The 56065-nt window shown below is 66.8% G+C and carries 52 protein-coding genes and 5 tRNA genes (1 of these 57 only partly in view); 22 read left to right on the top strand and 35 right to left on the bottom strand.

What is annotated here, in order from left to right:
* From rpoB to IMX13_RS09380, 14 genes are all read right to left on the bottom strand, one after another.
* Positions 1-3370, bottom strand: partial view of a DNA-directed RNA polymerase subunit beta gene (gene rpoB / locus IMX13_RS09445; protein WP_053519955.1) — the 5' portion only. Its footprint begins 785 nt before the window's first position; only the first 3370 of its 4155 coding nucleotides appear in the window; the start codon lies at positions 3368-3370; its stop codon lies beyond the left edge, outside the window.
* A gap of 321 nt (positions 3371-3691) precedes the next feature.
* Positions 3692-4060 (bottom strand): 50S ribosomal protein L7/L12, encoded by a 369-nt coding sequence (rplL, locus tag IMX13_RS09440; protein WP_053519954.1) that lies wholly within the window; start codon positions 4058-4060, stop codon positions 3692-3694.
* Positions 4061-4123: 63 nt separating this feature from the next.
* Positions 4124-4654 carry a 50S ribosomal protein L10 gene (rplJ, locus tag IMX13_RS09435; protein ID WP_053519953.1) on the bottom strand — a complete coding sequence of 177 codons (531 nt, stop codon included), beginning with the start codon at positions 4652-4654 and terminating at the stop codon, positions 4124-4126.
* Between the two features lie 388 nt (positions 4655-5042).
* On the bottom strand, positions 5043-5741 hold the full coding sequence (rplA, locus tag IMX13_RS09430) for a 50S ribosomal protein L1 (RefSeq protein WP_004154350.1): 699 nt from the start codon (positions 5739-5741) through the stop codon (positions 5043-5045).
* 4 nt (positions 5742-5745) lie between these two features.
* On the bottom strand, positions 5746-6174 hold the full coding sequence (gene rplK / locus IMX13_RS09425; RefSeq protein ID WP_004145248.1) for a 50S ribosomal protein L11: 429 nt from the start codon (positions 6172-6174) through the stop codon (positions 5746-5748).
* A 231-nt stretch (positions 6175-6405) separates the two neighbouring features.
* Entirely contained in the window at positions 6406-6969 is a 564-nt protein-coding gene (gene nusG, locus IMX13_RS09420) for a transcription termination/antitermination protein NusG (RefSeq protein WP_053519952.1), read from the bottom strand.
* Positions 6970-6979: 10 nt separating this feature from the next.
* Positions 6980-7393, bottom strand: coding sequence for a preprotein translocase subunit SecE (gene secE, locus IMX13_RS09415; protein ID WP_053519951.1), 414 nt, complete (start codon positions 7391-7393; stop codon positions 6980-6982).
* A 48-nt stretch (positions 7394-7441) separates the two neighbouring features.
* Positions 7442-7517 (bottom strand) — tRNA-Trp (locus IMX13_RS09410).
* Positions 7518-7620: 103 nt separating this feature from the next.
* A complete protein-coding gene (gene tuf / locus IMX13_RS09405; protein WP_065176003.1) occupies positions 7621-8811 on the bottom strand; it encodes an elongation factor Tu in 1191 nt (396 codons plus the stop codon).
* Between the two features lie 39 nt (positions 8812-8850).
* Positions 8851-8926 (bottom strand) — tRNA-Thr (locus IMX13_RS09400).
* Positions 8927-8974: 48 nt separating this feature from the next.
* Positions 8975-9048: transfer RNA gene (locus IMX13_RS09395), tRNA-Gly, on the bottom strand.
* Between the two features lie 25 nt (positions 9049-9073).
* A tRNA-Tyr gene (locus tag IMX13_RS09390) sits at positions 9074-9159 on the bottom strand.
* A gap of 137 nt (positions 9160-9296) precedes the next feature.
* Positions 9297-10313 carry an isoaspartyl peptidase/L-asparaginase gene (locus tag IMX13_RS09385; RefSeq protein ID WP_193396243.1) on the bottom strand — a complete coding sequence of 339 codons (1017 nt, stop codon included), beginning with the start codon at positions 10311-10313 and terminating at the stop codon, positions 9297-9299.
* A gap of 88 nt (positions 10314-10401) precedes the next feature.
* Positions 10402-11424: a cyanophycinase gene (locus IMX13_RS09380; RefSeq protein ID WP_128989641.1), complete on the bottom strand. Its 1023-nt coding sequence runs from the start codon at positions 11422-11424 to the stop codon at positions 10402-10404.
* 169 nt (positions 11425-11593) lie between these two features.
* On the opposite strand from IMX13_RS09380, the gene IMX13_RS09375 reads away from it, so the two are divergent.
* Positions 11594-14332 (top strand): TonB-dependent receptor, encoded by a 2739-nt coding sequence (locus tag IMX13_RS09375; protein ID WP_193396242.1) that lies wholly within the window; start codon positions 11594-11596, stop codon positions 14330-14332.
* Between the two features lie 74 nt (positions 14333-14406).
* Here IMX13_RS09375 and IMX13_RS09370 read toward each other — a convergent pair whose 3' ends face one another.
* From IMX13_RS09370 to IMX13_RS09330, 9 genes are all read right to left on the bottom strand, one after another.
* Complete coding sequence (locus IMX13_RS09370; protein WP_193396241.1) at positions 14407-15102, bottom strand: hypothetical protein; 696 nt, start codon at positions 15100-15102, stop codon at positions 14407-14409.
* A gap of 611 nt (positions 15103-15713) precedes the next feature.
* A complete protein-coding gene (ychF, locus tag IMX13_RS09365) occupies positions 15714-16805 on the bottom strand; it encodes a redox-regulated ATPase YchF (RefSeq protein WP_053520317.1) in 1092 nt (363 codons plus the stop codon).
* 102 nt (positions 16806-16907) lie between these two features.
* Positions 16908-17486 (bottom strand): aminoacyl-tRNA hydrolase, encoded by a 579-nt coding sequence (pth, locus tag IMX13_RS09360; RefSeq protein ID WP_053520316.1) that lies wholly within the window; start codon positions 17484-17486, stop codon positions 16908-16910.
* 56 nt (positions 17487-17542) lie between these two features.
* On the bottom strand, positions 17543-18163 hold the full coding sequence (locus tag IMX13_RS09355) for a 50S ribosomal protein L25/general stress protein Ctc (RefSeq protein ID WP_053520288.1): 621 nt from the start codon (positions 18161-18163) through the stop codon (positions 17543-17545).
* Positions 18164-18272: 109 nt separating this feature from the next.
* The gene (locus tag IMX13_RS09350) at positions 18273-19232 is read right to left on the bottom strand and encodes a ribose-phosphate diphosphokinase (protein ID WP_053520289.1); all 960 of its coding nucleotides are present in this window, start codon (positions 19230-19232) and stop codon (positions 18273-18275) included.
* A gap of 138 nt (positions 19233-19370) precedes the next feature.
* Positions 19371-19447, bottom strand: a tRNA-Gln gene (locus IMX13_RS09345).
* Between the two features lie 10 nt (positions 19448-19457).
* Positions 19458-20327 (bottom strand): 4-(cytidine 5'-diphospho)-2-C-methyl-D-erythritol kinase, encoded by an 870-nt coding sequence (ispE, locus tag IMX13_RS09340; protein WP_053520287.1) that lies wholly within the window; start codon positions 20325-20327, stop codon positions 19458-19460.
* On the bottom strand, positions 20324-20983 hold the full coding sequence (gene lolB, locus IMX13_RS09335; RefSeq protein WP_065182863.1) for a lipoprotein insertase outer membrane protein LolB: 660 nt from the start codon (positions 20981-20983) through the stop codon (positions 20324-20326). Before lolB ends, ispE begins: the two co-directional genes overlap by 4 nt.
* On the bottom strand, positions 20980-22665 hold the full coding sequence (locus IMX13_RS09330) for a tetratricopeptide repeat protein (protein WP_180875739.1): 1686 nt from the start codon (positions 22663-22665) through the stop codon (positions 20980-20982). The genes lolB and IMX13_RS09330 overlap by 4 nt, the downstream gene beginning before the upstream one ends.
* A gap of 63 nt (positions 22666-22728) precedes the next feature.
* On the opposite strand from IMX13_RS09330, the gene hemA reads away from it, so the two are divergent.
* Genes hemA through ppk2 form a run of 4 tightly spaced genes read left to right on the top strand, consistent with a single transcriptional unit; the run spans position 22729 to position 27613 of the window.
* Positions 22729-24012, top strand: a complete 1284-nt coding sequence (gene hemA, locus IMX13_RS09325; protein ID WP_128990687.1) for a glutamyl-tRNA reductase — start codon at positions 22729-22731, stop codon at positions 24010-24012.
* Positions 23990-25072, top strand: a complete 1083-nt coding sequence (prfA, locus tag IMX13_RS09320; RefSeq protein WP_053520283.1) for a peptide chain release factor 1 — start codon at positions 23990-23992, stop codon at positions 25070-25072. The genes hemA and prfA overlap by 23 nt, the downstream gene beginning before the upstream one ends.
* Before the next feature lie 5 nt (positions 25073-25077).
* Entirely contained in the window at positions 25078-26784 is a 1707-nt protein-coding gene (locus IMX13_RS09315) for a tetratricopeptide repeat protein (protein WP_193396240.1), read from the top strand.
* A gap of 46 nt (positions 26785-26830) precedes the next feature.
* Positions 26831-27613, top strand: a complete 783-nt coding sequence (gene ppk2 / locus IMX13_RS09310; RefSeq protein ID WP_053520281.1) for a polyphosphate kinase 2 — start codon at positions 26831-26833, stop codon at positions 27611-27613.
* A gap of 547 nt (positions 27614-28160) precedes the next feature.
* Here ppk2 and IMX13_RS09305 read toward each other — a convergent pair.
* Together IMX13_RS09305 and IMX13_RS09300 are read right to left on the bottom strand one after the other, a co-directional pair.
* Positions 28161-28736, bottom strand: a complete 576-nt coding sequence (locus IMX13_RS09305; RefSeq protein ID WP_065182859.1) for a TlpA disulfide reductase family protein — start codon at positions 28734-28736, stop codon at positions 28161-28163.
* Entirely contained in the window at positions 28733-30007 is a 1275-nt protein-coding gene (locus tag IMX13_RS09300) for a YihY family inner membrane protein (protein ID WP_053519156.1), read from the bottom strand. Before IMX13_RS09300 ends, IMX13_RS09305 begins: the two co-directional genes overlap by 4 nt.
* Positions 30008-30084: 77 nt before the next feature.
* Between IMX13_RS09300 and wrbA the strand changes: the two genes are divergently transcribed.
* The 3 genes from wrbA (at position 30085) to IMX13_RS09285 (ending at position 31575) form a co-directional block, all read left to right on the top strand.
* On the top strand, positions 30085-30678 hold the full coding sequence (wrbA, locus tag IMX13_RS09295; RefSeq protein WP_053519154.1) for an NAD(P)H:quinone oxidoreductase: 594 nt from the start codon (positions 30085-30087) through the stop codon (positions 30676-30678).
* Positions 30675-31010, top strand: a complete 336-nt coding sequence (locus tag IMX13_RS09290) for a DUF2069 domain-containing protein (RefSeq protein WP_065175995.1) — start codon at positions 30675-30677, stop codon at positions 31008-31010. The genes wrbA and IMX13_RS09290 overlap by 4 nt, the downstream gene beginning before the upstream one ends.
* A gap of 79 nt (positions 31011-31089) precedes the next feature.
* Positions 31090-31575, top strand: a complete 486-nt coding sequence (locus IMX13_RS09285; RefSeq protein WP_053519164.1) for an asparaginase domain-containing protein — start codon at positions 31090-31092, stop codon at positions 31573-31575.
* 120 nt (positions 31576-31695) lie between these two features.
* Here the strand turns inward: IMX13_RS09285 and IMX13_RS09280 are convergent, their stop codons facing one another.
* The 3 genes from IMX13_RS09280 to sufT form a co-directional block, all read right to left on the bottom strand.
* Positions 31696-33438: a S8 family peptidase gene (locus IMX13_RS09280; RefSeq protein WP_193396239.1), complete on the bottom strand. Its 1743-nt coding sequence runs from the start codon at positions 33436-33438 to the stop codon at positions 31696-31698.
* 410 nt (positions 33439-33848) lie between these two features.
* Positions 33849-34943 carry a branched-chain amino acid aminotransferase gene (locus tag IMX13_RS09275; RefSeq protein ID WP_053519148.1) on the bottom strand — a complete coding sequence of 365 codons (1095 nt, stop codon included), beginning with the start codon at positions 34941-34943 and terminating at the stop codon, positions 33849-33851.
* A 59-nt stretch (positions 34944-35002) separates the two neighbouring features.
* The gene (gene sufT, locus IMX13_RS09270) at positions 35003-35554 is read right to left on the bottom strand and encodes a putative Fe-S cluster assembly protein SufT (RefSeq protein ID WP_004144911.1); all 552 of its coding nucleotides are present in this window, start codon (positions 35552-35554) and stop codon (positions 35003-35005) included.
* A 122-nt stretch (positions 35555-35676) separates the two neighbouring features.
* Here sufT and IMX13_RS09265 point away from each other — a divergent pair, with 122 nt between their 5' ends.
* Positions 35677-36096, top strand: a complete 420-nt coding sequence (locus IMX13_RS09265) for a hypothetical protein (protein ID WP_053519146.1) — start codon at positions 35677-35679, stop codon at positions 36094-36096.
* 93 nt (positions 36097-36189) lie between these two features.
* On the opposite strand, the gene IMX13_RS09260 is transcribed toward IMX13_RS09265, so the two are convergent.
* Together IMX13_RS09260 and IMX13_RS09255 are read right to left on the bottom strand one after the other, a co-directional pair.
* A complete protein-coding gene (locus IMX13_RS09260) occupies positions 36190-37650 on the bottom strand; it encodes an NAD(P)(+) transhydrogenase (Re/Si-specific) subunit beta (RefSeq protein ID WP_193396238.1) in 1461 nt (486 codons plus the stop codon).
* Positions 37647-37967 carry an NAD(P) transhydrogenase subunit alpha gene (locus tag IMX13_RS09255; protein WP_053519142.1) on the bottom strand — a complete coding sequence of 107 codons (321 nt, stop codon included), beginning with the start codon at positions 37965-37967 and terminating at the stop codon, positions 37647-37649. Before IMX13_RS09255 ends, IMX13_RS09260 begins: the two co-directional genes overlap by 4 nt.
* Positions 37968-38064: 97 nt before the next feature.
* Between IMX13_RS09255 and IMX13_RS09250 the strand changes: the two genes are divergently transcribed.
* The 3 genes from IMX13_RS09250 to IMX13_RS09240 are packed head-to-tail and all read left to right on the top strand — an operon-like array spanning position 38065 to position 39428.
* Entirely contained in the window at positions 38065-38649 is a 585-nt protein-coding gene (locus IMX13_RS09250) for an RNA polymerase sigma factor (RefSeq protein ID WP_081284450.1), read from the top strand.
* Complete coding sequence (locus IMX13_RS09245) at positions 38646-38972, top strand: hypothetical protein (RefSeq protein ID WP_193396237.1); 327 nt, start codon at positions 38646-38648, stop codon at positions 38970-38972. The genes IMX13_RS09250 and IMX13_RS09245 overlap by 4 nt, the downstream gene beginning before the upstream one ends.
* Before the next feature lie 3 nt (positions 38973-38975).
* Entirely contained in the window at positions 38976-39428 is a 453-nt protein-coding gene (locus tag IMX13_RS09240) for a DUF3106 domain-containing protein (protein WP_053519136.1), read from the top strand.
* Positions 39429-39489: 61 nt separating this feature from the next.
* On the opposite strand, the gene IMX13_RS09235 is transcribed toward IMX13_RS09240, so the two are convergent.
* Both IMX13_RS09235 and IMX13_RS09230 read right to left on the bottom strand, forming a co-directional pair.
* Positions 39490-40569 (bottom strand): NAD(P) transhydrogenase subunit alpha, encoded by a 1080-nt coding sequence (locus IMX13_RS09235; RefSeq protein WP_111186078.1) that lies wholly within the window; start codon positions 40567-40569, stop codon positions 39490-39492.
* A 52-nt stretch (positions 40570-40621) separates the two neighbouring features.
* Positions 40622-42940, bottom strand: coding sequence for a DUF1631 domain-containing protein (locus tag IMX13_RS09230; RefSeq protein ID WP_053519132.1), 2319 nt, complete (start codon positions 42938-42940; stop codon positions 40622-40624).
* 331 nt (positions 42941-43271) lie between these two features.
* On the opposite strand from IMX13_RS09230, the gene IMX13_RS09225 reads away from it, so the two are divergent.
* From IMX13_RS09225 to IMX13_RS09210, 4 genes are read left to right on the top strand one after another with little or no spacing between them, the layout of a single operon-like run.
* Positions 43272-43853, top strand: a complete 582-nt coding sequence (locus tag IMX13_RS09225; protein WP_065176012.1) for a nitroreductase — start codon at positions 43272-43274, stop codon at positions 43851-43853.
* Complete coding sequence (locus IMX13_RS09220) at positions 43850-44800, top strand: 5'-3' exonuclease H3TH domain-containing protein (RefSeq protein WP_065175990.1); 951 nt, start codon at positions 43850-43852, stop codon at positions 44798-44800. The genes IMX13_RS09225 and IMX13_RS09220 overlap by 4 nt, the downstream gene beginning before the upstream one ends.
* Positions 44797-45351 carry an NUDIX hydrolase gene (locus IMX13_RS09215; RefSeq protein WP_053519128.1) on the top strand — a complete coding sequence of 185 codons (555 nt, stop codon included), beginning with the start codon at positions 44797-44799 and terminating at the stop codon, positions 45349-45351. The genes IMX13_RS09220 and IMX13_RS09215 overlap by 4 nt, the downstream gene beginning before the upstream one ends.
* On the top strand, positions 45344-46141 hold the full coding sequence (locus IMX13_RS09210) for an N-formylglutamate amidohydrolase (protein WP_065182853.1): 798 nt from the start codon (positions 45344-45346) through the stop codon (positions 46139-46141). The genes IMX13_RS09215 and IMX13_RS09210 overlap by 8 nt, the downstream gene beginning before the upstream one ends.
* Positions 46142-46253: 112 nt before the next feature.
* Here IMX13_RS09210 and IMX13_RS09205 read toward each other — a convergent pair whose 3' ends face one another.
* Positions 46254-47666, bottom strand: a complete 1413-nt coding sequence (locus IMX13_RS09205; RefSeq protein WP_193396236.1) for an MFS transporter — start codon at positions 47664-47666, stop codon at positions 46254-46256.
* A gap of 105 nt (positions 47667-47771) precedes the next feature.
* Between IMX13_RS09205 and IMX13_RS09200 the strand changes: the two genes are divergently transcribed.
* Entirely contained in the window at positions 47772-48656 is an 885-nt protein-coding gene (locus tag IMX13_RS09200; RefSeq protein WP_065182851.1) for a LysR family transcriptional regulator, read from the top strand.
* Between the two features lie 78 nt (positions 48657-48734).
* Here IMX13_RS09200 and pip read toward each other — a convergent pair whose 3' ends face one another.
* On the bottom strand, positions 48735-49676 hold the full coding sequence (pip, locus tag IMX13_RS09195; protein WP_065175985.1) for a prolyl aminopeptidase: 942 nt from the start codon (positions 49674-49676) through the stop codon (positions 48735-48737).
* Between the two features lie 48 nt (positions 49677-49724).
* The gene (prmC, locus tag IMX13_RS09190) at positions 49725-50582 is read right to left on the bottom strand and encodes a peptide chain release factor N(5)-glutamine methyltransferase (protein ID WP_193396235.1); all 858 of its coding nucleotides are present in this window, start codon (positions 50580-50582) and stop codon (positions 49725-49727) included.
* Positions 50583-50936: 354 nt separating this feature from the next.
* On the opposite strand from prmC, the gene ahpC reads away from it, so the two are divergent.
* The 5 genes from ahpC to IMX13_RS09165 all read left to right on the top strand — a co-directional run bounded on the left by ahpC (position 50937) and on the right by IMX13_RS09165 (position 55898).
* Positions 50937-51500, top strand: a complete 564-nt coding sequence (gene ahpC, locus IMX13_RS09185) for an alkyl hydroperoxide reductase subunit C (RefSeq protein ID WP_005408159.1) — start codon at positions 50937-50939, stop codon at positions 51498-51500.
* Positions 51501-51722: 222 nt separating this feature from the next.
* The gene (gene ahpF, locus IMX13_RS09180) at positions 51723-53315 is read left to right on the top strand and encodes an alkyl hydroperoxide reductase subunit F (RefSeq protein WP_193396234.1); all 1593 of its coding nucleotides are present in this window, start codon (positions 51723-51725) and stop codon (positions 53313-53315) included.
* 84 nt (positions 53316-53399) lie between these two features.
* Complete coding sequence (locus IMX13_RS09175) at positions 53400-54365, top strand: LysR substrate-binding domain-containing protein (RefSeq protein WP_065175982.1); 966 nt, start codon at positions 53400-53402, stop codon at positions 54363-54365.
* Positions 54366-54487: 122 nt separating this feature from the next.
* The gene (gene rnk / locus IMX13_RS09170) at positions 54488-54892 is read left to right on the top strand and encodes a nucleoside diphosphate kinase regulator (protein WP_053519113.1); all 405 of its coding nucleotides are present in this window, start codon (positions 54488-54490) and stop codon (positions 54890-54892) included.
* A 49-nt stretch (positions 54893-54941) separates the two neighbouring features.
* The gene (locus IMX13_RS09165; protein WP_065182848.1) at positions 54942-55898 is read left to right on the top strand and encodes a transaldolase; all 957 of its coding nucleotides are present in this window, start codon (positions 54942-54944) and stop codon (positions 55896-55898) included.
* Positions 55899-56065: the final 167 nt, after the last annotated feature.

Raw genomic sequence — 56065 nt, 5'->3', positions numbered from 1 at the left:
CGACCGGCACCACGTTGGACACCACACCCTTGTTGCCGTGGCGACCCGCCATCTTGTCGCCCGGCTGGATGCGGCGCTTCACGGCCAGGAACACCTTGACCATCTTCAGCACGCCCGGAGCCAGGTCGTCGCCTGCGGTGATCTTGCCGCGCTTGTCGGCGAAGCGACGCTCGAATTCCTTCTCGTGCGCCTGGATCTGCTTCTGGGCGCGCTCGATGGCTTCCGAAGCGTCCTCGTCCTTCATGCGCAGCACGAACCAGTCAGCCTTCTTCAGGCCGTCCAGGTACGCGTCGGTGATGACGTCACCCTTCTTCAGGCCGGCACCGCCGTTGACCACCTTGCCGACGATCTGCGAACGCAGACGCATGTAGATGGCGGCTTCCAGGATGCGGAACTGGTCGTCGAAGTCCTTCTTGACGCGCTTGATCTCCGACTCTTCGATCTGGCGCGCACGCTTGTCCTTCTCGATGCCGTCGCGGGTGAAGACCTGCACGTCGATGACGGTGCCGTCCATGCCCGGCGGAACGCGCAGCGAGCTGTCCTTAACGTCCGAAGCCTTCTCGCCGAAGATCGCGCGCAGCAGCTTCTCTTCCGGGGTCAGCTGGCTCTCGCCCTTCGGCGTGACCTTGCCGACCAGGATGTCGCCGGCGCGGACTTCCGCACCGATGTACACCACGCCGCTCTCGTCCAGGCGGTTCAGCGCCTGCTCGGAAACGTTCGGGATGTCGGCGGAGATTTCCTCCGGCCCCAGCTTGGTGTCGCGCGCGACGCAGGTCAGCTCTTCGATGTGGATCGTGGTGTAGCGATCCTCTTCCACCACGCGCTCGGAGAGCAGGATGGAGTCTTCGAAGTTGTAGCCGTTCCACGGCATGAACGCGATCAGCATGTTCTGGCCCAGGGCCAGTTCGCCGATGTCGGTGGACGGACCGTCGGCCAGCACGTCGCCGCGGGCGATGACGTCACCCACCTGGACCAGCGGACGCTGGTTGATGCAGGTGTTCTGGTTGGAACGGGTGTACTTGACCAGGTTGTAGATGTCGACGCCGGCGTCGGTGGCACCGACGATCTCTTCCTCGACCACCTTGACCACGATGCGGGCGGCGTCGATCTGCACGATCTCACCGCCACGACGGGCGTTCACGGTCACACCGGAGTCACGCGCCACGGCACGCTCGATGCCGGTGCCGACCAGCGGCTTCTGCGAACGCAGGGTCGGCACGGCCTGACGCTGCATGTTCGCGCCCATCAGTGCGCGGTTGGCGTCATCGTGCTCCAGGAACGGCACCAGCGCGGCCGCGATCGACACGGTCTGCATCGGCGAGACGTCCATGAAGTGGACCTCCGCCGGCGGCTTCAGCAGCGACTCGCCCTGGTAGCGGCACGGCACGAACTGCTCGGTCAGCATGCTCTTGGCATCGGTCAGGGCGTTGGCCTGGGCGATGACGTACTCGTTTTCCTCGATCGCCGACAGGAACTCGATCTCGTCGGAGACCTTGCCGTCCACGACCTTGCGGTACGGGGTCTCGAGGAAACCGTACTGGTTGGTGCGGGCGTACACGGCCAGCGAGTTGATCAGGCCGATGTTCGGGCCTTCCGGCGTTTCGATGGTGCAGACGCGGCCGTAGTGGGTCGGGTGCACGTCGCGCACTTCGAAGCCGGCGCGCTCACGGGTCAGGCCGCCCGGGCCCAGGGCCGAGACGCGACGCTTGTGGGTCACTTCCGACAGCGGGTTGTTCTGATCCATGAACTGCGACAGCTGCGAGGAGCCGAAGAACTCCTTGATGGCGGCAGCGACCGGCTTGGCGTTGATCAGTTCCTGCGGCGTCAGGCCTTCGGACTCGGCCATCGACAGGCGTTCCTTGACCGCGCGCTCGACGCGGACCAGGCCGACGCGGAACACGTTCTCGGCCATTTCACCGACCGAACGCACGCGACGGTTGCCCAGGTGATCGATGTCGTCGACCACGCCGCGACCATTGCGGATCTCGGTCAGGACCTTGATCACGTCCAGGATGTCGGAGCTGTCGCCATGGGCAGCGACCAGGCGCTTGGACTCTTCGTCGTTGCGCTCACCGAAGTACTTGCTGTCGTACAGCACGGCTTCGCCGGTGGTTTCCTTGCGGCCCACGCGACGGTTGAACTTCATGCGGCCGACCGCGGACAGGTCGTAGCGCTCGAAGGTGAAGAACAGGTTGTGGAACAGGTTCTGCGCGGCGTCCTTGGTCGGCGGCTCGCCCGGACGCATCATGCGGTAGATCTCGACCAGTGCTTCCAGCTGGGTCTTGGTCGGATCGATGCGCAGGGTGTTGGACAGGTACGGACCACGATCCAGGTCGTTCACCCACAGGGTACCGACCGCATCGACGCCTGCCTTGCGGAAGTTCTGCAGCTGCTCTTCGCTGATCTCGTCATTGGCCTGGGCCAGCAGTTCGCCGGTCGAGGCATCAACCACGTCGTGCGACAGGATGCGGCCGACCAGGTAGTCGTCCGGCACGGCCAGGGCCGCAATGCCCGAGGCTTCCAGCTGCTTGATGTGGCGCGCGGTGATGCGCTTGCCGGCTTCCACGATGACCTTGTCGCCGTCGGCGAGGTCGAAGCCCAGGGTTTCGCCACGCAGGCGCTCCGGCACCAGCTCCAGCTGGACGCCTTCATCCGGGTTGATGTGGAAGGTGTTGATCTCGAAGAACTCGGCCAGCATCTCTTCGTTGCTGTAGCCAAGCGCGCGCAGCAGGATCGACACCGGCAGCTTGCGGCGGCGGTCGATACGGGTGAACAGCGCGTCCTTCGGGTCGAACTCGAAGTCCAGCCAGGAGCCGCGGTAGGGAATGATGCGGGCGCTGTACAACAGCTTGCCCGAGCTGTGGGTCTTGCCGCGGTCGTGGTCGAAGAACACGCCCGGCGAGCGGTGCAGCTGCGAGACGATGACGCGCTCGGTGCCGTTGACGATGAAGGTGCCGTTCTCGGTCATCAGCGGGATTTCGCCCAGATAGACCTCCTGCTCCTTCACGTACTTGATGGCCTTGGTCGACGACTCGCGGTCGTAGATCACCAGGCGCACGGTCACGCGCAGCGGAGCGCCGTAGCTCATGCCGCGCTGGCGGCATTCACGTTCGTCGAAGACCGGCTCGCCCAGCTTGTAGCCGACGTACTCCAGGGCGGCATTGCCGCTGTAGCTGGCGATCGGGAAGACCGACTTCAGCGCGGCGTGCAGGCCATGATCGGCACGCTTGGCCGGATCGATGTTCTCCTGCAGGAAATCACGGTAGGAATCCACCTGGATCGCGAGCAGGAACGGCACTTCGAGAATCGAGCGCTGCTTGCCGAAATCCTTGCGGATACGCTTCTTTTCGGTGAACGAATAGGACGTCATGAGGTCTTCCACCTTGTTGTGCGGGCCGTGCGTCCACGACCCTGAAGGGAACTTTGAAATTGTCAGTTGGAAGTCGCTGGTATTGCCGGCACCAGCACGCCTTCTCCCGCTACTTCCAACTGCCAACTCGTCTGCATCTACTTCCCTGCTGCCGCGCGATGCGCGGGCGTGCCGGGATTTGACCGCAGCCCGTGTTGGGCTTTCTACCGCCTGATTCCACCCGCGCAGTACGCGGGCCTGCAACAACGACCAAAGGCCGGGGGCTTACGCCCCCAGCCTTGGCTGCATCGCCGAGAATCGATGACGATGCAAAGGAAGTGCTTACTTGACTTCGACAGTCGCGCCAGCAGCTTCCAGGTCCTTCTTCATCTTCTCGGCGTCGTCCTTCGAAGCGCCTTCCTTCAGGACGCCACCGGCTTCGGCCAGGTCCTTCGCTTCCTTCAGGCCCAGGCCGGTGATGGCGCGGACGGCCTTGATGACTTCGACCTTCTTCTCGCCGGCCGACTTCAGGGTGACGGTGAACTCGGTCTGCTCTTCAACAGCAGCGGCCGGGCCAGCGGCAGCAGCCACGGCAACCGGAGCAGCGGCGGAGACGCCGAACTTCTCTTCGATGGCCTTGACCAGCTCCATCACTTCCATCAGGGACTTCTCGGCGATGGCGTCGACGATCTGTTCGTTGGTAAGGGACATGATTAATACCTTTGGATGATTTTCTGGGTTGAGGTTCCGTCAGGAACCACGGTAAGTCGAAACTCAGGCGGTCTCGGCGGCCGGCTCGGCAGCGGCGGTTTCGCCACCACCCTGCTTCTCGCCAACAGCCTTGATGGCGCGGGCGAACATCGTGACCGGCTCGGTCAGGACGCGGGCCAGCATGGCCAGGGCCTGATCGCGGGTCGGCAGCGAGGCCAGCACGTCGACGTGGCTTGCCGGGAACACTTCGCCACCGATGGCGACGACCTTAGCCTTCAGCTTGTCGTTGCCCTTGGCGGCTTCCTTGATCAGGCGACCGGCAGCGCCGGGCTCCTCGAGCGAGAACGCGTACAGCAGCGGACCAACCATCTGGTCCTGGGCCACGGCGAACTCGGTGCCTTCAACGGCGCGCGAAGCCAGGGTGTTCTTGACAACCTTCAAGAAAACACCGGTTTCACGAGCCTGCTTGCGCATCGCGGTCATCTGGGCGACCGTGGTGCCAGCGTATTCGGCTGCGATCAAGGAGTGGGCCTTGGCGGCGACGTCTGCCAGCTCGGCGACTACTTCTTGCTTCTGGGACAGATTGAGAGCCATTGCACTCCTCCAATTGAACTCCGCTTACGGCTCCTGCCGTGTGCGGTCCTGTGCGGCATCCGTCCTGGACGCCGGGAACACCAGGATGATGTTCCGGGGGGTGGGCCGTTCTAGACCTGGAGTGGGCCAACCTGGGAAACCCAGACGTGCGTGAACCAGAAAAACTCCAGAAGGGCACCATCTACGCAGGGTGATTCCGGGGAATCGATTAAGCGTTCATGACTGTTCCGGCGGCGACTCCCTGCCATATCGAGCTTCCGTGCCCGTCGCCGGCCCTGCCACGACCGCGCCTGCGGTCTTTGACGGCTACCGCAGGCGGTGGGCTGCCTGCGATGCCTTCAAATGTCACGGTCACGGCACCCGAAAGTACCGTGACCGCTTGAAACAATTACTTCAGGGTCAGCGACGACTGGTCGACGGTGACGCCCGGGCCCATCGTCGAGCTGACCGAAACCTTCTGCAGGTAGGTGCCCTTCGAGGTGGCCGGCTTGGCCTTGATCAGGTCCAGCAGCAGCGCGGTCAGGTTCGACTTCAGCGCGTCTTCGGCGAAGTCGGCCTTGCCGATGGTGCAGTGGATGATGCCAGCCTTGTCGGTGCGGTAACGGACCTGGCCCGACTTGGCGTTCTTCACGGCTTCACCCGGGTTCGGGGAAACGGTGCCGACCTTCGGGTTCGGCATCAGGCCGCGCGGGCCCAGCACGGTGCCCAGCTTACCGACAACGCGCATGGCGTCCGGGGTCGCGATGACGACGTCGTAGTTCAGATCGCCGGCCTGCATCTTCTCGGCCAGGTCATCCATGCCGACGGCTTCGGCGCCAGCGGCCAGGGCTTCATCAGCCTTGGCACCGGCCGGAGCGAACACGGCAACGCGGACCGACTTGCCGGTACCGGCCGGCAGGACGGTGGAGCCACGGACCTGCTGGTCGGACTTCTTCGCGTCGACGCCCAGGCGCACAGCAACGTCGATCGACTCGACGAACTTGGCCTTGGTGGCGCTCTTCAGGATGTTGATCGCGTCCTCGAAGGCGTAAGCCTTGCCCGGAACGACGGCGGCCTTGATGGCCTTCTCACGCTTGGTCTGTGCCATCTTCTTAACCCTCCACCACGAGGCCCATGGAACGGGCAGAGCCAGCGATGGTACGCACGGCGGCGTCCAGGTCGGCGGCAGTCAGATCCGGTTCCTTCGCCTTGGCGATCTCTTCCAGCTGCTTACGGGTGACCTTGCCGACCTTCTCGGTGTTCGGGCGCTTGGAGCCCGACGAGATGCCAGCGGCCTTCTTCAGCAGGGTGGTGGCCGGGGTGCTCTTGGTGATGAAGGTGAACGTACGGTCCGAGTAGGCCGTGATGATCACCGGAACCGGCAGACCCGGCTCGAGCTTCTGCGTGGCAGCGTTGAACGCCTTGCAGAATTCCATGATGTTCAGGCCGCGCTGACCCAGCGCAGGACCGACCGGCGGCGAGGGGTTGGCCTGACCGGCCTTCACCTGCAGCTTGATGTAACCGACAACTTTCTTTGCCATGTGAGTACTCTCCGGGTGCTAGCGCCTTTCGACAACAGGCTCCCCATCGGACCGGGAATCACGCGTCCCGGCATCGCGTTTTGAAATCATGCCGAAGGCCACCTTGCGGTGGCCTCGTCCTGCTGGCTTCCCAGCGGGGAGCCGCGCACTATATCAGATTTTGGGCGCCCTGTCTGAACAGGGAGGGCGACCTGAAGGCTGCCAGCCCGTGGCCGGCAGCATCACCGGGCATCAGCCGGTCTGCTTCTCGACCTGGCCGAACTCGAGCTCGACCGGGGTGGCACGACCGAAGATCAGCACCGAGACGCGCAGACGGCTCTTCTCGTAGTTCACTTCTTCGACCACACCATTGAAATCGTTGAACGGACCATCGGTGACGCGGACCATCTGGCCCGGCTCGAACAGCACCTTCGGACGCGGCTTCTCGACACCTTCCTGAACGCGGTTCAGGATGGACTCGGCTTCGGAATCGGCAATCGGCAGCGGACGATCGGCGGTACCGCCGATGAAGCCCATCACGCGCGGGGTTTCCTTGACCAGGTGCCAGCTTTCGTTGTCGATGCGCGGAATACCGGCTTCTTCATGGGTCTCGATCTGGACCAGCACGTAACCCGGGAAGAATTTGCGCTCGGACCGGCGCTTCTGGCCGGCGCGCATCTCGATCACTTCCTCGGTCGGAACCAGGACGTCGCCGAAGCGCTCTTCCATGCCATCACGGACGATGCGATCACGCAGAGCCTGCGCCACCGACTTCTCGAAGCCCGAATAGGCGTGAACGACGTACCAACGCTTCATGCAATTCTCCTTAGCGGCTCAGGAACCACTGAGTCAGTTTCTGGATCAGGAAGTCGAAGCCACCCAGCAGCAGGCTGAGGATGAGCACCACGACAATCACGACCCAGGTCATGCGAACGGCTTCCTGGCGCGTCGGCCAGACCACCTTGCGCAGTTCGAAGCGCGACTCGGAGAGGAATTCGCGGGTGTCGCGCCCCTTGCCGGTCAGCATGAACACGCCGATACCGCCAACCAGACCGACCACGACCGCCAACGCACGCAGCTGACCCGCCCACGCGCCCAGCTGGGCGGCGCGACCGGAGTCGGCGGAGAACCAGAACCAGACGAACAGACCCGCCAGCACCAGCAGGGATGCGGCAACGTACTTGACGATATCTCCACCGCTGGCGGAGGTGTCCTTGGAATGTTCGATCTTGCTATTCATCCGGTGTGTCTGCTTTAGCGGCAAGAGCCGCTGGATAAGGTGGGCAGATGGCACGCCAGGAGGGACTCGAACCCCCAACCTGCGGTTTTGGAGACCGCTGCTCTGCCAATTGAGCTACTGGCGTACGTTTTGAAACTTGCCTTCCCTTAGACGGCGAAGGCGGACCGAGGTTCCCGGCCCGCCACTCGCGCGACCGGCAGCGCTATGCAACCGCCGGTACTGCAGGCTTACTTGATGATCTTCGAGACCACGCCGGCGCCGACGGTGCGGCCACCTTCGCGGATGGCGAAGCGCAGGCCTTCGTCCATCGCGACCGGGTTGATCAGGGTCACGGTCATCTTGACGTTGTCACCCGGCATCACCATTTCCACGCCTTCCGGCAGCTTGGCAGCGCCGGTGATGTCGGTGGTGCGGAAGTAGAACTGCGGGCGGTAGCCGTTGAAGAACGGGGTGTGACGGCCGCCCTCGTCCTTCGACAGCACGTACACTTCGCCTTCGAACTCGGTGTGCGGGGTGATCGAACCCGGCTTGGCCAGAACCTGGCCGCGCTCGACGTCGTCACGCTTGGTGCCGCGCAGCAGCAGACCGGCATTGTCGCCTGCCTGGCCCTGGTCCAGCAGCTTGCGGAACATTTCCACGCCGGTCACCGTGGTCTTCTGGGTCGGACGGATACCGACGATTTCGATTTCGTCACCGACCTTGATCACGCCGCGCTCGATACGACCGGTCACCACGGTGCCGCGGCCCGAGATCGAGAACACGTCTTCCACCGGCATCAGGAACGGCTTGTCGATCGCACGCTCCGGCTCCGGAATCCAGGTGTCCAGCGCGTCGACCAGCTTCAGGATCGCCGGCACGCCGATCTCGCTCTGGTCGCCTTCCAGCGCCAGGCGGGCCGAACCCGAGATGATCGGGGTGTCGTCGCCCGGGAACTCGTACTTGCTCAGCAGTTCGCGCACTTCCATTTCGACCAGCTCGAGCAGCTCGGCGTCGTCGACCATGTCAGCCTTGTTCAGGAACACCACGATGTACGGCACGCCGACCTGACGCGACAGCAGGATGTGCTCGCGGGTCTGCGGCATCGGGCCGTCAGCGGCCGAGCACACCAGGATCGCGCCGTCCATCTGGGCAGCACCGGTGATCATGTTCTTGACGTAGTCAGCGTGGCCCGGGCAGTCAACGTGGGCGTAGTGACGGGTCGGGGATTCGTATTCGACGTGCGCGGTCGAGATCGTGATGCCACGAGCCTTTTCTTCCGGTGCGGCGTCGATGGCGTCATACGCCTTGAACTCGCCACCGAAGCGCTCGGCGCCGATCTTGGTCAGCGCGGCGGTCAGCGTGGTCTTGCCGTGGTCGACGTGACCGATGGTGCCGACGTTGACGTGCGGCTTGGTGCGCTCGAACTTACCCTTGGCCATGGCTGCTTATCTCGAATTCGTCTGGTGTGGTGCTGAAGATGGTGCTCACGAAAGGAATCGAACCTTCGACCTCTTCCTTACCAAGGAAGTGCTCTACCGACTGAGCTACGTGAGCGAGTTTTGCATTATGGCATGAACTCGATAATATTCAAAGTTCATTCAATGGAGCGGGAGACGGGAATCGAACCCGCACCATCAGCTTGGAAGGCTGAGGTTCTACCATTGAACTACTCCCGCACCGGGAAGTGCCACAACGTGAAGCTGGTGGAGGGAGGTGGATTCGAACCACCGAAGGCGTAAGCCAGCAGATTTACAGTCTGCCCCCGTTGGCCGCTTGGGTATCCCTCCGTTTCAACCCCATCCCGTGCCGCCGAAGCGTTGCGGTGTGTGGTGGTGAGCCCGCAATTCTGGAGATGAAGCGGGGGCCTGTCAACGCTTTTTTTCACTTTTTTTCACATGCGTCGCAAACCCTTTGATACGCAAGCCTATTGCCCGGGCAGTGCCAAGGCCTCGTCGGCGAAGATCGCCACATGCGGAACGCCGTCGGCACCGATCCAGCCGCGGTACATGCCCTGCGTGTTGAACGGCGTGGCCGCTTTTCCATCGGCGGAGAGCACGATCGCACCGCCATCCCCACCCATCTGCGGAATCGCCTCGTTGATCACGCCCCTGCCCGCCTCCGCCGGCGACTGGCCCTGGTAGCGGATACGCGCGCAGATCTCGTGCGCGGCAGCGGTGCGGATGTAGTACTCGCCCCACCCGGTTCCCGACACCGCACAGCGTGCATCGGCCCAGGTGCCGGCGCCGATGATCGGCGAATCGCCGACGCGCCCGTAGCGCTTGTTGGTCATTCCTCCGGTGGAGGTCCCCGCTGCCAGGCGCCCCTGCGCATCCAGCGCAACCGCACCGACCGTGCCGAAGTGCCGGGCCGTTTGCAGGTCGGCGTGGGCCTGGCCGCCGGCCTCCTCCTTCAGTGCGCGCTGCAGCTGCTGCCAGCGCTTGTCGGTGCGGAAGTACGAAGGATCGACCAGGGTCATGCCCTGCTCGACGGCGAACGCCTCAGCGCCCTGCCCGACCATCATCACGTGTTTCGATCCCTGCATCACGGCCGTTGCCAGCAGGATCGGGTTGCGTACGCGCTGCACGCCGGCCACCGCGCCGGCCGCCCGGGTGGCGCCATCCATCACGGCCGCGTCCAGCTCGTTGCGCCCGTCGTGGGTGAACACCGCGCCTTTGCCGGCATTGAACGTGGGATCGTCCTCGAGAACGGTGATCGCTGCGGTGACCGCCGCCAGTGCAGGGCGACCGGCTGCCAGCTCGGCATGCCCCTTCAGCAGCGCCGCACGGAGTGCCGCACGTGCCGCCTTCTCCTCGGCGGCGGACAGGTCCTTGCGCTCGACGCCGGCACCGCCATGGATGACCAGCAGGGGCGACGCATCCGGCGCAGCATGGGCGAGCAACGGCAGGGACAGCAGCGCAGACAGCGCCAGATGAAGCTTCATCGATATCTCCGGAAATGGAAGCGATGGCATCGAGCAGGCTCGACGAGATGCCTGAAGGGAAGCGCCGGCGCGCGGCCGGCAGCAGCGGTCAGCGACGGATCAGTTCAATCCGGCCACCGTCAACATCGACCGCTGCGTGATAGTCGGCGTCGGCCTGGAAGTCGTCCAGCCGCATGCGGCCACCGCTTGCCACCACGGTAACCGGCACAGCGTGGAAACGCAGCGGTTCGCCCTGGGTCAGCCGGTCCGCGCCACGGCCCGGGCGGACCACCCAGACCCTGCCATGACCATCGGCGCTGTAGACCTGCGCGCGTCCGTCAGGCTCCACGCACAGCGCGGTGTCTTCGTCCACGCCGATGCCGATCATGTCCGGGTCGCCACTGTCCTGCGCGGCACGGGCGACGAACACGATCAGGCGACCGAGACGATCACGCCGGTCGAAGTGGGTGTCGGTGACCACCCGCTGCAGATAGGGCATCTGCAGGAAGCCACTGTCCATCGTCACCGCGCTGCCCATCGGGTCGGCCAGCGCGGCGGCGGAGGTGACGCTGCCACCGTCAAGCGCGCCGTAGGCATAGCCACCGAGGATCGCCAGTCCGGCACTGGTGCCGGCGATCGGTTTGCCGGCACGGACGTGGGCATTGAGCGCGCGGTTGAGTGCGGTCCCCTTCCAGAAGCGGATGTAGCGCGACTGGTCGCCGCCGGCGATGAAGATGGCATCGGCCGCGGCCACCACCCGCAGTACGGCCGGGTCATCGGCGCCACGACGGCTGTCGAACACCAGCGTCTGCACGGCGGTGGTGCCGCCGATGTCATGGTGCAGGCGCTCCTGCAGATCGTCGCTGCCGGAGGCGCGCAGGATCAGCACGCGGCCATTGCCGGCCTGCTTCAACCACCACTGGAACGCCTCCGGCACCCACTCTCCACCGCCCATCAGCATCATCGCCGGCGCCCTCGGCCCCGGTCGCGGGGCATCGAGATCGCCGGTCTCGTAATAGGCGAATCCCGGCCCCTGCAGGTCCTGCGCGGACGCGGCCAGCGGCGAGCCCAGGAGAACCAGCACTGCCAGGCCGGCAAGCACGTGATGCAGCCTTCGATGGAACCGTCGCATCTTGATCTCCCTGAACAGAAACGACCTGCAAGCGTTTTCACTCTTTGCCAGATGGGTCATCAGTAGTCAAGGGCATGAAAAAGGCGTTAAATGCCGGCGCCCATTGCGGAAATCTGAATGGGGGATGGGCCCCTCCTCTGCGGGCCGGCATTACTTCCGGGAACTTCTCATGCGTAGACAGGCGATGGCGTGGTCGATCCAGCTGGCGTTGATGGGCCTTGCCGCTTCTGCGGCGGCCCAGGCTCCGGCCTCCTCTCCGGTACGGCAGCTCGATGCGGTGCAGGTCACCGGCTCACGCATTCCGCGCGCCCAGGTCGAGGGCCCCGCCCCGATCACGGTGATCGACGCCGAACAGATCCGTTCCAGCGGCTTCACCACCGTGCCCGACGTGCTGCGGGCAATGACCCAGAACGGTGGCGAGACGCAGAGCCAGCAATCCTCCAGCGGCGCCGACTTCTCGCCGGGTGCACAGCAGGTCGACCTGCGCGGGCTGGGACCCAACCACACCCTGGTGCTGGTCAACGGCCGCCGCATCGCCGATTTCCCGATGCCGTTCCAGGGCCGCAGCAACTTCACCGACGTGTCCAACATTCCGCTGGGCATGATCGACCGCATCGAAGTACTGACCGGCAGCGCCTCGGCCATCTATGGTTCGGACGCGATCGCCGGCGTGGTCAACTTCATCCTCAAGAAGAAGGCCGACGGCACCACGGTCGACGTGCGCATGGGTACCACCAGTGAAGGCGGTGGCGATTCCTTCGACATGAGTCTGTCCAGCGGGTTCAGCGCGGGCCGCTTCAATGCGGTGTACAGCGTGGAGCTGCAGTCGCAGACGCCGCTGTGGGCCTATGAGCGCGACATCCAGGATTCGACCCAGGACGGGCCGACCGAGGGCTCGCGCATCGCCCGCCGTGCCTACCTGCGCACCGACTACAACGATGACTACCTGGATCCGGGCGCGGCCACCTGCGATGCCCTGAGCGGACAGAACCAGGGCAGCACCTACCATGCCTTCCGCCCCCGCTACGGCTACTACTGCGGCAGCGACGCGTCGATCGGCTACGGCACCATCCTCAGCAAGCGCCGCGGCGCCAACGGCTATGCCTCGCTGAGCTATGACTTCGACAACGGCCAGCAGTGGTTCGCCGACGTGCAGATGGGTTACCACACGCTGGCGCTGATGCGCGACGTGACGTCGTGGGGCCGCATGGCCGCCGACGGCGACGAGTCGGGCTACTTCAGCAACGAAGCCACCGGCGAAATCGAGTTCTGGCAGCGTCAGTTCTCGCCCGAGGAAATGGGTGGCCTGCGCAACGCGATGGTGCGCAGCACGCAGAAGACCTTCAGCGTGACTACCGGCTTCAAGGGCAACCTGGCCGGCAACTGGGATTACGAAGCGGCGTTGAGCCATTCGCAGTACCAGTCGCGGATCAGCTGGCCACAGATCATCGCCGGCAGGGCCAACGACCTGTTCCTGGGCCCGCAGCTGGGCGAGGACGACGACGGCTTCCCGATCTACAACGCTGACCCGTCGCGGCTGTACCGCCCGCTGACCCGCGCCGAGTACGACGCGATCGCCGCACGCACCACCTATACCCCGAAGTCCCGCACCGAGACGGCCGCCCTCACCCTGACCAACGGCTCGCTGTTCGCCCTGCCCGGCGGCGATGCCGGTTTTGCCGCGACCGTGGAAGTGGGCCAGCAGGCCTACACGCTGAATCCCGATCCGCTGGCGACCCAGTACTACTACTACAGCTGGAAGGATTCCGACGGCAAGGGTTCGCGCAACCGCTGGGCAACGGCCGCCGAGCTGCGCATGCCGCTGCACGAGACGATCAACCTGAGCGTGGCCGGTCGCTATGACCAGTACCGCTACTCCGGCCACACGATCGGCAAGGCGACCTGGAGCGGCGGCCTTGAGTGGCGCCCGGTCGAGAGCCTGCTGGTGCGCGGCTCGTACGGCACGGCCTTCCGCGCCCCGGACCTGCACTACGTGTTTGCCGGCCCCGGCAACGACGAGACCAGCGCCGAGGACCTGTACAGCTGCCGCGCCGAACAGGCCGACGACTGCTCGGACTACGAGCGCAACGTCATCCGCAGCCGCAGCGGCAACCGCGAGCTGGACCCGGAGACCAGCACCTCGTGGAGCGCAGGCTTCGTCTGGTCGCCAGCCGCAGGGCTGGATCTTTCGGTGGATTGGTTCGACATCGACATGCGCAGGCAGGTGCAGGACATGGACGTGCGCACGATCATGGCCAGTGAAGCGAACTGCCGCCTGGGCGACGCCGAGATCACGTCACCGACCTGCGTGGACGCACTGGCGCGGGTGACCCGGACCGCCGACGGCCGCCTGTACGGGGTGCACGTGAATCCGATCAACGTGGCACGCGAGTCGACCTCAGGCATCGATGCGGGCCTGCGCTACCGCCTGCAGACCGGTATCGGTGACTTCATCTTCAACGGCAGCCACACCTGGGTGAAGAAGCACGATTTCCAGCGCTACACCGGCGATACGATCGAGGACCAGTTCGCGGTGAACAGCGGCTTCGACATCCCACGCACCAAGAGCAGCGTCAGTGTGACGTGGGAAAAGGATGCGTGGTCGGCCACCGTGTACGGTTCGCGACTGGGCAAGCTGCCCACCTCGGACAGCTACGACCAGGTGTTCGACTGGGACAGCGGCGACAGCCCGTACATCAGGGCCACGTACCGCTACAACGCGTCGGTGCAGTATCGCTTCGACGACCACTCGCGCCTGTCTCTGTCTGTGGTCAACGTGTTCAACAAGATGCCGCCGAAGGACGCCACATACACGGCGTACCCGTACTACGACGTCTCCTGGTTCGACAGCGTGGGCCGCACGATCAATCTGCAGTACACGCACAAGTTCGGCGGCAGCGCGCTGTAAGGCGTGCCGCTGCATTGAACTCAGGCGGGAAGACGGGGGCGCAGGCCTCCGTCGCCTTCCGCGTGCAGTTCCGCTCAGGACGCAGACTGCACCGGCTCCGCAAAGCGCCAGAAAACACGGACCACATCAAGCATCTGTCCATGCAGTTCGTCGTACCGGGCAATCACCCCCGGCGCGAACGTCGCATTACCATTCGCGTCCAGCGGAACCGGCTCCCCCAGCGCGCGGGCCATGTCGATGTAGAAATAATGCATATCACCGTAGGGACGCTTGCTGTCCATCAGCATCACTGCTCTCCCCAGCGTGCGGGTGTTCATGCTCCGCAGCAGTGCAAGGTGTTCCGGTGACACTGCCACCACTTCATCGCCCCGGGAGCCATCCGTGGCCGCGGTCAGGACGTAGCGACCGGGCTCAAGCCTTCCCCCGACGATGAAGCTGGATGCGATCCGGGCAAGCCGTCTGGCAAGGGCCTGCCCCTCATCGGTGCGTCGTCCTGCTGGCTCCTGGCAGAAACGGCCCAGTGCTGCATAGGCGATCAGTGCCTCTGGATCCTCCGGGTCAACAGAGTCCAGGTAGATACCTCCGCTTTCGCTGAAGTCCGCTTCGGGTCGCAGCCGCTCGCGCATGGCACTCAACAGGCTGACGGCACTGCACTCCGGGGCTGATGCACTCCCTCGTGCAGGCCGCACGACCATGTATTGGCAGCCGTAGGCCAGAAGCAACCCGAGGGCCGCGATCGCCACTACCCACCCATACGTTCGCGTCGTCATCGCAACTCTCCGGATAGCGAACAGGCATGGCGCCGCCCGTGTCAGTGGAAGGGCCGGAGGCCAGCCTGAAGCAGCACCGCGCCGCGCACCATGCAACAAGTCCGAAATCGGAATCTGCTGTTGGCCGTGGTTTTCCACACCACGCGTGGAAAGCGATGGGGGCTTGGTGTGGACAAGTAGGTGCGAGCCTTGTACCGCAGGCGTTTCCATGCGTGGTTATTTTTTGTCCACGGCCGCGATTGTTTTCCACACGGCGCGTGGAAGGCAATGGGAACTTGATGTGGACAAGTGGGTGAGAGCGTTGTCGCGCAGGCGTTTCCAAGCGCGGTGAAATTTTGTCCACGGCGTGCGGACAAGCTTCTGTAGAGCCGAGACCATGCTCGGCTCCGGCTCGCATCAGCCGGGCATGGGCTCGGCGCTACAGCGGCACGCTGGGTTTTCCACACCGCGCGTGGAAAGCGGTGGGGGTTTGATGTGGACAAGTGTGTGCGAACGTTGCGCCGCAGGCGTTTCAGAGCATGGTCAATTTTTGTCCAGCGCAGAGACGGATGTCGGAAACGCGGACGCCCCGCTCGGGGCGGGGCGTCCGCGGTCGATCCGATGCCGCTGGATCAGACGTTGAAGCGGAAGTGCAGCACGTCGCCTTCCTGCACGCGGTATTCCTTGCCTTCCAGGCGCAGGCGACCGGCTTCCTTGGCACCGGCTTCGCCCTTGTACTTGATGAAGTCGTCATACGCGATGGTTTCGGCGCGGATGAAGCCCTTCTCGAAGTCGGTGTGGATGACCGCGGCGGCCTGCGGGGCGGTGGCGCCCTTGCGTACGGTCCAGGCGCGGACTTCCTTCACGCCGGCGGTGAAGTAGGTCTGCAGGCCCAGCAGGCTGTAGGCCGCGTTGATCACGCGGTTCAGGCCCGGCTCGCTCAGGCCCAGGTCGGCCAGGAACGTGTCGCGATCCTCATCGTCAAGCTGCGACAGTTCTTCCTCGATCGCGGCGGACACCGGCACCACCTGCGCGCCCTCGGCGGCAGCGTGCGCGCGCACGGCTTCCAGGTGCGGGTTGTTCTCGAACCCGTCCTCCAGCACGTTGGCGATGTACATCACCGGCTTCAGGGTCAGCAGGAACAGGTCGCGCACCAGCGCCTTCTCTTCCTCGTCCAGACCCACCGAACGGCCGGACTTGCCGTCAGAAAGCGCAGCTTGCAGCTTGGCCAGCACCGGCTTGCGCGCGGCGGCCTCCTTGTCGCCACCCTTGGCAGCGCGCTCGGCGCGGTTCAGCGCCTTCTCGACGCTGTCCAGATCAGCCAGGGCCAGTTCGGTATCGATGGTTTCGATATCCGAAATGGGATCGACCTTGTTGTTGACATGGATGACGTCGGCGTTCTCGAAGCAGCGCACCACGTGGGTGATCGCATCGACTTCGCGGATGTGCGCGAGGAACTTGTTGCCCAGTCCTTCGCCGCTGGCAGCACCGGCGACCAGGCCGGCGATGTCGACGAATTCCACGGCGGTCGGAATGACCTTCTGCGGGTTGATGATCGCTGCCAGCTCGTTCAGGCGCGGGTCCGGCACCGGCACGATGCCGACGTTCGGTTCGATGGTGCAGAACGGGAAGTTCGCCGCGGCGATGCCCGCCTTGGTCAGCGCGTTGAACAGGGTCGACTTGCCGACGTTGGGCAGGCCGACGATGCCGCATTTGATACCCATCTTTGACAACCTCTGGGGTGAAATTGATTGGGAAAACAGCGCGCGCGCCGCTTTCCCAAGCTGTTTCAATCGATCATTGCGGGTGCCAACCGGGGTTGGCAGCTACTTCGGGGTGTTCAGGCGCTTCATCGCTTCATTGAAATCGCCCTGCACGGCCAGCGGCATCACGTCGATCGCATCGTCGATGGCGCGCGCGATCAGCAGGTCGTCGTCCTTGGACGGGCGGCCCAGCACCCAGCCCACCACGCGATCCTTGTGGCCGGGATGGCCGATGCCCACGCGCAGGCGATGGAACTTGCCGTGACCCAGCAGGCGGATGGTGTCACGCAGGCCATTCTGGCCGCCATGACCGCCGTCGAACTTGAGCCGCGCCACACCGGGCGGGAGGTCCAGTTCATCATGCGCCAACAGGGTTTCCTCGGGCTCGATCTTCCAGAACCGCTGCGCGGCGGTGACCGATTTGCCACTGAGGTTCATGAAAGTGGCAGGCTTGAGCAGCCATACCGTCTGCCCGGCGATCTCGACCTTGGCGGTCTCGCCGAACAGCTTGCTGTCCACGTTCCATCGCGCCCCTGCCTTTTCCGCCAGGGCCTCAACGAAATGAAACCCGGCATTGTGCCGGGTCCGGGCGTGCTCCGATCCGGGATTGCCCAGACCGACGATCAGCCGCAGTCCTGCCATGGGATCTGCCTGTTGAGGCCGGGGCGGCGCCTGCCGGAGCTGGCGCCGCGGGGGCATTACTCGGCGGCCGGTGCTTCTTCAGCGTCGGCAGCGTCTTCCTTGCCGTGCTTGGCGGTGACGATCGCGTCGTCGTGGTCCTTGCCCAGCGCCAGGGCCGGGATTTCCACGCCCTTCGGCAGCTTGATGTTGGACAGGTACACCACGTCGCCAGCAGCCAGGTCGGCCAGGTCGACTTCGATCGACTCCGGCAGGTCCTTCGGCAGGCAGCTGATGGTCACTTCCTTCAGTTCGTGGGTGACCACGACGTCGGCAGCCTTGCCAGCCGGCGAGGTGTCTTCGTTGATGAAGTGCAGCGGGACCGAAGCGGTCAGGGCTTCGTTCTCGTTCACGCGCTGGAAGTCCAGGTGCATGATCAGCTGCTTGTACGGATGGCGCTGCATGTCACGCAGCAGGACCTTCTGCACCTGGCCGTCCAGGTTCAGGTCCAGGATCGAGGCATAGAACCACTCGTTCTGCTGGGCCAGCCAGATTTCGTTGTGGTCCAGGCTGATGGCGACCGGCTCGGCGTTGCCGCCGTACACGATGGCCGGGATCACACCGGCGTGACGCAGGCGGCGGCTCGCACCCTTACGCTGCAGTTCACGCTTGGTGACCTTGATTTCATGGGTCTTCGACATTTTCGACTACTCAGGTTGTTGCCTTGCCCTGCGGCTTGGCGATTGAAGATGCTTCCGCGACCAGAAGCATCCGGGGAAGTCCTTGCCGTTGCCGGCAGGGACGAAAAACTCAGTCCACGTACAGCGAGCTGACCGACTCGCCGAAGGCGATGCGGCGCATCGTTTCGGCCAGCATCTCCGCCACGCTCAGCTGGCGGATCTTGCTGCACACCCGCGCTGCGTCCTTCAGCGGGATGGTATCGGTCACCACCAGCTCGTCGAGCTGGGAATTGGTGATGTTGTCCACCGCCGGGCCCGACAGCACCGCGTGGGTGCAGTAGGCGGCGACCTTGAGCGCACCGCGCGCCTTCAGGGCAGCGGCAGCGGCGCACAGGGTGCCGGCGGTGTCGACGATGTCATCGACCATCACGCAGGTCTTGCCTTCGACGTCACCGATGATGTTCATCACGGTGGAGACGTTGGCACGCGGACGGCGCTTGTCGATGATCGCCAGGTCGGCATCATCCAGGCGCTTGGCCACGGCACGGGCGCGGACCACGCCGCCCACGTCCGGCGACACCACGATCAGGTTTTCCGTGCCGTAGGCGCGCCAGATGTCGGCCAGCAGCAGCGGGGAGGCATAAACGTTGTCGACCGGAATATCAAAGAAGCCCTGGATCTGGTCGGCGTGCAGGTCGACCGTCAGCACGCGATCAGCGCCAGCGGTGCTGAACATCTTCGCCGCCAGCTTGGCGGTGATCGGCACACGCGAGGAACGCATGCGGCGATCCTGGCGCGAGTAACCGAAGTACGGCACCACGGCGGTCACGCTGTTCACCGATGCGCGCTTGAGCGCGTCGATCAGCACCAGCAGTTCCATCAGGTTTTCCGCGCTCGGCGCGCAGGTCGGCTGGATCACGAACACGTCCTGCTTACGGACGTTCTCTTCGATCTCCACCTGCACTTCTCCATCGGAGAAATGAGAGACCAGCGCCTTGCCCGGGCGAACCCCCAGTTCCTTGCAGATGTTCTGCGCCAGACGTTTGTTGGCGTTGCCGGAAAAGACCAGCAGGTTCGGGGACTCTTGCATCATGATTGTCTCGGGCGGGGACGAGTGGCGGGGATCCGGTGGCGGCAAGGACCATGCCGGACCCTTGCTGCTGACAACACCGCGGTTGTTTCCACGTCCCGCGCGGATGATGCGCTGAAGGCGCGGACACAGCCGCATTGGCAGGGGCGGTAGGATTCGAACCTACGAATGCCAGGATCAAAACCTGGTGCCTTGGGCCTCTTGGCGACGCCCCTGCATTTGAAATCAGTGTTGCTCGAGTGCATCCAGCAGCGGCGAACGCGCAACGCCCGCAGCCACCCTGGCCCGCAACTCCTTCGGCAACTTCGCCCGCCCCTGCTGTGCGGCAGTCTGCGATGCGAATTCGACGAAACAACCACTTCCAGAACCGGTCAGTCGCGCGGTACCGATGTCGCTCAACGCGGCAAGTGCTGCCTCGACGGCAGGCTCGCGGCGGCGCAGCACCGGTTCGAACGCGTTCCCGACCAAGGCCCCGGAAGCGAAGTCGTCTATTTTCGCCACTGGGCTGTCGCGCGTCAAATCCGGGGCTGCGAACAGGACCGGGGTCGGAACATGAACGCCGGGCTCGACCACCACATACCAGGCCGGTGCCAGGGTGATCGGCTGCAGCCGCTCTCCCACACCTTCGGCCCAGGCGTTACGGCCACGCACGAACACCGGCACATCCGCGCCGAGGCGCAGGCCCAGCGCGGCCAACGCGTCCTCGTCCAGAGCGGCGTTCCAGAGCCGGTTCAGTGCCACCAGCACGGTGGCAGCGTCGGATGACCCACCGCCGAACCCACCACCGGCCGAAATATGCTTTTCGACGATGATGTCGACACCTTGGTCGATGTTGGCGACCTCTTTCAGCATGCGGGCGGCACGTACGGCCAAATCGTCGGCCTCGTCCACACCCGGCAATCCCTCACCCTGCCGACGTACCTGGCCGTCTTCACGCAGGCGCAGGCCGATGCGGTCCCCCCAATCCAGCAGGCGGAACACGGTCTGCAGCTCGTGATAGCCGTCGGCGCGGCGGCCGGTGATATGAAGGAACAGGTTCAGCTTGGCCGGGGCCGGCCACCAGGACCAGCCCGCATCCTCCGCACCCGCGCTCATGGCGCGCCCTGCCCCCACTGGTCCACCAGCAGGCGGACCTTGGCGTCTCCGCTGCTGGCTTCGATCCGGCGCGGCAGGGACGGGCGCCCGGCCTCGGCGGGGTACCAGTCCAGGTACTGGATCTGCCAGCCCATCTGCTGCATGCGGCGCGGGCGGCCTTCGCCATCACGCTCGACCTTGCCCGCGCCGGCGGGATCGGCAACCGCCAGCCCACGCACCCACTCGGGCAGGGAGTTGACCGGGATTTCCCAGCCCGTGGCCTCCAGCAGCAGCTGCTGCGCGTCCTCGCCTTCACGCGGGCCGCCGGCCAGTCCCTCCAGGCGACCGCCTCCATGCTGGCTGTCGCCGGTCAGCTTCCAGCTCTGACGGGTCACGGGTGCACTGAGCTCGATCACGTAGCGCCGCCCGGCCTGCTGCCAGTCGATGCGTCCACTGCCACCGTCCTTGCCCTTGCTGACCGCTACCCGGCCCTGGAAGGACCACTCCGGCTGCGCCTGCAGCGCCGCTACCCGAGCGGCTTCGGCCTGTGCCGCTTCCGCCGACACGGTCTCGACCACGGCCGGCGCCGGTGTCTTCTGGGTGCCCAGCGACGTACAGGCAGTCATGGCGACGGTCGCCACTGCCAACAGCAGCGGCCGGAACAGGGAAACACTCATGGATTGAATTTCTCGCGGGCACGCTGCAGCGCGCGGTTGTCGGGGTCGAGCCTGGCCGCTTCCTCGAAGAAGTGGCGGGCCTCGTCATGCCGGCCGAGCACCCACAGCACTTCGCCGACGTGTGCGGCGATCTCCGGATCCTTGGCCAGGGTCCACGCACGACGCAGCTGCACCAGCGCCTCTTCGTTGCGGCCCAGGCGATACAGCACCCAGCCATAGCTGTCGACGATGGCGGCATTGTCCGGCTCGGCCACGCGGGCACGGTCGATCAGTTCCAGCGCCTCCTGGTAGCGACCGGTGCGATCGGCCAGGGTGTAGCCCAGCGCATTCAGCGCCGGCACGTTCTCCGGCTCGGTGATCAGGATCTTGCGCAGGTCGGCCTCGGCACGGGCAATATCATCACGGCGTTCCCAGGCCAACGCACGCGCGTACAGCAGTGCATTCTCGTCCGGGTAAGCGGCCAGACCGCGGGCCAGCGCATCCAGTTCACCTGCATCGTCGCTGGCGCGCTGCCGCAGTTCCGCTTCCAGCAGATAGGCGTCGCGGCGCACCTCATCGTCCACGCCGGCATCGGACTGGATCGCGTGTACCTCGTCCAGCGCCAGGCTCTGGCGCCCGGCAAGCGCCTGTGCGCTCGCCGCCCGCAGGCGGGCCTCGCTCAGTTCGTCGCCGCCCGGCACGCTGTGATACCACTGCACCGCTTCCGGATAACGCTTCAGATACTCCGCGATCTTGCCCAGCAGCAGGCGCTGCGCCGGGTCCGGTTTGGCGGCCTGCCGCGACAGCTCGCTGTACAGGTTGGAAAGGGCCGCCTTGTCTCCCTGCTTGGCCAGCAGCGACGCCCGCATTCCCCAGGTCTGCACGTCCTGCGGCCCTACCGCCAGCACCCGCTCGGCGGCGGCCGGCTGGTTCAGGCTGTCGTAGGCAATGGCCACCGCGTTGCGCAGTTCCGGATCCTGGCGGGTCTTCGGTTCGACCTCGCGCAGCAGCGCCAGCGCGCGATCGGTCTGCCCAGCCTGCTGCAGCTGGCTGGCGCGCAGCAACGCCACGCGCGGCTCTTCCGGGAAGCGCTTGACCACCTCATCGATCATGCGCCGTGCCAGCTCCGGCTTTTCCATCCGCAGCGCCAGGCGACCGAATTCCTGCCAGGCCTCGATCTTCGGCGGGATGGCGTTGGCATCGACCAGCTCGCCCAGCACCTGCGCCGGCACGGCCGGATCGCGCCCACCGCCGACCAGCGCGGCCAGGGCAAACTTCCAGCCACGGTCATCGCTGTCCTGCAGCAGGCTCTGCAGCTCGCTGCGGGCCGCCTTCACGTCGCCCTGGCGCATCGCCAGCGCACCGGCCGCGCTGCGCATGGCCAGCGACCGTGGCGCGCGCTGCTGCCACAGGGCCAGGCCCTGGGCGGCGCTGGCATCGTCGTTGGCCAGCATGGAAATACGGGTCGCGCGCTCGGCTAGGCCGGCATCGCCGTCGCTGCGCTGGGCGGCCTGCAGGTACCAGCGCGCCGCCTCGGCCAGCTTGCCGGCCTGCAGGGCGAACTCGCCGGCCATCACCGGCTCCAGTGCCAGTTCCTCGGTGGCGGCGCCCCGCGCCGGGGGCTTGGCGGGCGCCGCCGACAGGGCCTGGCTGCACGCCAGGGACAGCAGCAGAACACTGGGGATGCGAATCAATGCGGGCATCGTCGGCATCGGGGCCTTAAAATGTCGTCCAATGGCCAGCAGCTTATCGCAAGCAACTGAACAATGACCCTGTGGGTGCTCGGACTGAATCACCAGACCGCGCCGGTGGAACTGCGCGAGCGCGCGGCCTTCGCCGGCGATGCCTTGCCGCGCGCGCTCGGTTCGCTGCGCGACACCCCGCAGATCGCCGAGGCGGTGCTGCTGTCCACCTGCAACCGCACGGAACTGTACGCGGTGGCCGATTCGGCGCAGGCGCTGGACCAGTGGCTGCGCAGCCAGGCCGGCGACCTGCAGGGCTACCTGTACCAGCATGCTGATGCCGACGCCGTGCGCCACCTGTTCCGGGTCGCGACGGGCCTGGACTCGATGGTGCTGGGTGAACCGCAGATCCTGGGCCAGGTGAAGGATGCCTGGTCAACCGCGCGCGACCACGGTCTGCTTGGCCAGCGCCTGGACCGGCTGTTCCAGCAGACGTTCTCCGTGGCCAAGCGTGCGCGCACCGATACCCAGGTCGGCGCCAACCCGGTGTCGGTCGCCTCGGCCGCGGTGCGCCTGGCGCAGAATGCCTTTGCCCGCCTGGATGATTCCACCGTGCTGCTGGTCGGTGCGGGGGAAACCATCGAGCTGGCCGCCCGCCACCTCAGCGAAGGCAAGGTGCGGCGGCTGCTGATCGCCAACCGCACGATCGCCCATGCGCAGGAACTGGCCAGCCGTCATGGCGGCGTGGCCCTGCCGCTGACCGAGCTTGAACGCCATCTGGCCGAGGCCGACATCGTGTTCTCGGCCACCGCCGCACGCGAACCGGTGATCCACCGCGAGACCGTGGCCAATGCACTGCGTGCACGCCGGCACAAGCCGATGCTGCTGTTCGATCTGGCCGTGCCACGCGACATCGAGGCTGAGGTCGGCACGCTCAACGATGCCTTCCTGTACACCGTGGACGATCTGGAACGCGCGGTGGAAGACAATCGACGCGGCCGTCGCGAGGCGGCCGCCGAAGCCGAAGCGATCATCGACCTGCAGGTATCGCGCTTCGTCGAGACCCTGCAGGCCGGCGCCCACCACGCGCCGCTGCGGCAACTGCGTGCCTTCGGCGACGCCACCCGCGCCGAGCTGCTCGAACGTGCCCGTCAGCAGCTGGCCAACGGCAAGCCGGCCGAAGAGGTCATGGAACTGCTGGCCCACGGCCTGACCAACCGGCTCCTGCACCCCCCGACCGCTGCCTTGCGCGCGGCCGCGCTGAGCGGCGATGCCGACCTGACCCGCGCCGCCGAGCGCCTGTTCCCGGCCACGCCGGGTTACCGCCACCCACCCGTGAGAACCGATGACGCCGACCCTGCGCCGTAAGCTGGAAGCGCTGGCCGAGCGCCGCGAAGAACTGGAACGCCTGCTCGCCGAACCCGACGTGGTCGCCGACAACACCCGTTTCCGCGACCTTTCGCGCGAATTCGCCCAACTTGAACCGGTCGCCACCGCACTGGCCGACGAGGCGCGCGCCAAGGCCGACCTGGCCGCCGCCGAGGGCATGCGCGCCGATCCGGACCTGCGCGAGCTGGCCGATGAGGAAATCGCCTCGGCCCAGGCGCGCCTGCAGGAACTGGAGCAGGAGCTGGCCTTGCTGCTGGTGCCCCGCGACCCACGTGACGAGGGCAATCTGTTCCTGGAAGTCCGCGCCGGTACCGGTGGCGACGAAGCAGCGATCTTCGCCGGCGACCTGTTCCGCATGTACGCGCGCTATGCCGAGCGCCAGGGCTGGAAAGTCGAGATCGAGTCCGACAACCCCGGCGAGCACGGCGGCTACAAGGAAGTGGTGGCGCGCGTGGTCGGCCGTGGCGCCTTCTCGCGGCTGAAATTCGAATCCGGCACGCACCGCGTGCAGCGCGTGCCCGCCACCGAATCGCAGGGCCGCATCCACACCTCGGCGGCTACCGTGGCGATCATTCCGGAAGCGGACGAAGTCGATGACATCGTCATCAACCCCGCCGACCTGAAGGTCGACACCTTCCGCTCATCCGGTGCCGGTGGCCAGCACGTCAACAAGACCGAGTCGGCGATCCGCATCACCCACGTGCCGACCGGCGTGGTGGTGGAATGCCAGACCGAACGCAGCCAGCACGCGAACCGCGACAAGGCGATGAAACGCCTGAAGGCGCAGCTGCTCGACGCCGAGCGCCAGCGCCAGGACGCCGCGCAGGCCGAATCGCGCCGCCTGCAGGTCGGCAGTGGCGATCGCAGCCAGCGCATCCGCACCTACAATTTCCCGCAGGGGCGGATCACCGATCATCGTGTGGAAGGCCTGACCCTGTATGACCTGCCCAACATCCTCGCCGGCGATCTGGACCCGCTGCTGCAGCGCCTCAGCCACGAGCACCAGGTGGATGCCCTGGCCCAGCTGTCGGCGGGCTGACGTCGATGTCGGCCTGGCAGCAGCGGCAACAACTGCAGCAGGCGATCGCGCGCCAGCCCGGTGACTTCGTCGCCTGGGTGATGCTGGCCGATCTGGAACTGGAAGCCGGCGACATCGGCGCAGGCGAGCAGGCCGCACGGCGTGCGCTGCAGCTGCGGCCGGACCATCCCGAGGCACTGGCCCGGCTGGGTCGCGTGGCATGGATGGCCGGTGCGCACGCCGACGCTGCGACGCTGCTGGGACAGGCTTCAGCGCGCGCTCCGGAGCATCCCGGCATCGCGCTGTGGCTGGGCCATGCCCTGGAAGATGCCGGCGACCCCGAGGGCGCGGCGGCCGCGTACCGGCGTGCACATGGGCTGATGCCCGACGAACCCTATATCGCCGCCCAGCGACTGGCATGGCAACGCCGCCTGTGCGACTGGCAGGACGTGGAGGCCCTGGCTGCGCAGGTGCGCGGCGCGGTCGCGACCGGGCAGGGCGCGGTCGAGCCCTTTGCCTTCCTCAGCGAAGACGCCAGCGCCGCCGAGCAGCTGGCCTGCGCCCGCACGCGCGCCGCAGCGGTGGCCGCATCGGTGCGGCCGATGCCCGCTGTGAAGGTACGGACACAGGGAGCCCTGCGGATCGGCTTCCTCTCCAACGGCTTCGGCGCACATCCGACCGGGTTGTTGACCGTTGCCCTGTTCGAGCAGCTGGGCCGCCACCCGGAACTGCAGTTGCATCTGTTCGCACTGAACCGGGACGATGGCAGCCGCATCCGCCAGCGGCTGCAGGCGGCAACCCGGCTGCACGATCTGGCGGGGCGCCGCCATGCCGACATCGCTGCCGCCATCCGTGCACAGGGCATCGACCTGCTGTTCGACCTGCGTGGCTGGGGCGGTGGCGGCGCGCCGGAAGTGCTGGCGCTGCGCCCTGCCCCGCTGCAACTCAACTGGCTGGCCTATCCCGGCACATCCGGCGCACCGTGGCTGGATGCGGTGATCGCCGATGCGTTCGTCCTGCCAGCGGCGTTGGCGCCCCACCACAGCGAGCGCGTGGTGTACCTGCCGCGCGCGTTCCAGCCCTCGGACAACACCCGCGCGCTCGGGCCGGCACCGGATCGCGCCGCGTGCGGCCTGCCCGGACACGGCGTGGTGTTCTGCTGCTTCAACAACAGCTACAAGCTCAACCCGCGCAGCATGGGGCGGGCGTTCGCCGTCCTGGCGGCGGTGCCTGGCAGCGTTCTATGGCTGTTGTCCGGCCCCGGCCAGGCCGATGCGCGCCTGCGGGCAGCGGCGCAGGCAGCGGGTCTGGACCCGGCGCGGCTGGTGTTCATGCCCAAGCTGCCGCATCCGCAGTATCTGGCCCGCTATCAACTGGCCGATCTGTTCCTGGATACACACCCGTACAACGCGCACACCACGGCCTCCGACGCACTGTGGGCGGGCTGCCCGGTACTCACCTGCCCGGGCGAGACCTTCGCCGCGCGCGTGGCCGGCAGCCTCAACCATCACCTGGGCCTGGCACGGATGAACGTTGCCGACGATGCGGCGTTCATCGCCACCGCCCGTGCGCTCGGCAACGATCCGGCAGCGCTGGCCGCACTGCGCGCCGAACTGGCACAGGCCCGCGCGCGTAGCGGCGTGTTCGACATGGCCGGTTTCGCCCACGACCTTTCGGCACTGCTGCAACAGCTGGCGCACGAGCAGGGCTGGCAGGGCGTCGACGGCGCCTGAGCAACCGCTGCGCTAGGCTGGGCCCTCCTTTCCGCGCGGCATGACGATGGGCAAGCTCAAACGCAAGGACTACGACGAACTGCTGCTGCCGTTGCAGCTGGAACTGACCGCGATGGCCCGCTGGGTACAGCACAGCGGGCAGCGGCTGCTGGTGCTGTTCGAAGGCCGCGACACCGCCGGCAAGGGCGGCGCGATCCAGGCCATCAGCCAGCACCTCAATCCGCGCCAATGCCGGGTGGTGGCGCTGCCCAAGCCGACCGACCGCGAGGCGACACAGTGGTACTTCCAGCGCTACGTCGGGCACCTTCCGGCGGCGGGTGAGATCGTGCTGATGGATCGAAGCTGGTACAACCGCGCAGGTGTCGAGCGGGTCATGGGCTACTGCAGCGAGAGCGAGTACCAGCAGTTCCTGCGCCAGGCCCCGGTGTTCGAGCAGCTGCTGGTGGATGACGGCATCCTGTTGTTCAAGTACTGGCTGTGCGTGGACCAGGAGCAGCAGGAGAAGCGCTTCGCCGAGCGCCATATCGATCCCCTCAAGGGCTGGAAGCTGTCACCGGTCGACCTGAAATCGCGCAGCAAGTACAGCGCCTATACCGAAGCACGGGAGGCCATGCTGCGTGCCACCCATCGCGAAGGCGCGCCGTGGACCCTGGTGGACTTCAACGACCAGCGGCTGGGCAGGCTGACCCTGGTACGCAACCTGCTGGACCGGTTGCCCGACACCCGCGTGGACGCGCCTCTGCCGGAGCTGCCGAAGCTGAAGGGCAAGCTGCATCGCGAGCACTACGATGTGCTGAAGCCGATCGAGGACTTCCCGGTCGAGGAGTAGGGGTTGTCTGCAGGGCCTGCGGCCCTGCACCCGCTACGAGCAACGGCAGAAGCAACGGCAACGGCAACGGCAACGGCAACGGCAGACATACCGCGGGGTGGCGGGGCGGTGTCGGAGTGCGGGGACGCCGCAAGTACGTCCCTGTAGGCTTGGCAGCCGCATCCATGCGGCTGACACCCCGCACTCCGACACCGCCCCACCTCTGACAGATATCTGCAATCTGATAGATCCACGCCATGCGTGATGGAATCTCTCGGATAGCGAAATCCAAATTGGGGTCAGAGCCGTTTTCCGCAGGAAAACGGATCTGACCCAATAGCCGTTCCGACAGATCGCAGGAGACTGTCGAAGGCGGGGTGGGTCCGGTTGCGGGGGTGTCCGCGGCATGGATGCCGCGGCCAAGCCCCCATGGATGGGTTTACGGCGTCCCCCGCAACCGGGCCCACCCCGCCATCCCTCAGGGAACCTGCTTCTGCTTCGGCTGTTGCCGTTGCTGTTGCTGTTGCGCGTAGCGGGTGCAGGGCCGCAGGCCCTGCCGGCACACCCACTACTTCGCAGCCGCGATCTGCTTCTCGATGTCGGCCGCCGTAACCGGGCCTAGGAAGCTGTGCGCCAACCGCCCTTGCGGATCGATCAGATGCGTCAGCGGCAGCCCCCGCGGCGTGGCGAAGTCCGCCGGCGGATCGAACGGATCGACGATCACGATCGGATAGGTCACCGGATGCTTGGTCAGGAACGACTGCATCTCCGGCACCTCGATGTCCTCATAGGCCAGGCCGACCACTTCGATGTTGCTGCGCATGGCGTGCAGCGCGGACAACTCCGGCATCTCCTTGCGGCATGGTGCGCACCACGTGGCCCAGAAATTCACCACCACCCACTTGCCCCGATGGGCCGCCAGGTCGTACTCGCTGCCATCGACGGCCTTCATCTTCAACGTGGGGAACTCGGCCGTGACACGCTCGGCCGGCGTGTCCTCGGCCGCAGGCGGTGCCGCCGGTGCGGGAGCCTGGGCCGGTGGCTGGCTGCTGGCCGGGGTCGCGTCCTGCGCAGGCTTGCAGGCCGCCAGGGCAAGCGCCACGGCCAATGGAACTGCCAGCAGCAGCGGAGTCGTGCGGGTCATGGGGTGTCTCCGGAATCGGGATAGATATCGCTGACGCGACGCTTGAGGCGCTCACGCAGAGGCAGGCGCAGTTCATCCAGCGCCGCCAGCGCGGCCTGGCCCAGGCTGTCTTCGCGGTAGGGCAGATGCTGCTCCGCCACCGGGATGCGCAGTTGGGTGCATTCGTACAGATCGGCCAGGCTGACCTGGTCCAGGTCGCGCGCGAGCAGCCATTCACCCCGCTCGTCGCGGCGCAGCAGGCCGATGGCCTCCAGTTTGCAGGCCAGGTCCTGCAGCAGCGAGTCGGTCAGCATCGGCTCCAGCCGCAGGATCTCGTCATCGGCCAGCCCCCTGCCCCGGGCACGCGCCTGGTGGAAGCGGCCGAGCAGGCGCAGCAGCCCATAGAATTCATAGCCCTGCGGCAGGCGCAGCTCGACCGGCTGGTAGCGGAACGCCGCCATCGACGATGCCAGCGATGCGCCAAGCAGCACCGCCACCCAGCACAGATAGATCCACAGCAGCAGGATCGGCACGAACGCGACCGTGCCATAGAGCTTCTGGTAGGACTGGAAACTGCCCAGGTAGGCACCGATGCCCCACTTCACCAGCTCCAGGATCACCGCCGCCAGGATCGCGCCGGGGACGGCGTGCCGCCATTTCACCGTATGGTGCGGCACGACCCGGAACATCAGGCTGATGCAGACGAATTCGATCAGCACCGGTGCCAGCCGCAGCGACAGGTCGGCCAGCCAGCGCCCCTCCTGGGTCCCGAACAGCGGCATTGCCAGTACCCGTGCCGACACTGCCAGCGAGGCGGCGGCAAGCATCGCGCCCAGGGTCAGCACGGTCCAGTAGACCAGGAAGCGGGTCAGCTTGGGCCGGGTCGATCCGACCCGCCAGATCTTGTTGAACGTCTCTTCCACGCTGTTGAGGGTGATCAGCAGCGAGACGACCAGGGCGATGAAGCCGGCCGCGGTGAGCTGGCCAGCGCTGGCCGAGAACTGCCGCAGGTAGCCTTCGGCGGCGCGTGCGGCATTGGGCACGAAGTTGGAGAAGACATAGTCGCTGAGCTGATCGCTCCAGCGGTCGAAGACCGGGAAGGCCGAAAGCACGCCGAACACCACGATCGCCAGCGGAACCAGGGCGAATACCGTGGTGTAGGCCAGTGCGGCGGCCGCCTGGAACAGGCGGTCATCGAGAAAGCGGTGCCACAGGAAGCGGCCGAAGCTGGCGGCACGCGCACGATCGCGCGCGCGTTCCATCCATAGGTTGAGCGTATCCAGAGGTTCCATCGGCGCAAGGGTACCCGATGCGGAATGCACGCAGGATAGCCATACTGGCGTCCACACGATGAGGAGACCTGGGCACGATGGGCGAGATCCTGGTGCTTTACTACAGCCGCGGTGGCTCGGTGGCACGGCTGGCGCGCCAGATCGCGCGGGGAATCGGCGAGGTGCCGGGAATGGTGGCGCGGCTGCGCACGGTGCCGCCGGTGGCGGCCGTGACCCAGACCGCACAGCCGCCGGTGCCCGACGATGGCGCCCCCTACGTGAGCGTGCAGGATCTGGCCGACTGCCAGGGGCTGCTGCTGGGCAGTCCGACGCGGTTCGGCAACATGGCCGCGCCGGTCAAGCACTTCCTCGATGGACTCGGTGCTGAATGGGTCAATGGCACGCTTGCGGGCAAGCCCGCCGGCGTGTTCACCTCGACCGCATCAATGCACGGCGGGCAGGAATCGACCCTGCTGACCATGCAGGTGCCGTTGCTGCATCACGGCTGCCTGATCGTCGGCATTCCGTTCACCGAACCGGGTTTGAGCCACACCACCAGCGGCGGCACGCCCTACGGCGCCAGCCATGTGGCGGGAGCGGCCGATGACCCGCAGCCGACCGATGATGAGGCGGTGCTGGCGCGGGCGCTGGGCCGTCGCGTCGCCGATATCGCGCAGCGGCTGGCCCGATGAACGCCGCGCCGCGTACGGTTCTGCTGCTGGCCCTGATGGGTCTGGCCGCGCTGTTTGCAGGCTGGTTCATCAACGACAAGCACTGGCTGGCCACCCAGCTGGTGTTCACCGCCCCACCGCTTGCACTGGCCATCGCCCTGCGCCTGGGCTGGCGCAAGGCAGGGTTCTGGGCCTCCGTGCTGGCGCTGGGCTGGTTCAGCCATGGCGTGATGAGCGCCTGGAGCCACCCGGAAACGCGCTGGCTGGCCTTGCTCGAGATTGCCCTGGCACTGACCGTGATCTTCGCCGCCAGCCTGCCGGGCCTGCGTGCGCGCTTCGGCAGGCGACGCTGACGCTGCGCCTCCCGGGCCGTATCATCTGCGTTCCCGGCCCCGCGCCGCTGCACCTGTCCTGGTTTCGCGCATGCACATGATGGAAGAGCTCCTGGTCGTCACCACCGGTGGCACGATCGACAAGATCTACTTCGACGACAAGTCGGACTACCAGATCGGCGATCCGCAGATCGGCATGATCCTGCGCGAGCTGGGGGTGACGTTCCGCTTCAACGTGATTCCGATCCTGCGCAAGGACTCGCTGCACATCAACGATGAGGACCGCGAGCTGATCCGGGCCACCATCGCGGCGCAGCCGACCCGGCATGTGCTGGTGACCCATGGCACCGATTCGATGGTGCAGACCGGCAAGGTGCTGGCGACGATCGCGGACAAGACCATCGTGATGACCGGCGCGCTCAGTCCGGCACGTTTCCGCGGTTCGGACGCGGAGTTCAACATCGGCTGCGCGATCGGCGCGGTACAGTCGCTGCCGGCCGGCGTCTACATCGCGATGAACGGGCGGATTTTCGACCCGCAGCACGTGCGCAAGAACGTTGCCGCAAACCGCTTCGAATCGGTTTGAGGAACGGAGTGCCGACCAAGGTCGGCACGCACCACGACGCGGCGGCACGCACCACCGCGCGGCCCCATGCGAAAACGCCCCGGCCGAAGCCAGGGCGTGCCCTAGGAGAGGGTCTTGGGCTCAGTACTGGGCGTTGAGGGTCACGCCCGAGAAGGTGCTGTAGGCCTTCACCCGTACGTACCAGGTACCGGCAGCGGGGCTGTTGACCGTGCAGGTTTCGCTGTTGCCGCTCAGGTACGGACGGCACGTGTAGGCGGTATCGGTCGGCGCGCTGCCCTGCCGCAGGTACAGGTCGGCATCACCGCTGCCGCCGCTGATCGTCACCCGCAGCTGGCTGCTGCCGGACGGGACATTGACGGTGTAGTTCAGCGAAGCGCCCGATGCGGCACCCAGTCCGCTCACCGGTACGTTGTTCTGCAGCACGGTGCCGCCCGGGTTCGGGTTGCCACCGCCATTGATCGCTGCCGCCACTGCAGCATCGGCGTCGATGATGCCGGCGCCACAGCCACCCGAACAGGCACCCGGCAGCGGCCGAGCGGTGCTCTTGATGATGCTTTCCACCTGGGCCGGGCTCAGCGGGCTCGGTGCGACCGACTGCATCAGCGCGACCACGCCGGCCACGTGCGGTGCTGCCATCGAGGTGCCGTTGTACGAGGCATAGCTGGCGCTGCCCGGCGTGGTGGTGCCGGTGTTGAGCGTGGACAGGATCCCTTGGCCCGGCGCGGAGATGTCGATGCCCGTGCCGTAGTTGGAGAAGCTGGCACGTGCGCCCGCCGACGTGGTGGCCGCCACCGCGATCACGTTCGGGCAGTTGGCCGGTACCGATGAAGACACGTTGGTGTTGCTGTTGCCTGCGGCCACCACCACCGTGGTGCCACGGCCGACGGCGCCGTTGATCGCGTTCTGGTAGGTGGTCGAGCAGCTGCCGCCACCACCCAGCGAGAGGTTGATGACCTCGGCCGGATTGGCATTGGCCGGCACGCCGCTGACAGTGCCGCCGGAAGCCCACACGATGGCGTCGGCGATGTCGGAGGTGTAGCCACCGCACTTGCCGAGCACGCGCACCGGCACGACCTTGGCATTGAAAGCCGTGCCCGCCACGCCGGTGCTGTTGTTGGTCACCGCTGCCACGGTGCCGGCAACGTGGGTGCCGTGCCAGCTGGAGTTGGAGGCCGGGTAGCCTGCGCCACATTCGTTGGCGGCGTACCAGTCACCCTCGTCGTTGGGATTGCTGTCGCGGCCACCGCCGTCGCGTGCCATTGCCGCGTCGCTGATGAAGTCATAGCCGGGCAGGATGTTGGCGTTCAGATCGGGGTGATTGGTGATGCCGGTGTCGATCACCGCGACGACCACGCCGGTGCCGGTGGCCTTGTCCCAGGCCGGGCGCACGTTGATCGAGGCGTTGGACGTACCGAACCCCCACTGTTCGCTGAAGCGGGTGTCGTTCGGCGTCAGCGTCGCGCGCATGATCTGGTCGACTTCCACGTATTCGACGTTGGGGTCGGCAGCGAGCTTGCGCATCAGCAGCTCGGATTCGGCCTGGTCCAGCGGACGATCGGTCCTGACCAGGGTTGGGCCGACGGCCAGCTTGCGGACCTGCTGCAGGCCCAGCGCGCGGCCCTGGCTGCTGGCAAGGCCCGCAGCCGCTGTCTTCAGCGACGATGCCAGGGCGGTGGTGTTGGCCACCGGCGCACTGCCGTCGCGATACTTGACGATGAAACGCTGGTGCGTCGGCGCGGACTGCAGCCCGCTGAGCTGGACATCACCGGCCAGCGCAGGCGTGGCCAGCAGCAGCGATGAAAGAACGGAAGCACCAAGGACCACCCACACTCGACGCACACGCGGTTGCGTTACCTGGGACATCGTATTTCCCTTTCTAGTGGTGTGAATGCCGGAATCGGCAGAAACACCGGCCCGAACCATGGGCTGGCTTGCGTTGGCGAGGTCCGGAGTCCGGCGAGCCAGCGGATCCCCCTTACGATCCGCCGTGCCGATGACGCTAATGGCCTAAACCGGACACCACAATATTTTCAGTGTCTTTTCAGGAACATGAAATGTTCGATCTGAGACTTTCCGGGTCGAGGGTTTGTGAAGATGAAGGAACTTTCGCGCCACGCGCACGAACCTGACTGGGCAGATGTCCTGTCCACCGATGACTTTGCCGACATCGGCGGCCGGCCTTCCCTGTAAACGACGAAAGCCCGTCGCGGGGACGGGCCTTCGGGGAACAGCGCAGCCGGGCATGGGCCCGGCGCTACAGCCTGGCGGGAGGATCAGCCCAGCCTGACCAGCCAGTTGTGACGGTCCGGCAGGCGGCCGTACTGGATGTCGGTCAGTTCCTTGCGCAGCGACATGGTCACTTCGCCGGCCGGCGCGTTGAGGTCGCCCACCGAGAAGCCTTCGCCCTTGAGCTGGCCGATCGGAGTCACCACCGCAGCGGTGCCGCAGGCGAACACCTCGCTGATCGCACCGGATGCAACGCCGTCCTTCCACTCGTCGATGCTGACCTTGCGCTCCTCGACCTTCATGCCGCGGTCGCGGGCCAGCTGCAGGATGCTCTCGCGTGTGATGCCTTCCAGGATGCTGCCCGACAGCTGCGGCGTGACCAGGGTGCCGTCCTTGTAGACCAGGAAGACGTTCATGCCGCCCAGTTCCTCCAGGTACTTGCCCTCGACCGGGTCGAGGAACAGCACCTGCGAGCAGCCCTGCGCCTGGGCCTTCTGCTGCGGCAGCAGCGAGGCGGCGTAATTGCCACCGCACTTGGCCGCGCCGGTGCCGCCCTTGGCCGCACGCGCATATTCGGTGGACAGCCAGATCGACACCGGTGCCACGCCCTTGGCGAAGTACGGACCGGCCGGGCTGGCGATGACGTAATAGCCGGCCTTGTGCGCGCCACGCACGCCGAGGAAGGCCTCGTCGCCGATCATGAACGGGCGGAAGTAAAGGCTGGACTCATCCGCCGACGGCACCCAGGCGCTGTCCACGGCGATCAGCTGTTTCAGCGACTCGACGAAGATCTCCACCGGCAGTTCCGGCAGCGCCAGGCGCTGTGCCGAGCGCTGCAGGCGACGGCCGTTGGCATCCGGACGGAAGGTCCAGATCGAGCCGTCGGCGTGGCGGTAGGCCTTGATGCCCTCGAAGATCTCCTGGCCGTAATGCAGCACGGCCGCTGCCGGGTCCAGCTGCAACGGGCCATAGGCACGCACGTTGGCGTTGTGCCAGCCGGTGTCCTTGTCCCACCGCACTTCCACCATGTGGTCGGTGAAGTGCAGGCCGAAACCCGGCTTCTCCAGGATCGTGGCGCGCTCTTCAGCGCTGCGCGGGTGGTCCGAACGGGTGACGGCGAAGCTGGGGATGGACTGGGACACCGGAGGATTCCTGTTCTGGTTGCGGGTAGTGCCGGGCCCGCGTCACTGCGGGCCCTGGGTCAAAGCATGCCGGTCTCGAGACGGGCCGCCTCGGACATCATGTGCTGGTTCCATGGCGGATCGAACACCAGCTCGACGTCGGCCTCGGCCACCGTCGGGATCATTTCCAGCTTGCTGCGCACGTCGTCGACCAGGATGTCACCCATGCCGCACGCGGGCGCGGTCAGGGTCATCTTCACGTCGATCTCGCGCTGGCCCTCGTCCAGATGCTTGATCTCGACCTCGTAGACGAGGCCCAGTTCGACGATGTTCACCGGAATTTCCGGATCGAAGCAGGTGCGAAGCTGCTGCCATACCAGTTGCTCCACCTGTTCGTCGGTGGCGTCGGCCGGCAGTTCCAGCGGAGCGGGTGCTTCCTTGCCGATGGCGTCGCCATCCTTGCCGGCGATGCGGAACAGGTTGCCTTCGACGAATACCGAATAGCTGCCGCCCAGCGCCTGGGTGATGTACCCATAGCTGCCGGCGGGCAGGGTCACGGTGTCGCCCTGCGGGACCATCACGGCCTCGCAATCGCGTTCGAAGTGGACAGGTTCGCTGCTACGGGAATACATGGGGACCGATATGGGGCCGTGGCCATGGCCACGCAAGACGGCATTCTAGCCCAGCCGTCCTGCGCCCGCCGGTGCACCGCGGCAAACCACAGTATCCTGTGGGTGACTTTCAGGAAGCTTCGATGTCCTCCAATGCCGCGCGTGCCAGGACCGTGACCTGGCTCTGGCCCTTCATGCTGCTGCTGGGCCTGGTTGTTGCTCCCCTCGCCTGGATGCTGCTGGCCCTGATGACCGGCCGCCAGGTCGGCTGGATGGCAGTGCTGACCGCTCTGGAACTGGTGTTCATGCTGCGTCTGGGCACACTCGGTCCCGGCCGTCTTCGCGTGGCCCTGGTGGTGGCCGGCACGCTGCTGGTGGCGGCGGTGGCGAACTGGGCGATCGCCAGCGCCTGGATGGGCGGCTCGATGGGGCTCAACCCCTGGGACGCCTCGCTGCGCATGGGCCCGCATCTGGCCTGGACGCTGATCAACCTGGCCAATGGCGCGATGGAATGGCTGTGGCTGGCGATCGGCGTGGCCGTCGGCGCCTGGCTGGCGCGCTGATCGCACCTGATTCGGGTTGCGCGGGGCCTGGCCGGGCTAACGCTGCGGCCCGCGCCGCTGGCGCGGGGCTGGGCCGGGCGCTGCCGGTACAGCTCAATGCCCGCCGTCGAGCGCCTTCAGCTCGCTGACCAGCGACGCTGCCGCCTCAGCGCCGTCCCCGTACAGCATGCGCGTGTTGTCGGCGTAGAACAGCGCATTCTCGATCCCGGCAAAGCCGGTCCCGCGACCGCGCTTGATCACCACCACGTTGCGTGCGTTGATCACGTCCAGCACCGGCATGCCGTAGATCGGACTGGCCGGATCGGTACGTGCGACCGGATTGACCACGTCGTTGGCGCCGATCACCAGCACCACATCGGTACTGGTGAACTCGGGATTGATGTCGTCCATGTCGGCGATCAGGTCGTACGGCACACCGGCCTCGGCCAGCAGCACGTTCATGTGCCCGGGCATGCGCCCGGCGACCGGATGGATGGCGAACTTCACCTTGACCCCGCGCTGCCCCAACCGCTGTGCCAGTTCCCAGATCTTGTGCTGGGCCTGGGCCACGGCCATGCCGTAACCGGGCACGATCACCACGCGCTCGGCGAAGGCCATCATTGCCGCCACATCGGCCGCCTCGATCGGCTTCTGCGCGCCGGTGATCGCCTGTGCCTCTCCGCCTGCACCCCCCCCGAAATTGGAGAACAGCACGTTGCGGATAGGCCGGTTCATCGCCTTGGCCATCAGGCGGGTCAGCAGGATGCCCGCCGCGCCGACCATCATGCCGGCGATGATCAAGGCCTCGTTGCCCAGCACGTAGCCCTCGAAGGACACCGCCAGACCGGTGAATGCGTTGTACAGCGAGATCACCACCGGCATGTCGGCGCCACCGATCGGCAGCGTCATCAGCACGCCCAGTGCCAGTGCCAGCACGAAGAAGGCGATGATCGCCCAGGTGCTGAGCGTGCTGGCCGCGACGATGGCCAGCACCACCACCGCCAGCGCCACCACCAGGTTCAACGCCTGCTGCCCTGGCCAGGTGACCCGCTTGTCGAGGCGGCCATCCAGCTTGGCCCAGGCGATCACGGAGCCGGACAGCGACACCGCGCCGATCGCGGCGCCGACCACCGCCAGCAGCAGCACGGTGGTGGAAGGCTGGCGCGCGGCAAGGTCGGCCAGCGCCTGTTCGCTCCAATGGGTGGTATCGCGATGGGCCAGGAAGGCGTAGCGCAGCAGTTCGACCGCACCGATCGCCGCCGCCGAACCACCGCCCATGCCGTTGTACAGCGCCACCATCTGCGGCATGTCGGTGACCGCGACCTTGCCGGCCGACCACCAGGCCAGGCCGGCACCCAGCAGCAGCGCGACCAGGATAAGCGGCACGTTGTGCAGGTCGGGCAGGAAGAAGGTGGCCGCGGTGGCCAGCAGCATGCCCAGCCCGGCCCAGCGGATGCCGCTGCGCGCGGTCAGCGGCGAGGCCATCCGCTGCAGGCCGAGCAGGAAGAGCGTGGCGGCCACCAGGTAGCTGGCCTTGACCAGCCAATCGAGCAGTTCGACGGTGCTGATGTTCAAGCCTGCGGCTCCTTCGGTTCGTCCTTGCCTGCCCGCGGCGCGCTCGGCCTGAACATCTCCAGCATGCGCGCGGTGACCACGTAGCCGCCGGCGGCGTTACCGGCACCGAGCACCACGGCGATGAAGCCCAAGGCCTTTTCCAGCGGCGTCTGTGCGTGGCCGAGCACCACCATCGCGCCGATCAGCACGATGCCGTGGATGAAATTGGAACCCGACATCAGCGGGGTGTGCAGGATCACCGGCACCCGCGAAATGATCACGTGGCCGGCGATGGCGGCCAGCATGAAGATGTACAGCGCCACGAACCCGTCACTCATCAGCAACGCTCCCGCTCTGTCTTCGTCGGCCCATCATAACCATGGGCTGAACCCGGCGCGCATCCTCGTCAACCGGGGCCGCGCTCACGCGTTGTCGATGGTGACCCCGAGCAAGGAACCGTACCCTGTGCTGGTGAGCAGCCCCGTCCCCCCGACCGCCGACACCGATGCCCTGCCGGCGTCGCTGGAAGCGTTCCTGGCGAGCATCGGCCCGCGCGCGTTCCGCTTCGCCGAGGCCGGCCTGCGCCAGCGCGAGGATGCCCTGGACGCCGTGCAGGATGCCCTGCTGCGCATGCTGGACTATGCCGACAAGCCCGCCAGCGAATGGGCGCCCCTGTTCTGGAGCATCCTGCGCCGGCGGGTGATCGACCTGCAGCGCCGACGCCGCTTCCGCCTCCCGTTCTGGCGCGACAACCAGGATGCCGACGGTGCCGACATCGACTGGGCCGACCCCGGCCCTACCCCGGCGCAGGCGCACGAGCAGCACCAGCAGTACCAGCAGCTGGTGCAGGCGCTGCGTACGCTGCCCGCCCGCCAGCGCGAAGCGTTCACCCTGCGCGTGCTGCAGGAACTGGACGGCGCCACCACCGCCCGCGCCATGGGCTGCAGCGAAGGCGCGGTAAAGACCCATCTCGCACGCGCCCGGCAGGCGCTGCAGGATTATCTGGAGAACCCCCCGTGAACCGCTCCCTGCCCTCCGATGACGCCTTGCGGCGCCTGCATGCGCATTCTCTGCGGGCGCTGTCGCCGGCAACGCTGTCGCGCCTGCGCCAGGCCCGCCAGGGCGCCCATGCAGCCCATCGTGGGCGCTGGCGTTGGTGGCTGGCCAGCGCCTGCTCGCTGGTGGTGGCGCTGGGCATCGGCGTGCAGTTCACCGGTCCGGACGTGCCGACGCGGCCTGCGCCGGTACCGACCGTTGCCGCAGTGGAAGACAACAGCGCGCTGTACGACGAGAATCCCGATCTGTACCTGTGGCTGGGCGACACCGACCTGGCGATGGAGTGAATCATGCTGCGACATCTCTCCCTGCCCCTGCTGATCGCCCTGGCGCTGCTGCCTGCAGCACCGGTGCTGGCGCAGACCCATGCGCCCGCGCCGCCCGCTCCCGGTGCTCCACTGCCTGCCTGGGATCAGCTCAGCCCCGCCCAGCGCGAGGCGGTGCTGGCCCCGCTGCGCGACCGCTGGAACGGCGCCGATGCCGGTCAGCGCCAGCGCATGCTGGCCCATGGCCAGCGCTGGCAGTCCATGAGCCCGGAAGAGCGCGACAAGGCCCGCCGTGGCCTGCGCCGGTTCGAGCACATGAGCCCGGAACAGCGTGAACAGGCACGCGCACTGTTCGGGCAGATGCGCCAGCTGCCCCCTGCCCAGCGCGACGCCCTGCGCGATCGCTGGTCCCGGATGACGCCGGAGGAGCGTCGCGACTGGGTGCGGGACAACCCGCCACCGGCAAAGCCGCGGTAGGCCTTCGGGATGCAGGGTCAGATCCCTTTGCCAGAGGCAAAGGGATCTGACCCGATGTCATTCACGCCTGCCAGCGCGTCTTTGCCAGCAGTTCGTCTTCCCAGTCGAAGCTCAGCTGACCTTCGCGTACGAACAGGGCAACGAAGTTGAGCAGGTTGCGCGCATACATCTCGCTGGCCTGGGTCGCACCCCGGCTGGCCAGGCCCAGTGGTCCATCGATGGTCACGCCCTGGTGTTCGATGCACTGCCCCGGCTGGGTCAGCGCGCAGTTGCCGCCGCTCTCGGCCGCCAGATCGACGATCACACTGCCCGCCGCCATGCCTTCCACCATCGCCGCAGTGACGATGGTCGGTGCCGGACGGCCCGGCACGGCTGCGGTACAGATCACTACATCGACGCTGCGCAGATGGTCGGCCAGCCGCCGCTGCTGCTCGGCCCGTTCTTCCTCGGTCAGCGCCCGCGCGTAGCCGCCCTCGCCGGCCGCGCTGACGCCCAGGTCGAGGAAGCGTGCGCCCAGCGACTGGATCTGCTCGCGCGTTTCCGGCCGCACATCGAATCCTTCCACCTGGGCGCCGAGGCGGCGCGCAGTAGCGATCGCCTGCAATCCTGCAACGCCGGCGCCGATCACCAGCACCTTGGCCGGACGCACGGTACCGGCCGCGGTGGTCAGCATCGGGAAGAAGCGCGGTGCACGCTCGGCTGCGATGAGCGCAGCCTTGTAGCCCGCCATGCCGGCCTGCGAACTGAGCACATCCATCGCCTGCGCACGGGTGGTGCGCGGCAACAGCTGCAGCGGGAACAGCAGCAGGCGGTCCTCGCTGGCCAGCGCCGCCAGTGTCGGATCGCTGGCCGGCGTCAGCAGGCCGACCACGGCTGCGCCCGGCTTGAGCCGGGCCAGCACCTGCGCCGGCGGCGCCTGCACGCACAGAAGGATGTCGATCTCGCCCCAGCGACCGTCATCGAATGCACGTGCGCCCGCGTCCTGATAGGCGGCATCGGGAAAACCGGCGGCCTCGCCCGCACCGGTTTCGTACCAGACGGTGACGCCCAGTGCGGCGAGCTTGCGCGCGGTCTCCGGCGTCAACGCTACGCGCCGTTCGCCCGGCGCGGTCTCCTTGATCCCCAGCAACGCCACGGCCATGCAGGTCCCCGCTGATCGGTGAGTTTTCCCGATCCTAGCAGGCGGCTCCCGCTCAGTGCAGGGTGGCGTTGCCCGGGTCGAGGCGGTCGATCACGCCCTGCATGGCGCTGTCGAAGGCGCCATCGTCGACATGCGCACGCAGGCGGCCCAGCCGCACCATCACCGCCAGTTCCTCCGGCGAAGCCACGCAGAAGCGCACGCCACGCCGGTTGACGAACAGCAGCCGGGAAGAAATCGGGCTCACCCAGGACAGCTTGCCGGCCTGCACCTTGCCGTCCTTGTCGACGAAGTCCAGCCAACTGCCGATCTCCATCCGGCGGAAGCGATCGGCATCGGCATTGTCGAAATCGTCGGTATCCACCTGGCTGCCCAGTTCGACCGTCGGCGAGTCCGCAACCGGCGGCATGGGCAGGACAACCTGCGGCAGCTCCGGCAGCGCACGTTCCAGCTCCGGCCGTGACTCGGCGATGCCCTGCAGGGTGTCATGCAGTGCATCGATGGCCGAGGTTGCCGCATCGCCGTGTACGCCGACACTGGCGAACACCTTGGCCAGCACCGGCTGCCAGGCTTGCAGCCAGGGCTTGCCGATGATCTGCCGGCGCGCTTCGGCCACTTCCTCCAGCAGGCCATCGCCCAGGGCCAGGGCTTCGGCGACCGATGCACCGTCTTCGCCCTCGCGCAGCAGCGCCAGGGTCAGGTGGTGCTGCCACGGCTGGCGCAGGAACTCGGCGATGGCCGGTGGCAGGGTGGCATCGCCTATGCGGCGATCCAGCTCGGTGGCCGCGCGCGTGCGGGCCATTTCCAGCTTTTCCTGGCCGCGCTGCGTTTCCGCTGCGCGCCGCTCGGCAATCTCGACGCGGCGACGGTGCTGCACCAGGAAGTCGCGGAACTCCTCTTCCAGGGTGAGGAAGATGGCCAGGTTCTCGTTGAACTCGGCGACCAGGCGCTCGATGATCTCCTCCACCTTGGCCATCAGCATGCGCTCGGCCTGGCTCTCGCCGGTGTTGCCTTCGCAGGCCTCGGCCAACGAATTGAGCAGCTTGCGCGCCGGATGGGTCTTCTGCACGAACATGCGGCGGTCGAGCATGGCGACCTTGACGAAGGGCACCACCAGGCGGCCGATCAGTTCGCGCGAGCGACCCTCCAGTTCGCGTTCATCCAGCATGACGTCGAACAGCATGCCGACCAGGTCGATCGCGTCCTCGTCCTGCGGATCCAGGCGGGTCTGGCCCGGGTCGACGCCCAGCCGGGTGGCGCTGGACAACACCTCGCTCTTCAGGCGCTGCGCGAGCGACTCACCATCCTCACCGATCGCCGCACGCAGCGTGGCGCTGGGGGTCGCCTGCAGCAGCGACAGCACCGACATCATCTCGCGCTGGCTCAACGGGCGCTGCTGGCCCACGGCCACCTGCGCGGCCGATGTTGCGTCCTCACGCACGTGGCGCGTCTGCTGCAGCAGTTCCTGCAGCGCTTCCAGCAACATCCCCTGCTGGCCATAGGCCTCGCTGCCGGCGGCGCCGGGACCGTCCCCACCGGCCTGCTGAAGGTGGCCTCGGCGCTCGGACCAGCGCGCGGCGAAGCGCTGCGCCCACGCCGGTGCGGCCTGCTCGTCATCGCTGAAATCGCTGTCGAACCCCGGCACCGGGCGCTGTTCGACCAGATCGTCCAGCCCCTGCGGTGAACGCGGGCCCGGTGCCGCCGGGGTGCGGCGCACCGCGCCCATCTGCGACATCACGCCGGCCGCCGCGAGCTGCTCGTCCAGCTTGTCGTAGATGCGGCCGACCGGCGCGCGCAGGTCGCGCTCGCACAGCTTGATCAGCACCAGGTGGACTTCCGGCGCCAGTTCGCAGCCGGCGAAGGCCTCGTGGATGGCCACGCCCAGATGTTCCGGGCTGATCGGGTTCAGGTCGGCATCCAGCGGCACATCGCCGGCCAGCCAGCCCAGGCGGCGGTCCAGCCGCGCCAGAACCGGCTTGAAATCACGCAGCAGCACCGTGGCGAAGTTGCGCACCGCCAGCCGCGATTCGAGCACGTGCTCGGCCAGCAGGCTCAGGCCATCCTCGGCCGGGCCGGACAGGGTCGCATCCGCCGACAGTGGCTCTCCGGCAACCAGAGCCGCCCAGGCGCGTTGCAGATGGCCGGCAAAGGCCGCCGCTATCTCCTCGCGCCGCCGGCGCAGCTCGCGCATCGCATCAAGGAACAGCAGCTGCGAGGCGCCGGCATTGCCGGCACGGTCGAACAGGGCGTCGTCGAAGCGCGCCAGTGCCGCCCCGAAGGCCTGGCACAGCGCGGGCAGGACGGCGTCACGGGCAAGCTGGAACTGGGCCGGGTCACGACCCGACGTTCCCAACGGTGTGGGCGCGCTCATCATTCGGGAAGGCTCCCCACCTTCTCTGGTGCGACAGACAACATGGACATCGCGACGACCGGCACACCCCATGTACCGATACGTCGATGGTAGGCCGGCCCGCCCCTCACGGACAGTGAAACAGTCCTCACTTCAAACCTCGTGACCCACGGCCCGGCAAGAGGGATATCGTAAGCCGTGCAAGGCCCGCGAGGCGAGAGGAAGCCGGCGTCGGATTGCCGCCAGTGGCATGATGTTCATCACAGTTTGATAGTGAGGGGACAGACGCCGCAGCCACGGCGTCATCGACCACCGCGACTATAATCAAATGCCCGTGATGACCGGTTCAGACGCCATGCCCGACCCCGCCGCCCTGCTTGCCCTCGATGCCCGCCGCTCGGTGCCCTCGCGGCAGCTGGGGGAACCCGGGCCGGACCCGCAGACCCTGCTGCGCATGCTCTCCTCGGCGGTACGGGTGCCCGACCACGGCAAGCGGGTGCCGTTCCGGTTCCTGAAGATTGCCGGCGATGCGCGTCACACTCTGGGCGCGTTCCTGGCCGAGCGCAGCCGGCAGCGCGATCCCACTGCCGGCGAGGCCGTGTTCGAGAAGGATCGCCAGCGTTTCAGCCATGCGCCGCTGGTGATCGTGGTGGTGGCCAGCCCCCGCCCCGACCCGAAGGTGCCCGAGCAGGAGCAGCTGATGACCGCTGGATGCGTCTGCTTCGCCCTGCTGCAGGCCGCACAGGCGCTGGGCTTCGGCGCCCAGTGGCTGACGGCGTGGATGGCGTTCGACCCGGCCGTACACGCCCATCTGGGGCTGGCCGACGGCGAGCGCATCGCCGGTTTCATCCATATCGGCACCGCCCGCGCCGACGTGCCCGAGCGCGAGCGTCCGGATCCAGCCGCCCTGCTGCGCGACTGGACGCCACCGGCATGACCTTGCCGGCACCGGCGCCGGCGCTGTACCTGGTCGACGCCAGCATCTACGTGTTCCGTGCCTGGCACTCGCTGCCCGACCAGTTCCAGGATGCGCAGGGCTGGCCGACCAATGCCGTGCACGGCTTCGCGCGCTTCCTGCTGGACCTGCTCGAACGCGAGCGTCCGCAGCACATCGCCATCGCCTTTGACGAGGCGCTGGACAGCGGCTTCCGCCATCGCCTGTATCCGGCGTACAAGGCCAACCGCGATCCGGCTCCGGAGGCGCTGAAGCGCCAGTTCGTGCATTGCAAGGCACTGTGCGCGGCGCTCGGTCTGGCCGTGCTTGCCCATCACGACTACGAGGCCGACGACCTGATCGGCAGCGCCCTGCATGTGCACCGCGGCAGCCACCGCGGTGTCATCATTTCCGCCGACAAGGACCTGTCGCAGCTGCTGCTGGACCACGACGAGCAGTGGGACTATGCGCGCAACCAGCGCTGGAGCGTGGCCGGGGTGAAAGCGCGGCATGGCGTGCATGCGCACCAGATCGCCGACTACCTGGCACTGTGCGGCGATGCGGTGGACAACATCCCCGGCATCAGCGGCGTCGGCAGCAAGTCCGCGGCGGTCCTGCTGGCCCACTTCGGCAGCCTGGATGTGCTGTACGAGCGCCTGGACGAAGTGCCCTTCCTGCGCCTGCGCGGCGCAGCGCAGATGGCAGTGCGCCTGCGCGAGCAGCGCGAGCATGCCCTGCTCTGGCGACAGCTGACCACCATCGCGCTGGACGCGCCGCTGGAAGGCTGCCAGCCCGGCCTGCTGCGGCAGACGGCCGACCCGGAGCTGCTCGGCGGCCTGTGCCAGACCCTGCGCTTCGGCCCGATGACCCGCCGCCGGCTGTTCAACGCCGCCGGCATGGCCGACCCGCTTCCCACTCCCTCCTTTTCCAATTCCGGCGAGCCCGCATGAGCCAGCGCAATACCGAAGCCCCGCGTGTCGTCTATGAAGGCAAGTACCAGCGCATGCTGGTACGCGGCACCTGGGAGTACAGCGAACGCACCCACGCCGGTGGCCTGGCGGCGATCATCATCGCCGTCACCCCCGAGGACAAGGTGCTGTTCGTCGAGCAGTTCCGCGTGCCCCTGCAGGCATCGACCATCGAGATGCCGGCCGGGCTGGTCGGTGACATCCATGCCGGCGAGTCGATCGAAGTCTCGGCGGTACGCGAACTGGAAGAAGAGACCGGCTGGACCGCCGAGCACGCCGAAGTGCTGATGATCGGCCCGACCTCCTCAGGCGCCAGCAGCGAGAAGATCGCCTTCGTGCGCGCCACCGGCCTGCGCCGGATCGGCGAAGGCGGCGGCGATGACAGCGAGGACATCACGGTGCACGAGGTCCCGCTCAAGCAGGCTGCCGCGTGGCTGGTGCAGAAGATGGGCGAAGGCTACGAGCTCGATGCCAAGCTCTGGGCCGGGCTGTGGATGATCGAACATCACCTGGACGGGCGCCCGCGTGGCTGACGCCGACCTGCACACCTTGCCGGCATTGCTGGGCGCTGACGACCCGGCGATCTACACCATCCACCGGCCGCAGGGCGCTTCGCCGTACCTGCTGCTGGCCGATCACGCCGGGCAGCAGGTACCGCGCGCACTGGCCGGCCTCGGCCTGCCGCAGCGCGAACTTGACCGCCATATCGGCTGGGACATCGGCATCGCCGGCACCACGCGTGCATTGGCCGAACGGCTGGATGCCTGGGCCATCGAGCAGACCTATTCGCGCCTGCTGATCGACTGCAACCGTCCGCTGGCATCGCCGACCCTGATTCCGGAAGCAAGCGATCACACCGTGGTACCGGGCAACGCCGGCCTGTCGGCCGCACAACGGCAGCAGCGCATCGACGCGATCCACGCGCCCTATCACGCCCGCATCGAAGCGGAACTGGATGCGCGCCGCGAAGCCGGCCGCCCGACCCTGCTGGTGATGATGCACAGCTTCACTCCCTCCATGAACGGCACGCTGCGGCCATGGCATGCCGGCGTGCTCTACCACCAGGACACGCGCTTTGCCCACGCCCTGCTGCAGGCACTGCGCGAGGAAGGCGATCTGGTGGTCGGTGACAACGAACCGTATTCGGTAAGCAGTACCAGCGACTACGCGGTACCGGTGCACGGCGAAGGGCGCGGCCTGGTGCACGTGGAACTGGAGATCCGTCAGGACCTGATCGCCGACGCGGCCGGGCAGCAGGCGTGGGCCGAGCGGCTGGCGCGGATCTTCAGCGCGTTGCAGCCACGGCTGCTGGCATCGGTGTAACGCCATCCGGGCCCGGTAGCGCCGGGCCATGCCCGGCGGCACTGGAGGATTCACCGTCGCGTTGCGCCTCGCCGGGGATGGCCCGGCGCTACCGGGTCATCCTGCAGGTCGATCATGCGTCGTTGGCCAGGCAGGCGGGGACCGCCGGGGCGACCGGCGCCGGGCGCAGGGCCAGCGCGATGACCACGCCGAGCAGTGCAAACACTGCGGCGCCGTACTCCGCACGCACCAGCCCGGTCAGCGCATCCGGAGAGCCGGCAGCTGCCACGTCGGCGTTGGCCACCATCACCAGTACCGCCAGGCCCAGCGCACCGCCGATCTGCTGTGCGGTGGCCGCCATGCCCGACGCCACGCCCTGCTGCGCCGCCGGCACGCCCTGACCCGCCACGATCCACATCGCGGTCCAGGTCATTCCCTGGCCGATGCTCAACACCACCACGCCCGGCAGCAATGGCCAGAAATTCGAGGCATGCGGCAGTGCCGCCGCCACCCAGGCGATGCCGACGGCACCGGCCAGGTTGCCGATCACAAGCACTCTGCGCGCGCTCCAGCGCTGCAGCGTCCACTCGGCAAGCTGGATGCCCACGGTGCACACCGCCGTGGCCGGCAGGAATGCCAGGCCGGCCTGCAGCGGACTCCAGCCGTAGCCGTCCTGGAAGTACAGCGCCATGAAGTAGTACTGCACACCGTAGCTGCTCATGAACGCGAAGGTCAGGCCGAGGGCGGCACGAAGGCCCGGCAGGCGCAGCAGCGCGAACTGCATCAGTGGATCGCGGCTGCGCAGCTCGATCTGCACGAACGCGAACAGGATCAGTATCGACAGCACCAGGCAGCCCAGCGTGACGGGCGCCGCCCACCCCCATTCGGGGCCCTGTACCAGCGTGGTCACCAGCAGGCTGCCACCCAGGGTCACGGTGATGCAGCCGGCCAGATCGAACGAACGGCCCTGCGGGCGCGAAGCATCGGGCGGCAGCCACGCACCGGCGGCAAGCGCGCACGCGGTGGCCAGCGGCACGATCACCGCCAGCACCGCCGGCCAGCCGAAGGCCTGGGTGAGTACGCCACCGAGCAGCGTACCCAAGGCAAGACCCACTGCACTGGCCATGCTCCAGATCGCCAGCGCGCGGTTGCGGGCCGGGCCTTCTTCATACAGCGTGTTGATCAGGGCCAGCGTTGCCGGGAACAGCAGCGCGGCACCGATGCCCTGCGCTGCGCGCGCGATGATCAACAGGCCCGCATTCGGCGCCAGCGCGCCGAGCAGCGATGCCACCGCGAACAACAGCATGCCCAGGCGGTAGAAGCGGCGGCGGCCGATCAGGTCGGCGGCACGCCCGCCCAGCAGCAGGCTGCCGCCGAAGGCCACGGTGTAGGCACTGACCACCCATTGCAGCTGCTGCGCGTTGATCTGCAGCGCGCGGCCCATGTCATGCAGCGCGACAAAGATGATGGTGGCATCCAGGGCGATGATCAGCTGGGCGGTGGCCAGCAGGGTCAGTGCCCAGCGCGGGTATTTGAGGGGAGGCATCGGTGGTCTGGACTGAAGGGGGAGCGCAGTCTCATTGATGCAGCGGAATCAATAAACCCCTCACCCGCCATATCTGTCATGATTTTCTGCATGAGTGGATCATCGATGGACCTCAACGCGGTGCGCATGCTGGTGCAGGTGGCCGAAGCACGCAGCTTCACCGTCGCTGCCGGCCAGCTCGGCCTGAGCCAATCCGGGCTGTCGCGCGCGATCAGCCGGCTCGAGGTGGACCTGGGCGTAAAGCTGCTGCAGCGGAACACGCGCAACGTGGCATTGACCCCGGATGGGCGCCAGTTTGTGGAACAGGTCGCGCCACTGCTGTGCGGACTGGAGGACGCGGAACGGCAGCTTGCAGATCGCCCCTGCACGCCGTCGGGCACGCTGAAGATCAGTGCGCCGTCGATGTTCGGCCGCAAGGTGCTGGTGCCCCTGCTGGCGCCGCTGCTGGAGCGCCATTCACAACTGCAGGTCGAAGCCGTGCTCAGCGATCGCCTGGTCGACCTGGTCGAAGAGGGGTTCGACGCCGCGCTGCGGACTGGCACCATCGCCGACCAGCGCATCGTCGCCCGGCCCCTGCGACCGCTGCGCTGGGTGACCGTCGCCAGCCCGGACTACCTCGCCCGGCGCGGTGCACCGGGCGATGTGGCCGCACTGGCGGGGCATGCCTGCCTGGCCGTGCGCAACCTGCGCAGTGGCCGCCTGGTGGACTGGCAGTTCCTTCAGGACGGCCAGCTGCGCGAGTTCACGCCACCGACGCGGATGGTGTTCGACAGCGGCGACCCATTGGTGGAAGCCGCCATCGCCGGTATCGGCATCGTGCAGGTAATGGACTTCGCCGTGGCCGACGCCTTGGCCGACGGCCGTCTGCTGCGCGTGCTGCAACCGTATGAAGGCCGCAGCCGCGAACTCTCTTTGATCTACCCACCTTCGCGCCAGCACTCGCCGAAGCTGCAGGTGCTGGCCGACGCGCTGCTTGCAGGGGACTGGTAGCACCGGGCCATGCCCGGCGAGTCAAACCGCGGCAACAGATCGCGATGCCGCCGGGCGTGGCCCGGCGCTACCGGCGGGTTACGCGAAGCTGTCCGTGGCGCGCACCAGCGCGTCGACATTCTCCGCTTCGAACGCGGAGTGGCCCGATGCCGGGGTGATTTCCAGCTTCGCCTTCGGCCACACCTTGGTCAGGTCCCAGGCATTGGCGAGCGGGCACACCACGTCGTAGCGGCCATGCACGATCACGCCCGGGATGTCGGCGATGCGGTGCGCGTCGCGCAGCAGCTGGTCTTCCACCTCGAAGAAGCCACCATTGACGAAGTAGTGGTTCTCGATACGGGCAAAGGCCAGCGCGAAATGCGGGTCTTCGTGGCTGTTGATGAAGTCGTCATCCACATGCAGGAAGCTGGTCGCACCCTCCCACACGGCCCAGGCCTTGGCTGCTTCCAGGCGGGTCGCCTCGTCTTCACTGGTCAGGCGACGGTGGAACGCCGAGATCAGGTCATGGCGTTCAACCACCGGAATGGGCTTCAGATAGTGCTCCCATGCATCGGGGAACAGGCGGTTGGCGCCTTCCTGGTAGAACCACTCCAGCTCCCAGCGGCGGAGCATGAAGATTCCGCGCAGAACCAGTTCGGTGACGCGCTGCGGATGGGTTTCGGCGTAGGCCAGCGCCAGGGTTGACCCCCAGCTGCCGCCGAACACCTGCCAGCGGTCGACGTTCAGATGCTCGCGCAGCCGCTCGATATCGGCCACCAGGTCCCAGGTGGTGTTGTCCACCAGATCCGCATGCGGCGTGGAACGGCCGGCACCGCGCTGGTCGAACAGGATGATGCGGTACTTCGCCGGGTCATGGAACTGGCGCATCTTGTCGCTGCAACCGCCGCCCGGACCGCCGTGCAGCATCACCACCGGCTTGCCATCCGGATTGCCGCACTGCTCGAAGTACAGCGTGTGGCGGTCGTCGACCTTCAGGGTGCCGACGTCATAGGGGGTGATGGCGGGGTACAGCGTACGCATGCTTGCAGCTCCAGGGTGATGCCCTGCCGGGGCAGGAGAACCCCCATTCTAGGCCGGTCGCCGGCCGAGGGTGACCCGATCACGCTGCTCAAGGTCCTGCTGGGTCTGCACGTCGGCGAAACCGGCCGCATCGAACAGCGTGCGGATCGCCGCGCCCTGGTCCCAGCCGTGCTCGATCAGCAGCCAGCCCGCCGGCTGCAGGTGTTCGGGCGCGCCTGCGACGATGCGGCGGATATCGTCCAGTCCGTCGAGGCCGGACGCCAGCGCGCTGGCCGGCTCGAACCTCAGGTCGCCCTGCTGCAGATGCGGATCTTCGCTGGCGATGTAGGGCGGATTGCTGGCAATCAGTGCAAAGCGCGCGCCCTGCAGCGGTGCGTACCAGTCCTGTCCACCTTCAGCGAAACGCACGTTGCGCAGTTCATGGTGGGCGGCATTGCGCGCAGCCATGGCCAGTGCACCGGGGCTGGCATCGGTGGCCAGCACCTGTGCCAGCGGCCGCTCGCTGGCCAGGGCCAGGGCGATCGCACCACTGCCGGTGCCGAGGTCGGCCACGGACAGCGGGCGGTCCGATGGCAGGCGTTCCAGCGCCAGCTCCACCAGCAGTTCGGTTTCCGGACGCGGGATGAGGGTCGCCGCATCGACCCGCAGATCAAGCGTCCAGAACCCGCGCCGGCCGGTCAGGTAGGCCACCGGCTCACCGGCGGCGCGACGCGCCAGCAGCGCCTCGAAGGCAGCCTGCGCCGTTGCCGGCAGCGGATCGGTCGCATGGGCGAACAGCCAGCTGCGTGGACGCTCCAGCACATGCAGCAGCAGCAGCTCGGCTTCGTGGCGGGCGTCGATGCCGCCCAGGCGGGCGCTGGCGTCGGCCACCACCTGGCGCAGGGAGGGTTGGGTTGGGGAAGACATTCCGCAATTGTAGAGCCGAGCCCATGCTCGGCTGCTTCTGGAACAGCCGAGCATGGGCTCGGCTCTACAGATCCGCGGTCGAGCGTGGGCTCGGCTCTACAAAAGCTGGAATCCGTTCAGGTTTCGCCCGAGGGCATAAGGAGGGGCTATCAGCCCTCTTCACGCGTCCCTGGCGATTTTCCTTGTCACACAGGCAGTTGCAGGATGAGGGACGCAAGGTTCAGTGCGGGCTCATGGCAATTTGATAGGCTGCATCTATCAAATAGATGCAATCAATGGATTGTTCTTATCGCAACTGAGCCGGTAACCTAGCTCCTGTCGATTCACCCACTCCCTTCACCCAGAGGAAAAATGATGTCCCTCATCAATACCCAGATCCAGCCGTTTGAAGCCAACGCCTACCACAACGGCGAGTTCATCAAGGTTTCCGATGCCAGCCTGAAGGGCCAGTGGTCCGTCCTGATCTTCATGCCGGCTGCATTCACCTTCAACTGCCCAACCGAGATCGAAGACGCCGCCGACCACTACGCCGAGTTCAAGAAGGCTGGCGCTGAGGTCTACATCGTCACCACCGACACGCACTTCTCGCACAAGGTGTGGCACGAAACCTCGCCGGCCGTCGGCAAGGCCCAGTTCCCGCTGGTCGGCGACCCGACCCACCAGCTGACCAACGCCTTCGGCGTGCACATTCCGGAAGAGGGCCTGGCCCTGCGCGGCACCTTCATCATCAATCCGGAAGGCGTGATCAAGACCCTGGAGATCCACTCCAACGAGATCGCCCGCGACGTCTCCGAGACCCTGCGCAAGCTGAAGGCCGCCCAGTTCACCGCCGCCAACCCGAACCAGGTGTGCCCGGCGAAGTGGAAGGAAGGCGAGAAGACCCTGACCCCGTCGCTGGACCTGGTCGGCAAGATCTAACGCAGCACCGGCACGCCGTGGCCCCACGCCACGGCAGGCCCATCTCCATGCCGGCGGCATCGCCGGCGTGGGGGTGAACCCAAGACAGCCATCACCGGCCCGTCGCGGCCAGCCAGCCCCTTCCACGGTCGCTGTCTTGGGTTCACCCCTACCCCCTGCTGGTCCGCTACCTTCTACAGCGGTGCCACGCCCCCTGTTTGCCTGAAGCCAGGAGAAGACCCGATGTTGGACGCCAACCTGCAGTCGCAGCTGAAGACCTATCTGGAGCGCGTGACCCGCCCGATCCAGATCACCGCGCACGCCGACGACGGCGCCAAGTCGCAGGAAATGCTGGAACTGCTGCAGACCCTGGAAAGCCTGTCCGACAGCATCTCGCTGCAGGTGCTGCGTGATGGCCAGGGCCGCGTGCCTTCGTTCGACCTGGGCACGCCCGGCCAGGACATCCACCTGACCTTCGCCGGCCTGCCGATGGGTCATGAATTCACCTCGCTGGTGCTGGCGCTGCTGCAGGTGGGCGGTCATCCGTCCAAGGCCACCGCCGAACTGATCGAGCAGGTGCAGAGCCTGGAAGGCGAGTACCGGTTCGAGACCTATTTCTCCCTGTCCTGCCAGAACTGCCCGGACGTGGTGCAGGCGCTGAACCTGGCCGCGGTGCTCAACCCGCGCATCCAGCACGTGGCCATCGACGGCGCGCTGTTCCAGGAGGAAGTGGAGAAGCGCGAGATCATGTCGGTGCCGACCGTGTATCTCAACGGTGAAGTCTTCGACCAGGGCCGGATGACGCTCGAACAGATCGTGGCCAAGCTGGATACCAACGCCAGCAAGCGCGACGCCGAGAAGATCGCCGCCAAGCAGGCCTTCGACGTGCTGGTGGTGGGCGGCGGCCCGGCTGGCGCGGCCGCAGCGATCTACGCCGCGCGCAAGGGCATCCGCACCGGCATCGCCGCCGAGCGCTTCGGCGGCCAGGTACTGGACACCATGGCCATCGAGAACTTCATCTCGGTCAAGGAGACCGAAGGCCCGAAGCTCGCCACCGCGCTGGAGCAGCATGTGCGCGAGTACGACGTGGACATCATGGATCTGCAGCGCGCCACCGCGCTGGTGCCGGCCGGCGACGATGGGCTGGTACAGGTGCAGCTGGAAAACGGCGCGGTGCTGAAGTCGCGTTCGGTGATCCTGTCCACCGGTGCGCGCTGGCGGCAGATGAATGTGCCGGGCGAAGAGCAGTACCGCAACAAGGGTGTGGCCTACTGCCCGCACTGCGATGGCCCGCTGTTCAAGGGCAAGCGCGTGGCGGTGATCGGTGGTGGCAACTCCGGCGTTGAAGCTGCCATCGATCTGGCCGGCATCGTGTCGCATGTAACCCTGCTGGAATTCGATTCCAGCCTGCGCGCCGATGAGGTGCTGCAGAAGAAGCTTCGCAGCCTCGGCAATGTCACCGTGCTGACCAGCGCCCAGACCACCGAAGTGCTGGGCGATGGCAGCCGGGTCACCGGGCTGGTCTACAAGGACCGCATCGGTGGCGACGCCCACCGCGTAGAGCTGGAAGGCATCTTCGTGCAGATCGGCCTGCTGCCCAACACCGAGTGGCTGAAGGACACCGTGGCGCTGTCGCCGCGCGGCGAGATCGTCATCGACGACCGTGGCCAGACCAGTGTGCCCGGCGTGTTCGCCGCAGGTGATTGCACGACGGTACCCTACAAGCAGATCATCATCGCCATGGGCGCCGGCTCGACCGCCGCACTGAGCGCGTTCGATCATCTGATCCGCTCGTCGGTGAGCAAGAGCAGCGGAGCCGTTGCCGAAGCTGCCTGATCCACTGCTCCCGGGTTGCCGGGAGCATTGTCAGCTGCGGGGTGACCACGCCGCCAGCCGGTCCGTTATCCCTGGGATGTGAGGATGAATCTACGCGATCTGAAGTACCTGGTAGCCCTGGCCGACCACAAGCATTTCGGTCGGGCTGCTGCGTCGTGCTTCGTCAGCCAGCCCACGTTGTCCACCCAGATCCGCAAGCTGGAAGAAGAGCTGGGCCTGCCGCTGGTCGAGCGGGCCCCCCGCAAGGTGATGCTGACCCCGGCCGGCCAGGAAGCCGCTGCACGGGCGCGGGTGATCGTGTCCGAGGTGGAGCAGCTGAAGGAAGCGGCACGGCGCAGCCGCGATCCGGAAGCCGGCACGGTGCGCCTGGGAATCTTCCCGACCCTGGGCCCGTACCTGTTGCCGCATGTGATCCCGCGCATCCGCGAACGTTTCCCGGAACTGGAACTGCTGCTGGTCGAAGAGAAGAGCGATGTGCTGCTGGAGCGCCTGCGCGAAGGCAAGCTCGATGCCGCGCTGCTGGCACTGCCGGTGATCGACGATCAGCTGCACGCCGAGTTCCTGTTCGAGGAGCCGTTCCTGTTGGCCGTCTCCGGTCGCCATCCGCTCGCCCAGCGCGCCCATCTGGATGTGCAGGAACTGGCCACGCAGAAGCTGCTGCTGCTGGAAGACGGCCATTGCCTGCGCGACCAGGCGCTGGAAGTGTGCCGGCTGTTCGGCGCCAACGAGAAATCCGAGTTCCGCGCCACCAGCCTGGAAACATTGCGGCAGATGGTCGCCGCCGATGTCGGCATCACATTGCTGCCGAGCCTGTCGGTGCAGCCCCCCGTCCCGCGCTCGAACAACATCCGCCTGCTCGATTTCATCGGCGAGGGCCGGCCCAGCCGCCGTATTGCGATGGTCTGGCGCCGCAGCTCGGCGATGAACGACTTCCTGATGGAGCTGGCCAGCCAGTTCAAGCGCCTGCCGCATGCGCTGTTCACGCTGGAAGCCGCCAATGGCACGGCCGCCGATCCGGCCAGCCTTTCCGGCCCCGCGCTGAACGGCTGACGGCCCCGCGTCCCCGCCCCCGAGCGGCGGGAGTCGATTCCGGTCGCATTTGTCCCCACAATACAGACAGGCGGCGCCAGCAGGCGCCGCCTTTTGCATGGTTTTCAACCAAGGAGTTTTACATGAACACCGCCAGCGGCCTGCCGCCGTCGATCACTGTCTCAACCTTCGACATGGACCGCCTGGAGGCCATGCTCGAAGCCCCTGCGCTGAGCCAGACGCCTGCCGCGCTCGCGCTTGCCGAAGAACTCAACCGGGCCACCGTGCTGGCGCCGGACCAGATTCCCGAAGGCATCGTCATGATGCATTCCCGCGTGGAGTGCGAAGATGGGGTCTCAGGCGAGAAGCACGTCCTGACCCTGGTCTTCCCCCGCGAAGCCAACGTCGATGAAGGCAAGGTTTCCGTGCTGGCTCCGGTCGGCAGTGCCCTGCTCGGCCTGTCGGTCGGCCAGAGCATCGACTGGACTGCACCCGGTGGTCGCAAGCTGCGCCTGCGCGTGACCGCAGTGCACAACGACCGTCCCTGATCTCCGCTGCGCACTGCGCGCGATCCGATTCCCCGTACCAGGAGCCGTAATGAGTACCTCGTCCAAACTGTCCCAGCTGCGCGAACTGTCCGTGGTCGTTGCCGATACCGGTGACTACGAGGCGATCAAGCGCCTGCAGCCGGTGGACTGCACCACCAACCCGACCCTGGTGAAGAAGGCACTGGACCTGCCGGTCTATGCCGATCTGATCGAGCGCGAACTGGCCTGGGGCCGTCAGCAGAGCGGCGACCGCGAGGCCGTGGTGCATGCGGTGGCCGATCGGCTGACCATCGGCGTCGGCGCGCTGCTCAGCACGCTGGTGCCGGGCCGCGTGTCCACCGAGGTGGATGCTGACCAGGCGTACGACACCGCCGCCACCGTGGCCAAGGCCCGCCAGTTCATCCAGATGTACGCCGATGCCGGCGTACCGCGCGAGAAGATCCTGATCAAGATCGCCGCGACCTGGGAAGGCGTGGAAGCGGCGCGGATCCTGCAGGCCGAGGGCATCGACTGCAACCTGACGCTGATCTTCAACCCGACCCAGGCGCTGGCCTGCAGCGAAGCGGGCGCGTTCCTGATCTCGCCGTTCGTCGGCCGCATCCTTGACTGGTACGTGGCCAACGGCCAGACCCCGGCCAACATCGATGAGGACCCGGGCGTGAAGTTCGTGCGCAGCGTGTATGCGGAGTTCAAGCGCCGTGGTTCGCCGACCGTGGTGATGGGCGCCTCGTTCCGTTCCACCGCACAGATCGAGGCGCTGGCCGGCTGCGACCGCCTGACCATTTCGCCGGATCTGCTGGAGAAGCTGGACGCCGATCACGGGGAGCTGCCGCGCAAGCTGGTGCCCGGTGAGGGTAACGGCGTGGCGGTGACCCCGATCGATGCGGCGACGTTTGCGGCGGATCTGGCTGCCGATCCGATGGCGACCGAGAAGCTGGCGACCGGTATCGAGGCGTTCGCCAAGGATCTGGAAGCGCTGCGCGAGCGGATCCGCGCGGCGCTGTAAGGGTTCCAGCCAACGGCTGAGCCCCTCGTGGCGGGGGCTTGGTCGCGAAAGGCATGAAGCAACCGCCGCGCTGGGTCGGGCGGGTCGGGTTCGCGGGAGACGCCGTGAATCCGTCCCTGGAGGCTTGGCCGCGGCATCCATGCCGCGGACACTCCCGCGAACCCGAC

Source organism: Stenotrophomonas sp. B2 (assembly GCF_014947095.1).
GTDB lineage: Bacteria > Pseudomonadota > Gammaproteobacteria > Xanthomonadales > Xanthomonadaceae > Stenotrophomonas > Stenotrophomonas maltophilia_P.
The sequence above is the reverse complement of the archived record's forward strand: the minus strand, read 5'-3'. Positions and strand labels throughout refer to the sequence as shown.

Bases quoted from the DNA above. Each gene is read 5' to 3' on its own strand.
- rplL (WP_053519954.1), bottom strand. From the start codon at position 4,060: ATGTCCCTTACCAACGAACAGATCGTCGACGCCATCGCCGAGAAGTCC.
- rplJ (WP_053519953.1), bottom strand. From the start codon at position 4,654: ATGGCTCTCAATCTGTCCCAGAAGCAAGAAGTAGTCGCCGAGCTGGCA.
- rplA (WP_004154350.1), bottom strand. From the start codon at position 5,741: ATGGCACAGACCAAGCGTGAGAAGGCCATCAAGGCCGCCGTCGTTCCG.
- rplK (WP_004145248.1), bottom strand. From the start codon at position 6,174: ATGGCAAAGAAAGTTGTCGGTTACATCAAGCTGCAGGTGAAGGCCGGT.
- nusG (WP_053519952.1), bottom strand. From the start codon at position 6,969: ATGAAGCGTTGGTACGTCGTTCACGCCTATTCGGGCTTCGAGAAGTCG.
- secE (WP_053519951.1), bottom strand. From the start codon at position 7,393: ATGAATAGCAAGATCGAACATTCCAAGGACACCTCCGCCAGCGGTGGA.
- tuf (WP_065176003.1), bottom strand. From the start codon at position 8,811: ATGGCCAAGGGTAAGTTCGAGCGCACCAAGCCGCACGTCAACGTCGGC.
- IMX13_RS09385 (WP_193396243.1), bottom strand. From the start codon at position 10,313: ATGAAGCTTCATCTGGCGCTGTCTGCGCTGCTGTCCCTGCCGTTGCTC.
- IMX13_RS09380 (WP_128989641.1), bottom strand. From the start codon at position 11,424: ATGCGACGGTTCCATCGAAGGCTGCATCACGTGCTTGCCGGCCTGGCA.
- IMX13_RS09375 (WP_193396242.1), top strand. From the start codon at position 11,594: ATGCGTAGACAGGCGATGGCGTGGTCGATCCAGCTGGCGTTGATGGGC.
- IMX13_RS09370 (WP_193396241.1), bottom strand. From the start codon at position 15,102: ATGACGACGCGAACGTATGGGTGGGTAGTGGCGATCGCGGCCCTCGGG.
- ychF (WP_053520317.1), bottom strand. From the start codon at position 16,805: ATGGGTATCAAATGCGGCATCGTCGGCCTGCCCAACGTCGGCAAGTCG.
- pth (WP_053520316.1), bottom strand. From the start codon at position 17,486: ATGGCAGGACTGCGGCTGATCGTCGGTCTGGGCAATCCCGGATCGGAG.
- IMX13_RS09355 (WP_053520288.1), bottom strand. From the start codon at position 18,163: ATGTCGAAGACCCATGAAATCAAGGTCACCAAGCGTGAACTGCAGCGT.
- IMX13_RS09350 (WP_053520289.1), bottom strand. From the start codon at position 19,232: ATGCAAGAGTCCCCGAACCTGCTGGTCTTTTCCGGCAACGCCAACAAA.
- ispE (WP_053520287.1), bottom strand. From the start codon at position 20,327: ATGAGCGCGGGTGCGGAGGATGCGGGCTGGTCCTGGTGGCCGGCCCCG.
- lolB (WP_065182863.1), bottom strand. From the start codon at position 20,983: ATGAGTGTTTCCCTGTTCCGGCCGCTGCTGTTGGCAGTGGCGACCGTC.
- IMX13_RS09330 (WP_180875739.1), bottom strand. From the start codon at position 22,665: ATGCCCGCATTGATTCGCATCCCCAGTGTTCTGCTGCTGTCCCTGGCG.
- hemA (WP_128990687.1), top strand. From the start codon at position 22,729: ATGACCCTGTGGGTGCTCGGACTGAATCACCAGACCGCGCCGGTGGAA.
- prfA (WP_053520283.1), top strand. From the start codon at position 23,990: ATGACGCCGACCCTGCGCCGTAAGCTGGAAGCGCTGGCCGAGCGCCGC.
- IMX13_RS09315 (WP_193396240.1), top strand. From the start codon at position 25,078: ATGTCGGCCTGGCAGCAGCGGCAACAACTGCAGCAGGCGATCGCGCGC.
- ppk2 (WP_053520281.1), top strand. From the start codon at position 26,831: ATGGGCAAGCTCAAACGCAAGGACTACGACGAACTGCTGCTGCCGTTG.
- IMX13_RS09305 (WP_065182859.1), bottom strand. From the start codon at position 28,736: ATGACCCGCACGACTCCGCTGCTGCTGGCAGTTCCATTGGCCGTGGCG.
- IMX13_RS09300 (WP_053519156.1), bottom strand. From the start codon at position 30,007: ATGGAACCTCTGGATACGCTCAACCTATGGATGGAACGCGCGCGCGAT.
- wrbA (WP_053519154.1), top strand. From the start codon at position 30,085: ATGGGCGAGATCCTGGTGCTTTACTACAGCCGCGGTGGCTCGGTGGCA.
- IMX13_RS09290 (WP_065175995.1), top strand. From the start codon at position 30,675: ATGAACGCCGCGCCGCGTACGGTTCTGCTGCTGGCCCTGATGGGTCTG.
- IMX13_RS09285 (WP_053519164.1), top strand. From the start codon at position 31,090: ATGGAAGAGCTCCTGGTCGTCACCACCGGTGGCACGATCGACAAGATC.
- IMX13_RS09280 (WP_193396239.1), bottom strand. From the start codon at position 33,438: ATGTCCCAGGTAACGCAACCGCGTGTGCGTCGAGTGTGGGTGGTCCTT.
- sufT (WP_004144911.1), bottom strand. From the start codon at position 35,554: ATGTATTCCCGTAGCAGCGAACCTGTCCACTTCGAACGCGATTGCGAG.
- IMX13_RS09265 (WP_053519146.1), top strand. From the start codon at position 35,677: ATGTCCTCCAATGCCGCGCGTGCCAGGACCGTGACCTGGCTCTGGCCC.
- IMX13_RS09255 (WP_053519142.1), bottom strand. From the start codon at position 37,967: ATGAGTGACGGGTTCGTGGCGCTGTACATCTTCATGCTGGCCGCCATC.
- IMX13_RS09250 (WP_081284450.1), top strand. From the start codon at position 38,065: ATGGTGACCCCGAGCAAGGAACCGTACCCTGTGCTGGTGAGCAGCCCC.
- IMX13_RS09240 (WP_053519136.1), top strand. From the start codon at position 38,976: ATGCTGCGACATCTCTCCCTGCCCCTGCTGATCGCCCTGGCGCTGCTG.
- IMX13_RS09235 (WP_111186078.1), bottom strand. From the start codon at position 40,569: ATGGCCGTGGCGTTGCTGGGGATCAAGGAGACCGCGCCGGGCGAACGG.
- IMX13_RS09230 (WP_053519132.1), bottom strand. From the start codon at position 42,940: ATGATGAGCGCGCCCACACCGTTGGGAACGTCGGGTCGTGACCCGGCC.
- IMX13_RS09225 (WP_065176012.1), top strand. From the start codon at position 43,272: ATGCCCGACCCCGCCGCCCTGCTTGCCCTCGATGCCCGCCGCTCGGTG.
- IMX13_RS09220 (WP_065175990.1), top strand. From the start codon at position 43,850: ATGACCTTGCCGGCACCGGCGCCGGCGCTGTACCTGGTCGACGCCAGC.
- IMX13_RS09215 (WP_053519128.1), top strand. From the start codon at position 44,797: ATGAGCCAGCGCAATACCGAAGCCCCGCGTGTCGTCTATGAAGGCAAG.
- IMX13_RS09205 (WP_193396236.1), bottom strand. From the start codon at position 47,666: ATGCCTCCCCTCAAATACCCGCGCTGGGCACTGACCCTGCTGGCCACC.
- IMX13_RS09200 (WP_065182851.1), top strand. From the start codon at position 47,772: ATGGACCTCAACGCGGTGCGCATGCTGGTGCAGGTGGCCGAAGCACGC.
- pip (WP_065175985.1), bottom strand. From the start codon at position 49,676: ATGCGTACGCTGTACCCCGCCATCACCCCCTATGACGTCGGCACCCTG.
- prmC (WP_193396235.1), bottom strand. From the start codon at position 50,582: ATGTCTTCCCCAACCCAACCCTCCCTGCGCCAGGTGGTGGCCGACGCC.
- ahpC (WP_005408159.1), top strand. From the start codon at position 50,937: ATGTCCCTCATCAATACCCAGATCCAGCCGTTTGAAGCCAACGCCTAC.
- ahpF (WP_193396234.1), top strand. From the start codon at position 51,723: ATGTTGGACGCCAACCTGCAGTCGCAGCTGAAGACCTATCTGGAGCGC.
- IMX13_RS09175 (WP_065175982.1), top strand. From the start codon at position 53,400: ATGAATCTACGCGATCTGAAGTACCTGGTAGCCCTGGCCGACCACAAG.
- rnk (WP_053519113.1), top strand. From the start codon at position 54,488: ATGAACACCGCCAGCGGCCTGCCGCCGTCGATCACTGTCTCAACCTTC.
- IMX13_RS09165 (WP_065182848.1), top strand. From the start codon at position 54,942: ATGAGTACCTCGTCCAAACTGTCCCAGCTGCGCGAACTGTCCGTGGTC.